The sequence below is a fragment of the Microbacterium sp. genome (genome assembly GCF_049650565.1).
GTDB lineage: Bacteria > Actinomycetota > Actinomycetes > Actinomycetales > Microbacteriaceae > Microbacterium.
The window spans coordinates 1-48,330 of sequence record NZ_JBASAK010000084.1; the positions used below are offsets into that span (position 1 = coordinate 1).

Annotated in this window: 50 protein-coding genes and 3 tRNA genes; 33 read left to right on the forward strand and 20 right to left on the reverse strand. The window is 70.1% G+C overall.

All coding sequences use genetic code 11. The features are described 5' to 3' along the window. From WA967_RS13275 to WA967_RS13290, 4 genes are all read left to right on the forward strand, one after another. Positions 1-535, forward strand: a 535-nt coding sequence (locus WA967_RS13275) for an aminotransferase class V-fold PLP-dependent enzyme (RefSeq protein WP_424423446.1), incomplete at its 5' end; no start/stop codon positions are given. Positions 536-629: 94 nt separating this feature from the next. Further along, positions 630-1,727 carry a tRNA 2-thiouridine(34) synthase MnmA gene (gene mnmA / locus WA967_RS13280; protein ID WP_424423448.1) on the forward strand — a complete coding sequence of 366 codons (1,098 nt, stop codon included), beginning with the start codon at positions 630-632 and terminating at the stop codon, positions 1,725-1,727. Between the two features lie 47 nt (positions 1,728-1,774). After that, a complete protein-coding gene (gene ligA, locus WA967_RS13285; RefSeq protein ID WP_424423451.1) occupies positions 1,775-4,090 on the forward strand; it encodes an NAD-dependent DNA ligase LigA in 2,316 nt (771 codons plus the stop codon). Beyond that, a complete protein-coding gene (locus WA967_RS13290; RefSeq protein WP_424423454.1) occupies positions 4,083-4,625 on the forward strand; it encodes an AAA family ATPase in 543 nt (180 codons plus the stop codon). Before ligA ends, WA967_RS13290 begins: the two co-directional genes overlap by 8 nt. Here WA967_RS13290 and WA967_RS13295 read toward each other — a convergent pair. Further along, positions 4,594-5,079, reverse strand: coding sequence for a CGNR zinc finger domain-containing protein (locus WA967_RS13295; RefSeq protein ID WP_424423457.1), 486 nt, complete (start codon positions 5,077-5,079; stop codon positions 4,594-4,596). The two genes, WA967_RS13290 and WA967_RS13295, sit on opposite strands and share 32 nt — an antisense overlap. Before the next feature lie 57 nt (positions 5,080-5,136). Between WA967_RS13295 and WA967_RS13300 the strand changes: the two genes are divergently transcribed. Together WA967_RS13300 and WA967_RS13305 are read left to right on the forward strand one after the other, a co-directional pair. Then, complete coding sequence (locus WA967_RS13300) at positions 5,137-5,571, forward strand: GNAT family N-acetyltransferase (RefSeq protein WP_424423460.1); 435 nt, start codon at positions 5,137-5,139, stop codon at positions 5,569-5,571. Positions 5,572-5,733: 162 nt separating this feature from the next. Beyond that, positions 5,734-6,483, forward strand: coding sequence for an ABC transporter permease (locus WA967_RS13305; RefSeq protein ID WP_424423463.1), 750 nt, complete (start codon positions 5,734-5,736; stop codon positions 6,481-6,483). 136 nt (positions 6,484-6,619) lie between these two features. On the opposite strand, the gene WA967_RS13310 is transcribed toward WA967_RS13305, so the two are convergent. Both WA967_RS13310 and WA967_RS13315 read right to left on the reverse strand, forming a co-directional pair. Then, positions 6,620-8,578, reverse strand: coding sequence for a DEAD/DEAH box helicase (locus tag WA967_RS13310; RefSeq protein ID WP_424423466.1), 1,959 nt, complete (start codon positions 8,576-8,578; stop codon positions 6,620-6,622). Between the two features lie 70 nt (positions 8,579-8,648). Next, entirely contained in the window at positions 8,649-10,349 is a 1,701-nt protein-coding gene (locus WA967_RS13315; protein ID WP_424423469.1) for a long-chain-fatty-acid--CoA ligase, read from the reverse strand. Between the two features lie 58 nt (positions 10,350-10,407). On the opposite strand from WA967_RS13315, the gene gatC reads away from it, so the two are divergent. Genes gatC through gatB form a run of 3 tightly spaced genes read left to right on the forward strand, consistent with a single transcriptional unit; the run spans position 10,408 to position 13,729 of the window. Continuing rightward, entirely contained in the window at positions 10,408-10,707 is a 300-nt protein-coding gene (gatC, locus tag WA967_RS13320) for an Asp-tRNA(Asn)/Glu-tRNA(Gln) amidotransferase subunit GatC (protein WP_424423471.1), read from the forward strand. After that, positions 10,704-12,218 (forward strand): Asp-tRNA(Asn)/Glu-tRNA(Gln) amidotransferase subunit GatA, encoded by a 1,515-nt coding sequence (gatA, locus tag WA967_RS13325; RefSeq protein ID WP_424423473.1) that lies wholly within the window; start codon positions 10,704-10,706, stop codon positions 12,216-12,218. The genes gatC and gatA overlap by 4 nt, the downstream gene beginning before the upstream one ends. Continuing rightward, positions 12,218-13,729: an Asp-tRNA(Asn)/Glu-tRNA(Gln) amidotransferase subunit GatB gene (gatB, locus tag WA967_RS13330; RefSeq protein WP_424423476.1), complete on the forward strand. Its 1,512-nt coding sequence runs from the start codon at positions 12,218-12,220 to the stop codon at positions 13,727-13,729. The genes gatA and gatB overlap by 1 nt, the downstream gene beginning before the upstream one ends. Positions 13,730-13,862: 133 nt before the next feature. Here the strand turns inward: gatB and WA967_RS13335 are convergent, their stop codons facing one another. Next, positions 13,863-14,459 carry a TetR/AcrR family transcriptional regulator gene (locus tag WA967_RS13335; RefSeq protein WP_424423479.1) on the reverse strand — a complete coding sequence of 199 codons (597 nt, stop codon included), beginning with the start codon at positions 14,457-14,459 and terminating at the stop codon, positions 13,863-13,865. Between the two features lie 65 nt (positions 14,460-14,524). Further along, positions 14,525-14,899, reverse strand: a complete 375-nt coding sequence (locus tag WA967_RS13340) for an SPW repeat protein (RefSeq protein ID WP_424423482.1) — start codon at positions 14,897-14,899, stop codon at positions 14,525-14,527. Positions 14,900-15,025: 126 nt separating this feature from the next. On the opposite strand from WA967_RS13340, the gene dinB reads away from it, so the two are divergent. The 3 genes from dinB to WA967_RS13355 are packed head-to-tail and all read left to right on the forward strand — an operon-like array spanning position 15,026 to position 17,199. Next, complete coding sequence (dinB, locus tag WA967_RS13345; protein WP_424423485.1) at positions 15,026-16,279, forward strand: DNA polymerase IV; 1,254 nt, start codon at positions 15,026-15,028, stop codon at positions 16,277-16,279. A gap of 37 nt (positions 16,280-16,316) precedes the next feature. Then, the gene (locus tag WA967_RS13350) at positions 16,317-16,634 is read left to right on the forward strand and encodes a hypothetical protein (RefSeq protein ID WP_424423487.1); all 318 of its coding nucleotides are present in this window, start codon (positions 16,317-16,319) and stop codon (positions 16,632-16,634) included. Next, positions 16,618-17,199 (forward strand): hypothetical protein, encoded by a 582-nt coding sequence (locus tag WA967_RS13355; protein WP_424423489.1) that lies wholly within the window; start codon positions 16,618-16,620, stop codon positions 17,197-17,199. The genes WA967_RS13350 and WA967_RS13355 overlap by 17 nt, the downstream gene beginning before the upstream one ends. A 2-nt stretch (positions 17,200-17,201) precedes the next feature. Here WA967_RS13355 and WA967_RS13360 read toward each other — a convergent pair whose 3' ends face one another. From WA967_RS13360 to WA967_RS13370, 3 genes are read right to left on the reverse strand one after another with little or no spacing between them, the layout of a single operon-like run. Beyond that, a complete protein-coding gene (locus tag WA967_RS13360; protein ID WP_424423491.1) occupies positions 17,202-17,681 on the reverse strand; it encodes a DUF2017 family protein in 480 nt (159 codons plus the stop codon). Beyond that, positions 17,678-17,968, reverse strand: a complete 291-nt coding sequence (gene clpS, locus WA967_RS13365) for an ATP-dependent Clp protease adapter ClpS (protein WP_424423493.1) — start codon at positions 17,966-17,968, stop codon at positions 17,678-17,680. The genes WA967_RS13360 and clpS overlap by 4 nt, the downstream gene beginning before the upstream one ends. Beyond that, entirely contained in the window at positions 17,965-18,309 is a 345-nt protein-coding gene (locus WA967_RS13370) for a metallopeptidase family protein (protein WP_424423572.1), read from the reverse strand. The genes clpS and WA967_RS13370 overlap by 4 nt, the downstream gene beginning before the upstream one ends. Positions 18,310-18,442: 133 nt before the next feature. Between WA967_RS13370 and WA967_RS13375 the strand changes: the two genes are divergently transcribed. The 3 genes from WA967_RS13375 to WA967_RS13385 are packed head-to-tail and all read left to right on the forward strand — an operon-like array spanning position 18,443 to position 21,273. Then, complete coding sequence (locus tag WA967_RS13375) at positions 18,443-20,002, forward strand: glycosyltransferase family 39 protein (protein ID WP_424423496.1); 1,560 nt, start codon at positions 18,443-18,445, stop codon at positions 20,000-20,002. Further along, positions 19,995-20,756 carry a polyprenol monophosphomannose synthase gene (locus tag WA967_RS13380; RefSeq protein WP_424423499.1) on the forward strand — a complete coding sequence of 254 codons (762 nt, stop codon included), beginning with the start codon at positions 19,995-19,997 and terminating at the stop codon, positions 20,754-20,756. The genes WA967_RS13375 and WA967_RS13380 overlap by 8 nt, the downstream gene beginning before the upstream one ends. Continuing rightward, positions 20,737-21,273, forward strand: coding sequence for a GtrA family protein (locus tag WA967_RS13385; RefSeq protein WP_424423502.1), 537 nt, complete (start codon positions 20,737-20,739; stop codon positions 21,271-21,273). The genes WA967_RS13380 and WA967_RS13385 overlap by 20 nt, the downstream gene beginning before the upstream one ends. On the opposite strand, the gene WA967_RS13390 is transcribed toward WA967_RS13385, so the two are convergent. From WA967_RS13390 to orn, 4 genes are all read right to left on the reverse strand, one after another. Further along, positions 21,165-22,571 (reverse strand): sensor histidine kinase, encoded by a 1,407-nt coding sequence (locus WA967_RS13390; protein ID WP_424423505.1) that lies wholly within the window; start codon positions 22,569-22,571, stop codon positions 21,165-21,167. The two genes, WA967_RS13385 and WA967_RS13390, sit on opposite strands and share 109 nt — an antisense overlap. Then, positions 22,568-23,260: a response regulator transcription factor gene (locus tag WA967_RS13395; protein WP_424423508.1), complete on the reverse strand. Its 693-nt coding sequence runs from the start codon at positions 23,258-23,260 to the stop codon at positions 22,568-22,570. Before WA967_RS13395 ends, WA967_RS13390 begins: the two co-directional genes overlap by 4 nt. 131 nt (positions 23,261-23,391) lie before the next feature. Next, positions 23,392-23,467: transfer RNA gene (locus WA967_RS13400), tRNA-His, on the reverse strand. A gap of 36 nt (positions 23,468-23,503) precedes the next feature. After that, on the reverse strand, positions 23,504-24,130 hold the full coding sequence (orn, locus tag WA967_RS13405; RefSeq protein WP_424423510.1) for an oligoribonuclease: 627 nt from the start codon (positions 24,128-24,130) through the stop codon (positions 23,504-23,506). 47 nt (positions 24,131-24,177) lie between these two features. Here orn and WA967_RS13410 point away from each other — a divergent pair. Then, positions 24,178-24,250, forward strand: a tRNA-Arg gene (locus WA967_RS13410). 7 nt (positions 24,251-24,257) lie between these two features. On the opposite strand, the gene WA967_RS13415 is transcribed toward WA967_RS13410, so the two are convergent. After that, the gene (locus WA967_RS13415; protein ID WP_424423513.1) at positions 24,258-24,521 is read right to left on the reverse strand and encodes a hypothetical protein; all 264 of its coding nucleotides are present in this window, start codon (positions 24,519-24,521) and stop codon (positions 24,258-24,260) included. A 67-nt stretch (positions 24,522-24,588) separates the two neighbouring features. Between WA967_RS13415 and WA967_RS13420 the strand changes: the two genes are divergently transcribed. Then, positions 24,589-25,491, forward strand: a complete 903-nt coding sequence (locus tag WA967_RS13420; protein WP_424423515.1) for an alpha/beta fold hydrolase — start codon at positions 24,589-24,591, stop codon at positions 25,489-25,491. On the opposite strand, the gene WA967_RS13425 is transcribed toward WA967_RS13420, so the two are convergent. Next, the gene (locus WA967_RS13425) at positions 25,463-25,936 is read right to left on the reverse strand and encodes an Lrp/AsnC family transcriptional regulator (RefSeq protein ID WP_424423518.1); all 474 of its coding nucleotides are present in this window, start codon (positions 25,934-25,936) and stop codon (positions 25,463-25,465) included. The two genes, WA967_RS13420 and WA967_RS13425, sit on opposite strands and share 29 nt — an antisense overlap. A 167-nt stretch (positions 25,937-26,103) precedes the next feature. Here WA967_RS13425 and pdhA point away from each other — a divergent pair, with 167 nt between their 5' ends. From pdhA to WA967_RS13440, 3 genes are read left to right on the forward strand one after another with little or no spacing between them, the layout of a single operon-like run. Further along, complete coding sequence (gene pdhA, locus WA967_RS13430; protein ID WP_424423521.1) at positions 26,104-27,216, forward strand: pyruvate dehydrogenase (acetyl-transferring) E1 component subunit alpha; 1,113 nt, start codon at positions 26,104-26,106, stop codon at positions 27,214-27,216. Position 27,217: 1 nt separating this feature from the next. Beyond that, positions 27,218-28,237 (forward strand): alpha-ketoacid dehydrogenase subunit beta, encoded by a 1,020-nt coding sequence (locus tag WA967_RS13435; protein ID WP_424423523.1) that lies wholly within the window; start codon positions 27,218-27,220, stop codon positions 28,235-28,237. Then, positions 28,234-29,601, forward strand: a complete 1,368-nt coding sequence (locus WA967_RS13440) for a dihydrolipoamide acetyltransferase family protein (RefSeq protein WP_424423526.1) — start codon at positions 28,234-28,236, stop codon at positions 29,599-29,601. Before WA967_RS13435 ends, WA967_RS13440 begins: the two co-directional genes overlap by 4 nt. Positions 29,602-29,643: 42 nt before the next feature. Here the strand turns inward: WA967_RS13440 and WA967_RS13445 are convergent, their stop codons facing one another. Next, a complete protein-coding gene (locus WA967_RS13445) occupies positions 29,644-30,237 on the reverse strand; it encodes a TetR/AcrR family transcriptional regulator (RefSeq protein ID WP_424423529.1) in 594 nt (197 codons plus the stop codon). Positions 30,238-30,334: 97 nt separating this feature from the next. Between WA967_RS13445 and WA967_RS13450 the strand changes: the two genes are divergently transcribed. The 5 genes from WA967_RS13450 to WA967_RS13470 are packed head-to-tail and all read left to right on the forward strand — an operon-like array spanning position 30,335 to position 36,259. Beyond that, the gene (locus WA967_RS13450) at positions 30,335-31,888 is read left to right on the forward strand and encodes a carboxyl transferase domain-containing protein (RefSeq protein WP_424423532.1); all 1,554 of its coding nucleotides are present in this window, start codon (positions 30,335-30,337) and stop codon (positions 31,886-31,888) included. A 5-nt stretch (positions 31,889-31,893) separates the two neighbouring features. Beyond that, positions 31,894-33,810: an acetyl/propionyl/methylcrotonyl-CoA carboxylase subunit alpha gene (locus tag WA967_RS13455; protein WP_424423534.1), complete on the forward strand. Its 1,917-nt coding sequence runs from the start codon at positions 31,894-31,896 to the stop codon at positions 33,808-33,810. After that, on the forward strand, positions 33,807-34,970 hold the full coding sequence (locus WA967_RS13460; RefSeq protein ID WP_424423536.1) for an acyl-CoA dehydrogenase family protein: 1,164 nt from the start codon (positions 33,807-33,809) through the stop codon (positions 34,968-34,970). Before WA967_RS13455 ends, WA967_RS13460 begins: the two co-directional genes overlap by 4 nt. A 9-nt stretch (positions 34,971-34,979) precedes the next feature. Beyond that, a complete protein-coding gene (locus tag WA967_RS13465; RefSeq protein ID WP_424423538.1) occupies positions 34,980-35,459 on the forward strand; it encodes a MaoC family dehydratase in 480 nt (159 codons plus the stop codon). Next, positions 35,456-36,259, forward strand: a complete 804-nt coding sequence (locus tag WA967_RS13470) for an HpcH/HpaI aldolase/citrate lyase family protein (RefSeq protein ID WP_424423541.1) — start codon at positions 35,456-35,458, stop codon at positions 36,257-36,259. Before WA967_RS13465 ends, WA967_RS13470 begins: the two co-directional genes overlap by 4 nt. A 13-nt stretch (positions 36,260-36,272) precedes the next feature. On the opposite strand, the gene WA967_RS13475 is transcribed toward WA967_RS13470, so the two are convergent. Continuing rightward, complete coding sequence (locus WA967_RS13475) at positions 36,273-36,857, reverse strand: histidine phosphatase family protein (RefSeq protein WP_424423543.1); 585 nt, start codon at positions 36,855-36,857, stop codon at positions 36,273-36,275. A gap of 9 nt (positions 36,858-36,866) precedes the next feature. After that, positions 36,867-37,679, reverse strand: coding sequence for a Sir2 family NAD-dependent protein deacetylase (locus tag WA967_RS13480; protein ID WP_424423546.1), 813 nt, complete (start codon positions 37,677-37,679; stop codon positions 36,867-36,869). 106 nt (positions 37,680-37,785) lie between these two features. On the opposite strand from WA967_RS13480, the gene WA967_RS13485 reads away from it, so the two are divergent. Then, positions 37,786-38,592 carry a TrmH family RNA methyltransferase gene (locus WA967_RS13485; protein ID WP_424423549.1) on the forward strand — a complete coding sequence of 269 codons (807 nt, stop codon included), beginning with the start codon at positions 37,786-37,788 and terminating at the stop codon, positions 38,590-38,592. Positions 38,593-38,596: 4 nt separating this feature from the next. Here WA967_RS13485 and WA967_RS13490 read toward each other — a convergent pair whose 3' ends face one another. Then, the gene (locus WA967_RS13490) at positions 38,597-39,427 is read right to left on the reverse strand and encodes an SGNH/GDSL hydrolase family protein (RefSeq protein WP_424423552.1); all 831 of its coding nucleotides are present in this window, start codon (positions 39,425-39,427) and stop codon (positions 38,597-38,599) included. A gap of 84 nt (positions 39,428-39,511) precedes the next feature. Here WA967_RS13490 and WA967_RS13495 point away from each other — a divergent pair, with 84 nt between their 5' ends. Next, complete coding sequence (locus tag WA967_RS13495; RefSeq protein ID WP_424423555.1) at positions 39,512-41,281, forward strand: DEAD/DEAH box helicase; 1,770 nt, start codon at positions 39,512-39,514, stop codon at positions 41,279-41,281. Between the two features lie 184 nt (positions 41,282-41,465). Next, complete coding sequence (locus WA967_RS13500) at positions 41,466-42,554, forward strand: VIT1/CCC1 transporter family protein (RefSeq protein ID WP_424423557.1); 1,089 nt, start codon at positions 41,466-41,468, stop codon at positions 42,552-42,554. A 62-nt stretch (positions 42,555-42,616) separates the two neighbouring features. Here the strand turns inward: WA967_RS13500 and WA967_RS13505 are convergent. Beyond that, positions 42,617-42,701, reverse strand: a tRNA-Leu gene (locus WA967_RS13505). 109 nt (positions 42,702-42,810) lie between these two features. Between WA967_RS13505 and WA967_RS13510 the strand changes: the two genes are divergently transcribed. Beyond that, positions 42,811-44,106: a M20/M25/M40 family metallo-hydrolase gene (locus tag WA967_RS13510; protein ID WP_424423559.1), complete on the forward strand. Its 1,296-nt coding sequence runs from the start codon at positions 42,811-42,813 to the stop codon at positions 44,104-44,106. A 51-nt stretch (positions 44,107-44,157) separates the two neighbouring features. Beyond that, positions 44,158-44,988: an undecaprenyl-diphosphate phosphatase gene (locus WA967_RS13515; RefSeq protein WP_424423562.1), complete on the forward strand. Its 831-nt coding sequence runs from the start codon at positions 44,158-44,160 to the stop codon at positions 44,986-44,988. A gap of 1 nt (position 44,989) precedes the next feature. Here the strand turns inward: WA967_RS13515 and WA967_RS13520 are convergent, their stop codons facing one another. Then, the gene (locus tag WA967_RS13520) at positions 44,990-45,832 is read right to left on the reverse strand and encodes a PAC2 family protein (RefSeq protein ID WP_424423564.1); all 843 of its coding nucleotides are present in this window, start codon (positions 45,830-45,832) and stop codon (positions 44,990-44,992) included. Positions 45,833-45,938: 106 nt separating this feature from the next. Between WA967_RS13520 and WA967_RS13525 the strand changes: the two genes are divergently transcribed. From WA967_RS13525 to WA967_RS13535, 3 genes are all read left to right on the forward strand, one after another. After that, entirely contained in the window at positions 45,939-46,610 is a 672-nt protein-coding gene (locus WA967_RS13525; RefSeq protein ID WP_424423574.1) for an HAD family hydrolase, read from the forward strand. Then, positions 46,607-47,617, forward strand: coding sequence for a tRNA (adenine-N1)-methyltransferase (locus WA967_RS13530; RefSeq protein WP_424423567.1), 1,011 nt, complete (start codon positions 46,607-46,609; stop codon positions 47,615-47,617). The genes WA967_RS13525 and WA967_RS13530 overlap by 4 nt, the downstream gene beginning before the upstream one ends. 10 nt (positions 47,618-47,627) lie before the next feature. After that, the coding region (locus tag WA967_RS13535) for a peptidylprolyl isomerase (protein ID WP_424423569.1) at positions 47,628-48,330 on the forward strand (703 nt) is incomplete at its 3' end.

Here is a 48,330-nt window from a genome sequence, read left to right on the forward strand (position 1 = left end):
GGCGCGCTCCGCGCGGATCGAGCCGCTTCTGCACGGCGGGGCGCAGCAGCGAGGGCTGCGCGCGGGCACGCAGGACGTCGCGGGCGCCGCGGCGTTCGCGGCGGCGCTGGAGGCGACCGAGGCCGAGCGGGAATCCGAGTCCGCGAGGCTGTCCGGACTGCGTGATCGGCTGGTCGCTGGCATCCGCTCCGCCGTTCCGCAGGCGCAACTGCTCGGCGACCCGGTGAAGCGGCTGCCGGGCAACGCCCACCTGCTGTTCCCGGGAGCGGTGGGGGAGAGTCTGCTGTTCCTGCTCGATGCCGCCGGCATCGCGGCATCCACCGGCTCTGCGTGCCAGGCCGGAGTCGCCGAGCCCTCGCACGTCGTCATGGCGATGGGACGCGACGAGCACGACGCACGCAGCGCGCTGCGGTTCACGCTGGGGCGCACATCTGCGGATGCCGATGTGGATGCCGTACTCGCCGTCATCCAGGACGTCTACGCTCGCGCATCCGCATCCGCATCCGCATCCGCATCCGCATCCGCATCCCGCTGACCGCCTCGCGGGTCCCGTCTTGCTGCCTCCCGGGAACTGAGGCCGCCATTCGGGCCCCGCGACGGGGGTCGTCGCGCGCCGTAGACTTGAACCCATGCGTATTCTGGCGGCGATGAGCGGTGGCGTGGACTCGGCGGTGGCGGCGGCCCGCGCCGTCGAAGCCGGGCATGACGTCGTCGGGGTGCATCTGGCGCTCTCGCGCGCCGGCGGCACCCTGCGCACCGGCAGCCGCGGATGCTGCACGGTCGAGGACGCGCTGGATGCCCGTCGCGTGGCAGATCTGCTGGGCATCCCGTTCTACGTGTGGGACTTCTCGGAGCGCTTCCGCGACGAGGTCATCGACGACTTCATCTCCGAGTACAAGGCCGGCCGCACCCCGAATCCGTGCCTGCGCTGCAACGAGAAGATCAAGTTCGCGGCGCTCCTGGAGCGTGCCATCGAGTTGGGCTTCGACGCGGTGTGCACGGGCCACTACGCGACCCTCGTCGACGGGCCGAACGGGCTTGAGCTGCACCGCGCGTCCGACAATGCGAAGGATCAGTCCTACGTGCTGGGCGTGCTGAACGCGCAGCAGCTCGCGCACACGTACTTCCCCCTGGGGTCCACGCCGTCGAAGGCCATCGTGCGGGCGGAGGCGGCGGAGCGCGGCATCAGCGTGGCGCAGAAGCCCGACAGCCACGACATCTGCTTCATCCCCGACGGCGACACCCGCGGCTGGCTGGCCGAGAAGGTCGGCGCCGAGCAGGGCGACGTCATCGACCGCTCCGGCGCCGTGATCGGCACGCACGAGGGCGCACACGCGTTCACGGTCGGTCAGCGCCGGGGGCTGCACCTCGGCGTCCCTGCCGCGGACGGCAAGCCCCGGTTCGTGCTGGAGGTGCGCCCGGTGACCAACACGGTCGTCGTCGGCCCCAAGGAGGCGCTGGCCATCGCCGAGATCTCGGGCGAGAAGCACTCCTGGGCGGGGGCCGCGCCTTCGGCTTCGGAGTTCGCCTGCGAGGTGCAGATCCGCGCTCACGCCGACCCCGTGCCCGCGACAGCGTTCGTGACGGATGCCGGGGTGCGGGTGGTCCCCGATGTGCCGCTGGACGGCGTGGCGCCCGGCCAGAGCGCGGTGCTGTACATCGGCACGCACGTGCTGGGCCAGTTCACGATCGACACCACGGTGTCGGCCGTGCCCGTCGGGGCCTGAACCGCAGCTGTCGGGTGGATGTCCGTGCCCGCTCGTAGACTCGAGTGGTGCCGGAGAACATCTCACTGGAAGCCGCCCGAGCCGAGGCCGAGGAGCTGACCACCCGCATCCTGGATGCGAAGGATGCGTACTACGGCCGCGACACGTCGCTGGTCGATGACGCCACCTACGACGGCTGGATGCGGCGGCTCGAGGAGATCGAGCGACTGCATCCGGAGCTTCAGGGTCAGGACTCGCCCACGCAGATGGTGGGCGCAGCCGAATCCACGGGTCTGGACACCATCCAGCACGCCGAGCGGATGCTGAGCCTGGACAACGTGTTCTCCCTCGACGAGCTGCGCGAGTGGGAGGCGAAGACCCGCGCCTCCGCCGGGAGGGAGGTGGCCTGGCTCACCGAGCTGAAGATCGACGGCCTGGCGATCAACCTCCGCTACGAGAACGGCGTCCTCACCTCGGCCGCCACGCGCGGCGACGGCCGGGTCGGCGAGGTCGTCACGGAGAATGCGCTGCGGCTCTCGGACATCCCGGAGCGGCTGGCAGGCGAAGGCCATCCGGAGATCGTGGAGATCCGCGGCGAAGTGTTCATCCCCGTCGCCGCGTTCGAGCGGCTGAACGCCGCGCAGGCGTCGTTCCGGGAGCGCGCCTACGCCGGATCCCTGCAGCGCTGGGAGGCGCGGCGGAACGGGAAGCCGTTCGACGAGGAGAAGGCGCGGGCGGCCGCGGCCCGGCGCTTTCCGTCGTTCGCGAATCCGCGCAACGCTGCCAGCGGCGGGCTGCGCCAGCAGTTGGACAAGAAGAACGGGCTGGAGCTCGAGGCGGCACTCCTGCGCACCGAGTCGCTGTCGCTGTACGTGCACGGCGTCGGCGCCTGGCCGGATCCTCCTGTGGCCGCGCAGAGCGAGATCTACGACCTGGTGTCCTCATGGGGGCTCCCCGCCAGCCCTCACACGAAGGTGTGCCATTCCGCCGACGAGGTGGCGGAGTTCGTGGAGCACTTCGGCGAGCACCGGCACGACGTCGAGCACGAGCTGGACGGCATCGTCGTGAAGATCGACGAGCTGGCGCTGCACGCTGAGCTCGGCGAGACCAGCCGCGCGCCCCGGTGGGCGATCGCGTACAAGTACCCGCCGGAGGAGGTGCAGACCAAGCTGCTCGACATCGTGGTCTCGGTCGGCCGCACCGGCCGTGCCACGCCCTTCGCCGTGATGGAGCCCGCGCATGTGGCGGGTTCGGTGGTGCGGCAGGCGACTCTGCACAACAAGGACGTCGTCAAGGCCAAGGGCGTGCTGATCGGCGACACTGTCGTGCTGCGCAAGGCCGGCGATGTGATCCCCGAGGTGCTCGGGCCCGTGGTGGAGCGCCGCGACGGCACGGAGCGCGAGTTCGTCATGCCGGAACGGTGCCCGGAGTGCGGTACGCCGCTGCGGCCCATGAAAGAGGGCGACATCGACCTGCGCTGCCCGAATGCGCGCTCGTGCCCCGCGCAGGTGCGCGGTCGCGTGGAGCACATCGGGTCGCGCGGGGCGCTGGACGTCGAGGCTCTCGGCGAGGTGACCGCCGCGGCGCTCACGCAGCCCAGCCACCCCGCCGTTCCTCCGCTGGGCACCGAGGCGGGCCTCTTCTCACTGGTGCTCGACGACCTCGTGCCGATCTCCGTGATCGTGCGCGATTCCGAGACCGGCCTGCCCAAGGAGGACGAGGACGGGATCGTCAAGACCCGGTCGCCATTCCGCCGCAACCCGACGTCGGCGGAGAAGAAGACGGGGATCACCGAGCCGCAGCCGTCGTCCGCAGCCGTCAAGCTGCTGGCCGAGTTGGAGAAGGCCAAGACCAAGGAGCTGTGGCGCCTGCTGGTCTCCCTGAACATCCGTCACGTGGGGCCGGTCGCGGCACGTGCGCTCGCGCAATGGTTCGGATCGCTGGATGCCATCCGCAAGGCGTCATTGGAGGAGCTGGCGGCTGTGGAGGGCGTCGGCGAGATCATCGCCGGCTCACTGCTGCGCTGGTTCGCCGTCGACTGGCACATCGAGATCATCGATCAGTGGACCGCCGCCGGCGTGCAGTGGGCCACCCCGGGACACCCCGGCCCCGGCGGCGCCGTCAGCGAGGGCGGGGTGCTGGACGGCCTGACCGTGGTCGCCACGGGCACGCTGGACGGCTATACGCGCGAGGGCGCGCAGGAGGCCATCATCCGGGCGGGCGGCAAGGCGGCATCCTCGGTCTCGAAGAAGACCGACTTCGTCGCCGCGGGCCCGGGAGCCGGATCGAAACTGACGAAGGCCGAGGCCCTCGGCATCCGCGTGCTCGACGCCGCGCAGTTCCACGTGCTCGTCACGCAAGGGCCGGACGCTCTGGATGCCTGACCGGCTGATCGTCGTGAACGGCATGGCCGGCGCGGGAAAGACCACACTGGCGAAGCCGCTGGCCGCGGCACTCGGGATGCCGCTCGTGTCGAAGGACGCGATCAAGGAGGCGCTCGGTGACGCGGTGGCCGCGCCGCTGCTGACGCGCGAGATCGGAGCGCTTGCGGCGGATGTGCTGTGGCGCATCGTCGGGATGCTGGAAGGCACCGTGCTGGTGGAATCGGTGTGGCTCGCCGGACGTGACGAGGAGTGGTTCCGCCGCGGCTGGGATGCGGTCGGTTGTCCGCTCGGCATCGAGGTGTGGTGCGAGGCGCCTCGGGAGGTCATGCGGAAGCGATTCTTCACGCGCCCGCGGCATGGCGTGCACGATGACGGCGGACGGCACGACGAGTGGGAGGCACATGCGGATCGGGCCCGTCCCATGACCGGCTTCCCTGTGCTGCGCGCCGACACGACGGCATCCGTGGACGTGTCTGGTCTGGCGCGTCGGATCCTCGAGGAGTTCAATGACGCCGGCGGTGCAGACGGGCATTGACGCGGTTGGCGCAGGTGCGTGAGCAGTATCGGCCTGAGGCATTGCGGGAGCGATCGAGGAAGAAGTCGCCGCAGCGCTCGGCCGCACATGACTTCACGGTGTGCCAGGCATCATCGTCGAGCAGCGTCGCCAGTCCTGTCGCGGCCTTGACGGCCATGCGCGAGATCTCGTCAGCGTGCGGTGAATGCAGATGCAGGCGCCAGCGCCCCTCGGGATCCGCTTCCAGCATGGGCGCAGCCGCTGCTGCGTGCAGCAGCGCATTGATGCCGGTCGCAGCGGCGACGGGCTCATCTGCGTCCAGAATGGCGCGCAGTGCGGTCTGGAGTGACCACAGAGGTGCGGATGCCGTTGGATCTGGTTCGACTGCTACGCCGCGACGGAACGGGCTGCGTGCATTGGCGAGCTCGACGGCGACCTGGGCGCCCTCGTCGAAGTAGGCGGTCAACATGTTCATGCTGCCGCTCATGCTAGCGTAAGCGGTGATATTCACAACACCGCTTACGGAGATGCGATGTCCGACGAAACCACAATTATGGACCTGGCAGCTGCCGATGCCCGCTGGGCGAGCGCCCTGCCCGTGCTTCAGGAGCTGCGCCCGCACCTGACCGAGCAGCTTCTGGAGCAGGTGATGCGGGAGGGGCAGCAGCAGGGGCTGCGCTTCACCGCGGTGTTCGCAGGAGAACGGTGCGTGGCCGTCGCAGGCTGGCGGATCATCGCCAACACCAGCGCCATCCGCAAGCTCTACGTCGACGACCTCTCGACCGCGGCATCCAAGCGCTCCCGAGGGTACGGTCGGATGCTGCTGAACGCGCTGCGCGAGCGCGCGATCGCCGCCGGGTGCGCGTCGTTGTCACTCGACTCCGGGGTGCAGCGCTTCGACGCGCACCGGTTCTACCTGCGCGAGCGCATGAACATCACCGCGCACCATTTCGATCTGAAGCTCTGAGCGGCGGCACCCAGCGTGGGTGTTCCGCGTCCAGCTTTGCGGCGTGCGCTTCGCGCGGAGAAGTGCGCCTGACGCGGAAGGATTCGCGGGAGACGTCCGCGCGAAGCGCACATCTCCGCTTCGGGCGCACGAGGTTCGGTCGCGAAGGCTAGGCTCGCGAGGGTGAACACGGCCACGAGTCTGATCCCCACACTGATCGGCGTGGGTATCCTCGTGGCCGTGGCGACCGTCGCGCTCCTGCTGTTCCGTGTTCATGCGGCCTGGTCGCCGGCCGCGGCCATCGCACGCGGCGTGGTGCAGCTCGCGATCATCAGCCTGATCCTTGGCGGGATCATCACGAATCCGCTGTGGATAGCGCTGGCGCTGCTGGTCATGCTGACAGTCGCCGTCTCAGTCGCGACCCGCCGGATCGGATGGGGCGGGCGCTCGGCGCTGGTCATGTCGACGTCCATCGCCGCGGGCATCGCGGTCGCCGCGACGACAGTCTTCCTCACCGGTGCGCTGGAGCCGACACCGCGCTACGCGCTGGCCATCGGCGCCATCATCATCGGCAACACCATGAACATCGCCACCCTCACGGGGCGCCTGTTCGCAGCATCCGTCGCTGATCACTGGGATGAAGTGGAAGGCTGGCTGGCGCTGGGCGCCACGGCCCGTCAGTCCACGCGGGATCTGGCCCGCCGCGCCGTGCGCGAGGCGCTGATCCCGTCCATCGACCAGACCAAGACCACCGGCCTCGTCGTGCTGCCCGGCGCATTCGTCGGAGCGATCTTCGGCGGCCTGTCCCCGCTGGAGGCCGGCCGCTTCCAGATCATCGTGCTGGCCGCGATCATGGCCGCTGGTGCCGTGTGCGCCGTGCTGGTCGCGCTGTGGCAGGGCGCCGTCGCGACGCGCATGAACGCACCGGCCTGACGCCTTCTCGGCGGGATCTCTCTCGACGGAAGCAGGACATCTCGCCGAGTGCGCGGGCTGTTCGCGTGAACGAGCCGTGCCCTCGGCGCAGTCCCGCTCTCCCGACGGGATGCGAGAGTGACGGCGCGGAGCCGGGTCAGTTCTTGTGGCGGGGCTTGCGGGCGGGGCGATCGTCGCGGGAGTAGCCCCGGTCGTCGCGGTGGCCCCGGTCGTCCCGAGAGTGGCTGCGCTCACCGAGCGAACCACGATCGTCGCGTGAACCGCGGGCATCCCGGCCTCCGCGGTCGTAGCCGCCACGGCGGTCGTGCCCGCGATCGTCGCGTCCTCCGCGGTCGTCGCGGTCACGCGGGCTGCGGCGGTTCGGCACGCCCCGGTCAGGCTTGATCTCGATGAGCTTGCCGGAGATGCGGGTGTCGCGCAGCTTGTCCAGCACAGCGGCGTCCATGTTCACCGGCAGCTCGACGATCGAGAACTCCGGCTTGATGGCGATGGCGCCGAAGTCATCGCGGCCGAGACCGCCCTCGTTCGCCAGCGCACCGACGATCTGACGCGGCTCCACGTGGTGCCGGCGCCCGATCTCGATGCGGTACGCGGCGTAGTCACCGCGGCTGCGACGCTCGCGCGGACTGCGGTCGGGGCGGTCGCCGCGCTCGCGCGGCGGGCGGTTGTCGCGCTGCACGGCGCGGGACAGCTCGTCGTGCTCGGGATCCAGCAGCAGCGGGGTCTCGCCCTGTGCGACGACGGCCAGGGCCGCGGCCACATCGGCCTCGGGCACATCGTGGTGGTTGACGTAGTGGGCGATGATGTCGCGGAACGCCTCGATCCGGCCGGTCTCCTCCAGAGCCTGGGTGATGGCGTCGTCGAACCGGTTCAGGCGCGTGGTGTTCACGTCCTCGGTGGTCGGCAGCTGCATCTGGGCGGGCTGCTGACGGGTGGCCTTCTCGATGTGCTTCAGCAGATACCGCTCTCGCGGTGTGATGAAACTGATCGCGTCGCCGGTGCGCCCGGCACGGCCGGTGCGGCCGATGCGGTGCACGTACGACTCGGTGTCGGTGGGGATGTCGTAGTTGACGACGTGGCTGATGCGCTCCACGTCCAGCCCGCGGGCCGCCACGTCGGTGGCGACGAGGATGTCGAGCTTGCCGTCGCGCAGATGCCCGATCGAGCGCTCGCGCTGCACCTGCGGCACGTCGCCATTGATGGCGGCGGCGGAGTAGCCACGGGCGCGGAGCTTCTCGGCCAGCGTCTCGGTCTCGTTCTTCGTGCGGACGAACACGATCATGCCGTCGAAGTTCTCCACCTCGAGGATGCGGGTGAGAGCATCCACCTTCTGCGCGTACGAGACCACGAGGTAGCGCTGAGTGATGTTCTGGTTGGTCGCGGTCTTCCCCTTGATCGCGATCTCCTCGGGCGCGTTGAGGTACTTCTGCGCGAGACGACGGATGGAGGAGGGCATGGTCGCCGAGAACAGCGCCACCTGCTTGTCGGCGGGGGTCTCCGAGAGGATCTGCTCCACATCCTCGGCGAAGCCCATCTTCAGCATCTCGTCGGCCTCGTCGAGCACGAGGTACTTGAGCTCGGAGAGGTCGAGGGTGCCCTTGGCCTGGTGATCCATGATGCGGCCGGGCGTGCCGACGACGATGTGCACGCCGCGGCGCAGCGCCGACAGCTGCACGCCGTAGCCCTGGCCGCCGTACACGGGCAGCACGCGCACGTCCTTCATGCGCGAGGAGTACGACTCGAATGCCTCGCAGACCTGCAGCGCCAGCTCGCGGGTCGGAGCCAGCACCAGCGCCTGCGGTGTCTTCTGCGACAGGTCCAGGTGCTCCAGCACCGGCAGCGCGAACGCGGCGGTCTTGCCGGTGCCGGTCTGCGCGGTGCCCAGTACGTCGCGCCCCTCCAGCAGCAGCGGGATGGTGGCCGCCTGAATCGGGGACGGCGTCTCGTAGCCGAGGTCCTTGATGGCCTTCAGCACGGGACCCGTGATGCCGAGCTCCTCGAAGCCGGGCTTCGACGCCTCCTGCGCGGAGACCTCGTCGGTCTCGAGAGCGGAATCGGTCGAGGGCTCGGCAGAGGCGATATCGTCAGCAGTCACCTGCCTACGATAGTGCCTGCGCCTGAACGGCCGCAGGACGCCCTCAGCCCGCGCAGAGCGGATGCCGGGATCAGGCCCCGGTGGTCAGCTCGATGAGCTTCTGCTTGACCTGGCGGCGCAGCACCTTGCCGATCAGCGATTTCGGCAGTTCGTCCACGACGAAGATCCGGCGCGGCACCTTGTACGGAGTGAGGATGCCGCGGGCGAACTCGCGGATGGCCTCCACATCGACGTCCCGGGAGCCCTCGACCACGATGGCCGCCACGACCTCCTCGCCGGAGTGGTCGCTGGGCAGGCCCACGACGGCGGCGTCGGAGACATCCGGATGCTGGCGCAGCGCCACCTCGACCTCGGTGGGCGCCACGTTGAAGCCGCCGGTGATGATGAGCTCCTTGATCCGGTCGACGATGCGCACGAACCCGGACTCGTCGATGGTGACCACGTCGCCGGTGCGGAACCAGCCGTCCACGAACACGGCTGAGGTGGCCTCCGGCTTGCCGTAATAGCCCGAGAACACCTGCGGCCCGCGCACGATGAGCTCGCCCGCCGAACCGGCCGGCACGTCGACAGTGGGGTTCTCGGGGTCGACGACGCGGCATTCGGTGCCGGGAAGCGGCAGGCCCACGGTGCCGGCGACGCGATTGCCCGCCACGGGGTTGGCCATGAGGACGGGGGAGCATTCGCTGAGACCGTAGCCCTCCACGAGGTACCCGCCGGTGGCCTTCTCGAACGGCACGACCAAGTCGTGCGCGAGCGCCATGGCGCCGGAGATGGCGACCTCGGTGCCCTTCAGCGACACGCCTTTCTCCTCCGCGGCCCTCAGCAGGCGCTCGGCGATGGGCGGCACCAGCGGAAGGAACGTGGCAGGGTGCTTCTTCGTCACCTCGAGCACCAGGTCAGGATCGAATTTCGGGAACAGTACGAGCCGCGCGCCCATCGACATCGCGAAGGTCAGGCACAGCGTCAGCCCGTAGGCATGGAACATCGGCAGCACAGCGTAGACCACGCAGCCGTCACCGCGGGTGATCGACGGCACCCACGCCTGCGCCTGCGCGGCGTTGGCCAGCAGGTTGCGGTGCGTGAGAGACGCGCCCTTCGGCGTGCCGGTGGTGCCGGACGTGTACTGGATGATGGCCAGGTCATCCGTCTGCGGGCGGGGGTGCGTGGCGGGCAGGGGAGCGGATGCCAGCAGCGACTCCCACACGACGGTGCCGCGCACCTTGGCGGTGAGCGCGCGACGCGACTCGCGCGCCTTCGCGACGGGCAGCTTCAGCGCCAGCCGCGTCAGGAACGGCATCCCCCTGGTGATGTCCACCGAGATGAGGGTCGGCACCGCGAGATCCTCGGGGAAGTCCTGCACCGTGGCGACGACCTTGTTCCAGACGATGGCGTGCTTCGCGCCGTGATCCTCGAACTGCTTGCGCAGCTCTCGCGGCGTGTACAGCGGGTTGTGCTCCACGACCACGGCGCCCAGGCGCAGCACGGCGTAGAACGCCACGATGTGCTGCGGCGAATTCGGCAGCACGATGGCGACCGGATCTCCGGCCGCAACACCCAGGTCGCGCAGGCCGGAGGCCGCGCGGTCGATGGCATCCTGCATCCTGCGGTAGGTCGTCTCCGCGCCGAAGAACTGCAGCGCGGGGGCATCCGGGTAGTCCCGCGCGGACGCCTCCACGATGTCGATCAGCGAACCGGTCACCTCGGCGAGGTCCTCGGGCACGCCCTCGGCGTAGCTGGCGGTCCAGGGGCGAGGGGGTACGAACGTCGTCACCCGCTCAGCCTATGCCGCTCGAGGCGGGGAATCCGTCCCGCCCTCGTAGACTGGGGTGGTGTCTGAAATCACCCCTGATCTTGTGCGCCATCTCGGCGTGCTCGCGCGCATCCAGCTCTCCGACGACGAGGTGACGCAGCTGACCGGTCAGCTCGACGCCATCGTCGACAACATCGCCAAGGTGTCGGAGGTGGCGACCGAGGACGTCGTCGCCACCAGCCACCCCATCGCGATGAGCAACGTCTTCCGCCCCGATGAGGTCGGGCAGACGCTCACGCACGAGCAGGCGATGCAGAACGCGCCGGATGCCGATGCGGGGCGTTTCCGCGTGACCGCGATCCTGGGGGAGGAGCAGTGAGCGACATCATCCGCCTGACCGCCGCTGAACTCGGCGAGAAGCTCGCCGCCGGCGAGATCTCCAGCGTCGAGGCCACGCAGGCGCACCTGGACCGCATCGCCGCCGTCGACGGGGACGTGCACGCCTTCCTGCACGTCCACGAGGGCGCGCTCGGCGCGGCCGCAGACATCGACGCGCGTCGTGCCGCAGGCGAGCAGCTCGGCCCGATCGCGGGCGTGCCGCTGGCCGTCAAGGATGTGCTGGTCACGAACGACCAGCCCTCCACGAGCGGCTCGAAGATCCTCGAGGGATACCTCTCGCCCTACGACGCCACCGTCGTCGCACGCTCGCGCGCGGCCGGACTCGTCCCGCTGGGCAAGACCAACATGGACGAGTTCGCCATGGGCTCCTCCACCGAGCATTCCGCCTACGGCCCGACGCGCAACCCGTGGGACCTGGAGCGCATCCCCGGCGGCTCGGGCGGCGGCTCGGCCGCGGCCGTCGCCGCCTTCGAAGCCCCGCTGGCGCTGGGCTCGGACACCGGCGGATCGATCCGCCAGCCCGCGCATGTCACCGGCACCGTGGGCGTCAAGCCCACCTACGGCGGCGTGAGCCGCTACGGCTCCATCGCCCTGGCCTCGAGCCTGGACCAGGTGGGCCCCGTGACCCGCACGGTGCTGGATGCCGGTCTGCTGCACGACGTGATCGGCGGTCACGACCCGAGGGACTCCACCTCGCTCCCGCAGGAGTGGCCGTCTTTCGCCGCCGCCGCCCGCGAGGGCGCCACGGGGGAGGTGCTCAAGGGCCTGAAGGTGGGCGTCGTCAAGGAGCTGCCGGACTCGGGCTTCCAGGCCGGCGTCGCCTCGTCCTTCCATGCCTCGCTCGATCTGATGGCCGCGCAGGGCGCTGAGATCGTGGAGATCTCAGCCCCGCACTTCGAGTACGCGGTGGCCGCGTACTACCTGATCCTCCCCGCTGAGGCCTCCAGTAACCTGGCCAAGTTCGACTCGGTGCGCTTCGGCCTGCGCGTCACGCCGCAGGGCGGCGGCACGGTGGAGGACGTCATGTCGCTCACCCGCGAGGTCGGCTTCGGTCCCGAGGTCAAGCGCCGCATCATCCTGGGCACCTACGCGCTGTCGGCGGGCTACTACGACGCCTACTACGGCAGTGCGCAGAAGGTCCGGACGCTCATCCAGCGCGACTTCGACGCCGCGTTCGCGCAGGTCGACGTGATCGCGACGCCCACCGCTCCCACCACGGCGTTCAAGCTCGGCGAGCAGATCGACGACCCGCTGCAGATGTATCTGAACGACCTCACCACGATCCCGGCGAACCTCGCCGGCGTGCCCGGGATCTCGATCCCGTCGGGCCTGGCGCCCGAGGACGGGCTGCCCGTCGGCATCCAGTTCCTCGCGCCCGCCCGGGAGGACGCGCGCCTGTACCGCGTCGGCGCGGCGCTGGAGGCGCTGCTGCTGGACGAGTGGGGCGCACCGCTGCTGGAGAAGGCACCCACCCTGGGAGGAGCACGCTGATGGCCGCCGTCAAGCTGATGGATTACGACAAGGCTCTCGAGCTGTTCGAGCCGGTGCTCGGCTTCGAGGTGCACGTCGAACTGAACACCCGCACGAAGATGTTCTCCGATGCGCCGAACCCCGCCAACGAGGAGTACCACAGCGCCGAGCCCAACACGCTCATCGCGCCGGTCGACCTGGGACTGCCCGGTTCGCTGCCCGTGGTCAACGCCACGGCCATCCGCTCCTCGATCAGCCTGGGCCTGATGCTGGGCTGCTCGATCGCGGAGTCCTGCCGCTTCGCTCGGAAGAACTACTTCTACCCGGACATGGGCAAGAACTACCAGATCTCGCAGTACGACGAGCCCATCGCCTACGAGGGCTCGGTCGAGATCGAGCTCGAGGACGGCACGCTGGTGTCCATCCCCGTGGAGCGCGCGCACATGGAGGAGGATGCCGGCAAGCTCACGCACATGGGCTCGACCGGCCGCATCCAGGGCGCTGAGTACTCGCTGGTTGACTACAACCGCGCCGGCGTGCCGCTGGTCGAGATCGTCACCAAGCCGATCTTCGGCGCCGAGCACCGCGCGCCGGAGTACGCCAAAGCGTACATCGAGGCGATCCGCGACATCGCGAAGGCCCTGGGCATCTCGGAGGCCCGGCTGGAGCGCGGCAACCTGCGCTGTGACGCCAACGTGTCGCTGCGTCCCCGCGGGCAGGAGAAGCTGGGCACCCGCACCGAGACGAAGAACGTGAACTCGATGCGCTCCGTGGAGCGCGCCGTGCGCTACGAGATCCAGCGTCAGGCCGCCATCCTCGCCGACGGCGGCACCATCACGCAGGAGACGCGGCACTGGCACGAGGACACCGGCGTCACCTCGCCGGGTCGTCCGAAGTCGGATGCCGATGACTACCGCTACTTCCCGGAGCCGGACCTCGTGCCCGTGCAGCCCTCGCGAGAGCTGGTGGAGGAGCTGCGCGCGGTGCTGCCCGAGCAGCCCGTCGCCCGCCGCCGCCGGCTGAAGGCCGAGTGGGGCTTCACCGATCAGGAGTACCAGGACGTGCGCAACGGCGGCCTGGTCGAGGTCGTGGAGGCCACCGTCGCGGCGGGGGCGTCTCCGGCATCCGCCCGCAAGTGGTGGACGGGTGAGATCACCCGCATCGCCAACGCGACCGAGCGCGAGGCGACCGATCTGGTCACGCCCGCCGACGTCGCTGCGCTGCAGGAGCTGGTGGATGCCGGCACGCTGACCGACAAACTCGCCCGCCAGGTGCTCGAGGGCGTCATCGCCGGCGAGGGCACCCCGCAGGAGGTCGTGGATGCCCGAGGCCTGGCCGTGGTCTCCGACGACGGTGCGCTGATCGCGGCCATCGACGAGGCCCTGGCCGCTCAGCCCGACGTGATGGCGAAGATCAAGAACGGCAAGGTGCAGGCGGCCGGCGCCATCATCGGCGCCGTGATGAAGGCCATGCGCGGTCAGGCCGACGCGGCCCGCGTGGGCGAGCTGATCCTGGAGCGTGCGGCGCAGTAGCCGAACGGGGTGCTGAGCCCGTTCCCGTATGGGTCGCTGTGCCTGTTCCTGTATGGGTCGCTGAGCCGGTCGAAGCGTCGACGGGCTCAGCGACCTCATCCTCGGTCCAGACCTCTCCGCACGGCGGGGCTGTTCACGATGCCGCCGCGGACGACAGCAGACCTGCGCTGAGCAGACCCGCGATGGCCCGCAGGTTGGCGGCCTCGTGCAGCCGCCGGCGCCCGGCCGCAGCCGCCTCCAACGGGCGCGCCGTGATGGTCGCGGACCAGGCGGCTGCCGCAGCATGCAGCGCATGCGCATCGACGGGGCCCGGCAGGCTCGCGGTGAGCGCGCGCTCGATCGCCTCGTGCAGGGCGTGCCGGTAGCCAGTGAGCACGGCGCGCACCTCGGGACGCAGGTGCGCCTCGTGCCAGATGACGTCGCCCAGGGTGGCGGAGGACGCGCGGTCGGTCAGCACGCGGTCTCCCACGTTCATCAGCGTCTGCACGGGGTCGCCGGGCACCGAGAGCACCGCCGGGTCCAGCTCGGCTGCGCCCAGCCTCTCCTCGATCAGCGCGGTGAGGATGTCTGGCTTGGCTCGGAAGTAGTAGAACAGCAGTCCCTTCGGCACGCCGGCGGCGAGTGCGAGGCGCGCCGTGGACGTGCCGTCGAACCCGTGCCGGGCGAACAGCGCCTCGGCGGCGTCCAGGATGCGGCTGCGCGCGTGCGCCCGTTCGGTGTCCTCTGCCATCGGAGTCCTCCCACGACGCGGGGCGGCGGTCTCCCGTCGCCCCGGCTTCTGTATCGCTGAGCAGGTCAGGCGTGTGCCGCCCGATGCCCGCCGGGCATCGCATGGCGCGCCTTCTCGGCGGGCGCGAGGGCCCAGAGGCCCGCGATGACTCCGACAGCGCCGCAGATCCATGCCGTCCAGGCCGGGCCAGCGGATCCCTGGAAAGAACCGAACCATGGCGACAGGAACAGCAGCGCGCCGACGGCGGCGATCACCCATTCCATGGACACCATGCCCGGCATCGCCAGGCTCCACACTCCGGCGGCGATCATCAGGATGCCCAGCACGACCATCAGGGAGATCGTCGCGGCGGTGCGCGGCGTCGTCCAGCTGCTCGCCAGGGCGGCATAGAGACCTGCGGCGACGGCCACCCAATCCTGCCAGCGTGTCCACCTCTTCATTGAACTCATCCTCCTTGCAGAAAGAATGGCTCCCGAATCGGGGGTCGAGGCCAGTGTACGCCCGGATTTGACCGGTCGGTCAAGATTCTCGGAGCAGATGTCGGCGGCCTCGGCGAGAATGGAGCCATGGGACGCGGAGACGGATCGGGGCGCATCGTCTCGCCCGAGGGCGCGGACGACTCCGGAACCGGCATCCTGCACGTCGACATGGACGCGTTCTACGCGTCGGTCGAGGTGCTGTACGACCCTTCGCTGCGCGGTCTGCCGCTGATCATCGGCGCCCCCGACGGCCGCTCGGTGGTCTCCAGTGCTTCGTACGAGGCGCGCCGCTACGGCGTGCGTAGCGCCATGCCGGTGTCGCAGGCAGTCAGGCTGTGTCCGCAGGCCCGCATCGTGCCGCCGGACTTCACGAAGTACCGCGCCGTCTCCGCGGCGGTGATGGAGGTGTTCCACAGCGTCACGCCGCTGGTGGAGCAGCTGTCGATCGACGAGGCGTTCCTCGATGTGCGCGGCGTGCGCCGCCTGTGGGGGAGCCCCGGGCAGATCGCCGTGCTGCTGCGTCGTCGCGTACGCGACGAAGTCGGGATCACCTGCAGCGTGGGAGTCGCCGCCACCAAGCACGTCGCGAAGATGGCCTCGACGATCTCCAAGCCGGACGGGATGCTGATCGTGCCCGCCGCGCGCACGCAGGAGTTCCTCGACCCTCGGCCGGTCGGCGCCATCTGGGGCGTGGGGCCGAAGACCGTCGAGGTGCTGCAGAGCCGCGGCATCCGGCTCATCCGCGACGTGCGCGAGACCCCGCTGGAATCGTTGTCGCGCGCCGTCGGCCCCGCTCTTGCCCAGCGCATGCAGCAGCTGGCACGCGGTGAGGACGCTCGCGCCGTGGAGACCGAGCGCATCGAGAAGAGCGTCGGTCATGAGGAGACCTTCGAGGTGGATGTCACGGATGCCGCGGTGCTGCGCGCCGAGCTGCTGCGGCTGTCCGATCGGGTGGGTGCGCGCCTGCGGGCGTCGGGCTGGCAGGCGGGTGCTGTGGCCATCAAGATCCGGTTCGCGGACTTCTCGACTCTCACCCGCACCACCTCGCTTCCGGAGCCGACCGAGGTGGGACAGCGCATCGGCGACACCGCGGTCGGCCTGTTCGACCAGCTCCAGCGCCGCGATCCCGTGCGCCTGGTGGGCGTGCGCGCGGAGAAGCTGCGCGAATCGATGGGCGCGGCGATGGCACTGTGGGATGACGACGAGGATCAGCGTCGGCTGGAGGGCACGCTCGACGACGCCAGGGCCAAGTTCGGAGCGAGCATGATCACGCGCGCACGCCATCTGGGGCGGACAGGAGATCGCGGCGGTGACCAGCCGCGTCCGTTCGGACGGGAGTGAACCGCGCATCGGGCGTCGCCTGGACTAGCGTTGGGGGATGCCGAACATCGCACTGGAATTGGGAAAACAGTCCGTGGCCTCCGGAATCGGACGTGCCTACGGAGACGCCATCGACGTGGACGGCGTGAGCGTCACGCCGGTCGCACTCACGATCAGCGGGTTCGCCGGCGGCAGAGGGGATGCCGGAGAGGGCGGCACGGGCGGCGGCGCCGCGATTCCGCTGGGGGTCTACGTGCGCCGCGAGGAGGGGCTGCGGTTCGAGCCGAACATCGTCACCCTGCTGGCGGTCGCGGTTCCGTTCGTGTGCGTGACCGGTCGCGCGATGACTCGAATCATCCGTGCCCTCAAGAAGTAGCGACCCGTTCGGTGACGTGCTCGCTGCGGCGACCGAGCGCATCTGCGCGGCCGTCGTCGCGGTGGAGGCATCCAACCCCGTGGTGATCATCGACGGACGCAGCGGGGCCGGCAAGACCAGCCTCGCGGCGCGGCTGATCCGCGCCTGGCCGCTGCGCACGCCTGTCCAGCTGCTGGCACTGGACTCGGTGTACCCGGGCTGGGACGGTCTCGAGCAGGGCGCTGAGACCGTGCGGCAGGCCGTGCTGATCCCGCACGGCAGGGGACTGCTCGGCACCTGGCGGCGGTGGGACTGGGAGCGCGGCGAAGAGGCCGAGGCTCACGCCGTGGACCCCGCTCTGGGGCTGGTGGTCGAAGGCTGCGGTGCGCTGACCGCGACCCCCGCTCGCCTGGGCGACGTGACGGTCTGGGTCGACGGCCCGCGCGACTCGCGGCGCAGGCGCGCACTGGCGCGGGACGGCGACGGCTTCCGGCCCTACTGGGACACGTGGGCCGCGCAGGAGGAGGCGCACATCGCGCAGCACCGCCCGCCGGAGATCGCCGACATCGTCGTCCGCACGCCGTAGGCTCAGGCGTCGTGCTGATCGGCCAACTGCACCAGCAGCTCGAGCCGGTAGCCGAGCCAGTCGTACGTGCCGAAGCGCGGATCCTCCACGTCGTGCACGTCGTGCTGGCCGATCCCCAGCCGGGACGCCAGCACCAGTCTGATCCCGGACAGCGTGCGCAGCCACGGATCGAGGTCGGTCGGGGAGATGGCTATCGTGCGCATGGTCAGGTCCGCGTCGACGGGGTTCTCGAACCCCTCCAGCGCGGTGCGCACCGAGAGCGCCTCGGCCAGGCGGGCATCCAGCAGGTCCTCGCGGGTGCTGTTCCGGTACTCGTCGGCGGCATCTCGATCATCGGGGTAGGGGTCGGGAGCCAGCCGGTTCACGCCGGCATCCTTCGCATCCCGAGGACCGTCGAGCAGGGCGACGTACTCGTCCACGATGGCGAGCAGGTGGCGGCCCTCGACCTCCGCGAATTCGATGGACAGGGGAGCACCGCTCACTGACCCGCCCTCCGCACGGTCGCCCACAGGCCGAACCCGTGCATGGCCTGCGCATGCATCTCCATGGTCTCGCGCGGACCGGTCGCCACGATCGCGTGGCCCTCGTTGTGCACGGCCAGCATGAGACGCTCGGCCTTCTCCTTCGGATAGCCGAAGTAGGTGCGGAAGATGCGGGCCACGTAGCTCATCAGGTTCACCGGGTCATCCCACACCACGAGCTGCCACGGCACCAGGGGAGCCGCAGTGAGCTGCTGGTCGATGACCGGTGTCTCGCGGGGTGTGCTCATGCCCACCCCAACTCGTGCAGTTGCGCGTCGTCGATGCCGTAGAAGTGGGCGATCTCGTGCACGAGGGTGGTGTGCACCTCATCGCGCAGTTCGTCCTCGTCGGCGCAAGCCGCCAGATGAGCGCGGCGATAGACGACGATGCGGTCTGGGAGCTCGCCCAGGCCGTACTGATCGCGTTCGGTGAGCGCCGTGCCCTCGTACAGCCCGAAGAGGTCCTCGCCGTCCTCCGGCTCATCCTCCACCACGAACACGACGTTCTCCAGTCCGTCGACCATCTCGTCGGGGAGACGGTCGAGCTCATCGATCACCAGCTGTTCAAACGCCTCGGCGTCCAGCTGCATGCCCGCTTCCCGTTCGATGTCCACGACTCGATGCTATCCAGGTGCGGGTTGGCCGGGCGTTCGTGTGAGGACTCTCACATGCGCGGCGCCGATTTCATAGCATCCGCTGAACGTGCCCGGCTTGGCTCGTCTCATGGTCATCACACAGCAGCGTCCGATGGGCGGCAGCGGCACGGTCGCGGTGGACCGTGCGGGGATGCGGCGGTTCGCCGTCCCCGCGGGGATCGGTGTGGCCGTCGCGCTGGTCGACTGCATCGGTGCGGGCATCCCCTCGTACTGGGGGGACGAGGCCGCCAGCGTCATGTCCGGTCAGCGGTCGCTGCCCAGCCTGCTGCAGGAGCTCAGCGCCGTGGATGCCGTCCACGGGCTGTACTACATGCTCTTGCACGTGTGGATGTGGGCGTTCGGCACGGCGGAGTGGGCGACGAGAGCACTCAGCGCCATCGCGATCGGCGCTCTCGCCGCGGGGGTCATGACCCTCGGATCGAGGTGGTTCGACCGTCGTACGGGCATCATCGCCGGCCTGCTGATCGCCGTCATCCCGCGTGCCGGTTCGCTGGCCATCGAGACGCGCGGGTACGCCATCACGGCCGCCGCCGTGGTCTGGCTGGCGGTGCTGTTCGCGCACCTCCTGCGCAGCGGCGCGTCGCGCAGACGCTGGATGATGTTCGGCCTGGCCGCGGGGGTGCTCGCCTGGTTCTTCCTGTACCTGCTGCTGGTGCCCCTCGCCCTGTGCGGCCTGCTGCTGCTGTTCCCCCGTCTCGCATCGCCTCAGATGCGGAGGACGGATGCCGCCGAGCTGCGGCGACTCATGGCCTTCGCAGCGGGCGGGGCGCTCGTCGGAGCGCTCCCCATCATCACGCTGGCCGCACTGCAGCGGAACCAGGTGAGCTTCCTGGCGCACCGCGGCTACCTGTCGCCCAAGGGCGTGCTGATCACGCCGTGGTTCTCGAGCCTCCCGGTCGCCGTCGTGCTGTGGGCGCTGATCCTGATCGGAGCGGTGGCGGCACTGCGGGCGGCCGGTCAGCGCACGACAGCGCTGCTCGCCCTCACCTGGCTGGTGGCGCCCGCCCTCACCCTGATCGCCGTGGACGCGCTGATCTCGCCGACCTACAACCCGCGCTACCTGGCCGTGAGCCTGGGTGCGGTGGCGCTCCTGGCGGCACGGGGCTTCACCGGCATCCTCGGTGCGGTGGCGAAGCGACGTCGCGGCCCGGTGCCCGTTGCCGGACTGCTGCTGACCGCGCTCGTTCTGGGCGTCACCGTGCCGCAGTACCTTCACGAGCGGACGCCCTACGCGAAGGACGGCGGCGCCGACTTCCGGTTCGCCGCAGAGGCCATCGGACAGCACGCTCAGGCCGGCGACACCGTGCTGTTCGGGGAGGGGCCGCGCCCGTCCCGCACCGCACGTCTGACGTACCGGCTCTATCCGCAGGAGTTCGCCGGCCTGCGGGACCCGCAGCTCGTCACGCCGTACGACCAGCGCGCGGGACTCTGGGACCGACTGGCCTCCGTCTCCACAATCGCCCCGCAGCTGCATGAGAACACCGTGTGGCTGCTCGAGTCGAAGGGCGCGAGCACGGCATCCGCTGACCTGCGCGCGCTGCGGAGCAACGGCTACGTGCTCTCGTCGACGCGGCTCGTGCATCGGATCACCATCTACGAATACACCAAGGGAGCTCACCATGAGTGACAAGACCGTCGTCATCCTGCCGACGTACAACGAGGCCGACACCCTCCCCGGCATGATCGAACGGCTGCGCGCCGCGGCCCCCGAGGCCGATCTGCTCGTGGTGGACGACTCCTCTCCCGACGGGACCGGCGCACTCGCCGATGCGATCTCATATGCCGATCCCGCAGTGCACGTGCTGCACCGCACGCTCAAGCAGGGTCTCGGACCCGCCTACCTCGCCGGATTCCACTGGGCGCTGCGGCAGGAGTACGACTTCGTGGTGCAGAGCGATGCCGACGGCTCGCACCGTCCAGAGGATCTGCCCGTCCTGCTGGCTGCCACCCCGGATGCTGACCTCGTGATCGGCTCGCGCTGGGTGGCAGGCGGCTCCGCCCCGGGCTGGGCGTGGCAGCGGCTGCTGCTGTCGCGCGCGGGCAGCGCCTACGCCGGCCTCATGCTCGGGCTCTCGCAGCGCGACATCACGGGCGGCTACCGCGTGTTCCGAGCCGATGCACTGGACCGCATCATCCGGGCGGGCATCAGCAGCAAGGGATACTGCTTCCAGATCGAGATGCTGGATCGCGCGGTCGCGGAGGGTGCGCGCGTGATCGAGAGGCCCATCACCTTCGACGTGCGCGGGGGCGGGGAGTCGAAGATGTCGGGGTGGATCATCGTCGAGGCCATGCGCCAGGTCACGGCCTGGGGGTTCGCCCGGCTGCTGCGCCGCCGGCGGGCCGTCCTCGAGGAGGCACCTCGTGAGCACGCTCACGCCTGAGCGCCCCGCGCTCCGGGATCGGGGTCGTGCGCTGCTGACCCAGCTGGTGCGCTTCGGCGTCGTCGGCGGGATGGGCTTCATCGTGGACGTGGGCGTGTTCAACCTGCTGCGTGCGCACACGCCCTTCGGCTGGGCGTGGTGGCCGGTGGCGGCCAAGGCCATCTCGACGGTGCTGGCCATCGCCGTCAACTGGATCGGCAACCGCTTCTGGACGTTCAAGGAGCACCGCCGCGCGGACACCGGCCGTGAGGCCGCCGAATTCCTCGTCGCCAGTCTGATCGGCGGAGGAGTGTCGCTGCTGTGCCTGGTCGTCTCCCGCGACGTGCTGGGGTTCACCACCGCGCTGGACGACAACATCTCGGCGAACGTCGTGGGCCTGCTGCTGGGCTCTGCCGTGCGGTTCTGCGCCTACCGCTGGTGGGTGTTCGGCGATCGACGGTCGGATTCCGGGCGTGAGACGGGCACCCGGATGCCGACCTCGGCGCCGCGAGACGGCGCGGAGGAGATCGTCGCCTGACCGCCGGCGAGTTGGGCCACCCTGGCTACGATCGCCAGGCCCAAGCCGCCCCCGGGATAGTCGGATGTGTCGCTGCGGGTGAAGCGTTCGAACGCGCGATCCGTGATCAGAGGATCGAATCCGGGGCCGTCGTCGGACACCAGCAGCTCGAACCCGTCCTGATCCTGGTCCAGTGCGACTCGCACGTGCACGGGTTCGCCGCCGGCGGCGCGGAGCGCGTTGTCGACGAGATTGTCGACGACGTGGCCGATGCCGGCGGCATCCAGGCTCGCGGTGGCGTCGGGTGTGAGCAGGCCGATGTGCAGGTCGATCTCGCCGCGGAGCTCGGAGGAGGGCTCGGCCAGGCGCCAGCGCAGGCGGTCGACGCGCTCTGTGACCTCCTCGGCGAGCACGCGGAGCGGCGTCTTCTCCGGGGCGGATCCCGCTTCGATGCGCGAGAGCTCGAGCATGGCCTGTGCGAGGCGGATCAGCCTGTTCAGAGTCGCACGAGCCTGCCCGAGCAGTTCGCGATCGGCCTCCGGATCGGTGCCGTCCACCAGCTCCAGCTGCGCGCGGAGCACGGCCATCGGATTGCGCAGCTCGTGGCTGGCGTCCGCCACCATCTGCTGTTCGCGAGCGCCGGCGGCGCGGACGTCCTCGATGAGCCCATTCAGCGTGCGCGCCAGCGCATCGATCTCGTCGCCGGTACCGCTGACCGGCAGCAGACCCTTCTCCCCGCGGTGCAGCGTGAGGCGCTCGGCGCCGCGGCGCAGGTGCTCCACCGGGCGCAGCGCCGCCGTCGCGACCGCCCAGGCGCCTGCCGCGAACAGCACGGCGCTGGTGATGAACAGGGTCCAGAGCAGGGCGCTGACGCCGGAGACGATCCCGGCCGCGATGTCGCTCTCCCGCGTGACGAGCACCTTCCACGAGCCCTGCGGCGTGTCCACGACATCGAGATAGACGTAGTACGTCTCGCCGAAACGGAATTCCCGCAGCGCGGGTCCCGGCCGGGTGAGCTCGTCCAGGTGCTCGGCAAGGTCCTTCGGCAGGGTGTCCATGCGCACCGCGCCGTCGGGTGCGATGATCGCGACGTGCTGGTCGACGCCGGGCTTCTCGAAGGGCCCTGCGGGATCCTCCTTGATGATCCCGCGGTAGACCTCGGCGATGCCGTGCAGCACGGCCTTCTCGCGCGACACGGCGATGCTCGAGATCTGGGCGTACACCGCCGTCCCCGCCGCCAGCACGAGGACGACGACGACGGCGGTGGAGCCGATGATGATGCGCGCGCGGATGGAGAACCGCTGCAGCATCCGCTTCATCGGGTCTCCTCGACGTCGGCTCCAGTTGCCAGCACGAAACCGACACCGCGGAGCGTCTCGATGCGCACCGTGGATCCGGCGTCGGCGAGCTTGCGTCGGACGTACCCGACGTACTGGTCCACGACGTTCGACGCGAAGTGCGGCGAGCCCCACACCTCGGCCAGGATCCATTCCCGCGTGAGGGTCTCGTCGGGGCGCTCCAGGAATGCGCGCAGCAGGTCGAACTCGCGGCGGCTGAGCGGCACGTCGGTCCCGCCCACCTGCGCTGCGGCGCCGTCCAGCGCCACCGTGATGTCCCCGACCTCGAGCAGCCTGGTCTCCAGATGATCGCGGCGGCGCAGGGCGCGGAGCCGAGCGAACAGCTCCGGGAACTCGAAGGGCTTGATGAGGTAGTCGTCGGCACCGGAGTCCAGACCCCGTACCCGATCTCCCACCGCGTCGCGGGCGGTGAGCAGCAGGATGCCGATGCGCGGGTCGTTCGCGCGCAGTCGCGCGGCCAGCTCGAATCCGTTCATGCCGGGCAGGTTGACGTCGACGACGGCGAGGTGGAACTCCTCGGTACGGGCGGTCAGGAGCGCCGCTATGCCGTCCCCGACGGCGGTGACCTCATACGCCTCGCGGCGCAGGTGACGCGCGATGAGCTCGGCGAGCTGAGGCTCGTCATCCACGACCAGAACACGCGTGACCACAGGCCGAGTCTAGATGCGAGAAGCCCCGGCATCGGGATGCCGGGGCTTCTCGTCGGGATACTCGGCGCTTCGCGCCCAAGACCCCTGCGTCGGCCTCGCGATTCGAGCAAGCTCGGGCGCTCGGCCTTCCTTGGGGTGGCTAACGGGGCTTGAACCCGCGACCCCCGCGACCACAACGCGGTGCTCTACCAACTGAGCTATAGCCACCATGCGCCTGCCGGAACAGGCAACCCCACGAGTCTATTACATGTTCGGGGCGAACTCTGACACGGTGCGCACCGAGATCTCCCGCGCCAGGTCCGAAGACGGCCCTGGCTCGGCTACGAACACCGCCTGGCGGTAGTACTGCAGCTCGCGGATCGACTCCAGGATGTCGGCGAGCGCGCGGTGCCCGCCGTGCTTCTCGGGGGTCTGGAAGAACACCCGGGGGTACCAGCGGCGGGAGAGCTCCTTGATGCTGGAGACGTCGACGTTGCGGTAGTGCAGGTACTCGTCTACGCGCTTCATGTACTTCGCGATGAACATGCGGTCGGTGCCGATGGTGTTGCCGGCGAGCGGCGCCTTGTGCTCGAGCGGCACGAACCGCCTGATGTACTCCAGCGTGCGGTCCTCGGCCTCGGCGAGGGACACGCCGTTCGGGATCTCCTCGCTGAGCCCCGAGGTCTGATGCATGCTCGTGACGAACTCGTTCATGTGCGCCAGGGCCGCGTCGCTCGGCTTGATCACGACCTGGAAGCCTGGGTCCAGCGGTCGAAGCTCGAAGTCGGTGATGACCACCGCGACCTCGACCAGCTCGTCGATCGCCGGATCGAGGCCGGTCATCTCGCAGTCGATCCAGACGAGCCGATCGTTCTCAGACGCAGAAACCATGCCTCGATCTTATCGACGGCACCCGACACGGTATTCTGGGGTGTCGCGCCTCCTTAGCTCAGTGGATAGAGCAACAGCCTTCTAATCTGTCGGTCGCTGGTTCGAATCCAGCAGGGGGCACCCGCAGTCAGAACCGCAGCGCGGCCACGGCGTCGTTCGCGTCCCAGAACTCGCCGACCAGGCGGAATGAGCCGGATGCCAGCTGCAGACGCTCCGCGCGGTAGCGGATGCCCAGCGGGTCGGCGACGACGCGCAGGTGCCCGCGGATGGCGTCGTGCGCGTCCAGGACGCGCCAGAGCCGCTCGCCTGCGCGCTCCAGGTGCTCGGCGGGGGAGCGCAGCGCGGGGGTCGCCCAGAGCAGGGCGGGTGCGGGATCGGTGAGTGTGCTCATGTCGGCTCCTTTCCTTTCTTCGAACATAAGGACGGTCACCGACATTCGTTCCCGTAGACTCTCGGGCATGCCCGCAGCCTCGCCGTACGCCGCCCGTCTTGCGACGATCCCCACGCGGCGGCGTGAGGTGCAGGTGCTCGGATCGACCACCGCCTACTGGGTCTACGGGCCTGAGGGCGAAGATGTCCCGACCGTCATCGCCGTGCACGGCTTCCGGGGCGAGCATCACGGCCTGGAGCCGGTGGTCGCGTACCTGCCCGGCATCCGCGTGATCTCTCCGGATCTGCCGGGCTTCGGGGAGACGCCGCCCGTGCCCGGTCGCGAGCACGATCTGAGCCTGTACTCGGGCTGGCTCGCCGAATTCGCCAGGACGGTCGCGCCGGATGCCGTGATCCTCGGCCACTCGTTCGGATCGATCGTCGCCTCCGCGGCGGTCGCCGGCGGGCTCGCGACTCCGCAGCTGATCCTCATCAACCCGATCGGGGCGCCGGCGCTGGAGGGGCCCAAGGGTGTTCTCACTCGGCTGGCGGTGCTGTACTACTCACTGGGTGCGAGGCTGCCCGAGCGCATCGGGACGGCGCTGCTGCGGCATCCGCTGATCGTGCGCGTGATGAGCATCGCGATGGCCAAGACGAAGGATCCCGCGCTGCGGCGATTCATCCACGACCAGCATGACACCTATTTCTCGCGCTTCGCCGACCGCGACGTGCTGCACGACGCGTTCGTCACCAGTGTGTCGCATGATGTGCGCGCGTTCGCGGGCGTTCTCGACGTGCCCACGCTGCTCATCGCCGCGCAGCGCGACGACATCACACCCATCGAGGCCGAGCGCCGGCTGGCGACGATGTTCCCGGATGCGGAGCTGGTGGAGATCGCCGACGTCGGGCACCTCATCCACTACGAGACGCCCGCCGAGGCGGCCGGCGCGATCCGGCGCTTCCTCAGGCTTCCCGTCGAGCGAGGCCGATGAGGCCCGCCACGCGGAACGGGATGACTTCGCCCATGGCCAGGGACGTCTCGGTGCGCTCGACGCCCTCGATCGAGAGGATGCGCGCGTCGGTGTCGAAGAGATGTCGGGCGTCGCGGCACGCCACGCGCGCCAGCAGGTCGATCGAACCGCTCAGGCCGTGGGCCTGCACGACCTCAGGCACGCGGGCCAGTTCCGCGATGATCCGGGGCAGCTCGGTCTGCCGCACGCCGATGCTGATGAAGGCCTGCAGCGGAAACCCCAGCACCTCGGTGGAGAACGAGCGCTCGTAGGACTCGAACACGCCCGTGGTCTCCAACCGGGCCATGCGCGCCTGGATGGTGTTGCGCGACAGGCGCAGCCTCTCGGCGAGCGCCACGACGGTGGTGCGGGGATCTTCGGCGAGGGCGGTGAGCAGTTCGAGATCGACACGATCAAGGGCGGGCATACTGCCACACGATATCAGGCGCGTGTGGGCATGTTCTGCGCAACATGCTCAAGCGTCGCAGGCATGCTTGAGCGAGGTGTCAGGTCGACGTACCCTGTGAGATAACCCGACGGAGCCGTCGGGAGGCCGTGCACGCCCCACAAGGGCCCCACGTCAGGAGGACGCCGATGTCACCGCACAACACACCCATCGCCGACACCGAGAGCGATCTCGAGCTCACGGAGCGCATCATCGCGCCGGACGGCACCAGGGTGCCGAATCCGCAGCTCGACCCGTTCGTCGAGGACGTCGACTTCCAGACACTGCGCGATCTGCATCGCGACATGGTCGTGCTGCGTCGCATCGACGCCGAGGGCATCGCGCTCCAGCGCCAGGGCCAGCTCGGGCTCTGGGCGCCCTGCAACGGCCAGGAGGCCGCGCAGATCGGCACAGGCCGTGCCCTCCAGCGGCGCGACTTCGTGTTCCCCAGCTACCGGGAGACCGGTGTGATGTACAGCCGCGGCGCGCAGCCCGGCGACTACGTGCGGATGTGGCGCGGCGAGGAGGGCGCGGCCTACGACCCGGCCGAGCTCGGCATCGCACCGCTGCAGATCATCATCGGCGCGCAGACGCTGCACGCCGTCGGCTACGCGCTCGGCATCAAGCACGACGGCGCCGACGACGTGGCGGTGACGTACTTCGGCGACGGGGCGACCAGCCAGGGCGACGTGAACGAGGCCATGGTCTTCGCCGCGTCCTACCGCGCTCCGGTCGTGTTCGTCTGCCAGAACAACCATTGGGCGATCTCCGAGCCCGTCGGACTGCAGTCGCAGTTCCCGCTGGCCGGTCGCGCCCCCGGGTTCGGCATCCCGAGCCTGCGCGTGGACGGGAACGACGTGCTGGCCTGCCTGGCGGCCATGCGCTGGGCTCTCGAGCACGCGCGCTCAGGAAAGGGACCCGCCTACCTCGAGGCCGTCACCTACCGGATGGGCCCGCACACCACAGCCGACGACCCCAAGCGCTACCGCAGCGACGCGGAGCTGGAGCAGTGGCGCCGTCGCGATCCCATCGCACGTCTGGAGGCGCACCTGCGCGCGGCCGGCGAGCTGTCGCAGGAGCACCTGGACGCCGTGCAGGCGCAGGCCGACGAGATGGCGCGCGAGATGCGCGCCGCGTGCCTGGGCATGGTGACGCGTCCGGCCATGGCGGTCTTCGATCGCGTGTACGCCGAGCCGCATTCCGGCCTCGAGCGCGAGCGCGACGAGTACGCCGCGTACCTCGCGACATTCGAGGAGGCCTGAGATGACGCAGATGACATTGGGCAAGGCCCTCAACGCGGGACTGCGCCGCGCCATGAAGGACGACGACAGGGTCGTGCTCCTCGGCGAGGACATCGGCACGCTCGGCGGCGTGTTCCGCATCACCGACGGGCTGCTGGACGAGTTCGGCGCCAAGCGCGTCATCGACACGCCGCTGGCGGAGTCCGGCATCGTCGGCACCGCCGTGGGCCTGGCGTTCCGCGGCTACCGTCCCGTGGTCGAGATCCAGTTCGACGGGTTCATCTACCCCGCCTTCGACCAGATCGTGTCGCAGGTCGCCAAGCTGCACTACCGCACGCAGGGCCGGGTCAGGATGCCGATCACGATCCGCGTGCCGTGGGCGGGCGGCATCGGCGCGGCCGAGCACCACTCCGAGTCGCCCGAGGCGTACTTCGTGCACACCGCGGGGCTTCGCGTGATCGCGGTGTCCGACCCGCAGGACGCCTATCGGTGCCTGCGGCAGGCCATCGCCTGCGACGACCCCGTGCTGTTCTTCGAGCCGAAGCGGCTGTACCACCACAAGGGCGATGTCGACCTGGAGGCGCCACTGGCCGACGCCCCGCCGATGGGCCTCGCCAAGGTCGTGCGGGCGGGCACGGATGCCACGGTCATCACCTACGGCGCCATGGTGCGCACGGCCCTGGACGCCGCCGCCGCCGCCGAGGACGAGGGGATCTCGCTCGAGGTCATCGACCTGCGCTCGCTCTCGCCCGTGGACTACGAGACCGTCACGGCATCGGTGCGCCGCACCGGACGCGTGGTGGTCGCGCACGAGGCCTCCCGTGAGGCCGGCGTCGCCGCCGAGGTCATCGCCAGCATCACGGAGTTCTGCTTCGAGTACCTGGAGTCCGCACCCGTGCGCGTCACGGGTCACGACATCCCGTATCCGCCCGCCAAGCTGGAGAAGTTCCACCTTCCCGATCTCGACAGGATCCTGGACGCGGTCGACCGCGTGCTCGACCGGCCGAGCAGCATCAGCGGTATGAAGGGGGTGCAGCTGTGATCGCCGAGTTCCATCTGCCCGACCTGGGGGAGGGTCTCACCGAGGCGGAGATCGTGCAGTGGATGGTGAGTCCCGGAGACTCCGTCGCGCTGAATCAGACGCTCGCCGAGGTCGAGACCGCCAAGGCCGTCGTCGAGCTGCCCTCGCCATACGAGGGCACCGTCTCCACGCTGCACGCCGAAGCCGGTGACATGGTCGCCGTCGGATCGCCGCTGATCGCCTTCGACGTGGCCGGCGCCGCGGAGGAGAAGGCACAGGCACCTGATGCTGAGGAGAAGGCGCAGCCGAACCTCGTCGGCTATGGTGCGGCACCCGCGTCGTCGGGCCGCCCTGCGCGTCGAGCGCGTCGTGGTGCGTCTTCCGCGGCCACGGCTGCGGCCGCTGAGGCGGCAGTGATCCAGGCCGCACCGCACGACGCCCTGCCGCCGGCGCCCGCCGAACCCGTGCTGGGGGAGCGCCCGCGCTCGACCCCTCCGGTGCGCGCGTACGCCAAGCGACGCGGTGTGGACCTGGTGCTGATCGCCGCTGAGGTCGGCGACCGGGTCATCACCCGCGAGGACGTGGACGCCTACGCCGATCGCGTCGGAGCCGCAGCGGCCGCGGCGACGGCATCCGCTCCCGCCGTGACCGTTCCGGCGTCCCCGCCGGCGGCATCTCGAGGTGATCGTGCGCAGACTCGCACGCCGATCAAGGGCGTGCGCAGGGCCACGGCTGCCGCGATGGTGAGCAGCGCCTTCACCGCGCCGCACGTCACGTGCTTCCATACGGTCGACGTGACCGCCACGATGGAGCTCATCGATCAGCTGCGCGCCGACAGGTCGCTCTCCGAGCACCGCATCGGCCTGCTGGTGCTGGTGGCCAAGGCCGTGTGCCTGGCGCTCGGCCGCAACCCCTCGCTCAATGCGACGTGGGACGAGGCCGCGCAGGAGATCATCGAGAACCACTATGTGGATCTCGGCATCGCCGCGGCCACGGATCGTGGGCTCATCGTGCCGATCATCCGCGACGCCGAGCGGCTCTCGCTGGCCGGCATCGCGGATGCGCTCACGCAGCTCACGCAGGTTGCGCGCTCCGGCAAGACCAGCCCGGCGGACCTCGTGGGAGGCAACTTCTCCATCACCAACATCGGCGTGTTCGGAATCGACGCCGGCACTCCGATCCTCCCGCCGGGGCAGTCCGGCATCCTGGCGGTCGGCGCCGTGCGTCGGCAGCCGGCCGAGTACAGGGGCGAGATCGCGCTGCGCCAGATGCTGACGCTGAGCGTCTCGTTCGACCACCGCCTCGTGGACGGCGCCGAAGGCTCCAGGTTCCTCAAGGACGTCGCCGACCTGCTGGAGCAGCCCGGCCGCGCGATGCTGTTCTGAGCGGATGCCGGGGATCGGGCGCTGCTCGTTCCCCGGATCCGCTCAGTCCACGGCCAGCAGCGCGGCCATCGCCATCGCCGTCAGCAGGTGCGTGGTGTCGTCGTGGGCGCGCTGTGTGGAGCTGGTGCTGTGCGGCGTGGAGTTCAGCAGCCCGAAGCAGGCCTGCACGCGCAGTCGCAGCGCATCACGTCCCTCGTCGACGAGCGCATCGAGCGTGTCGATCCACAGCTCGATGTAGGCGCGCTGCAGGCGGCGCACGTCAGCGCGGCCGTCGTCGCCGAGGTGGGGGAGATCCCTGTCCTGCACGCGGATGACGTCGGCGTTGCCGATGGCGAAGGCGACATGGAACTGCACGAGGGCGCGCATCCGTTCCATCCCGGGATCCGTGCCGGATACCACGTCGAGTCCGCCCGAGACCAGGCGTTCGCTCACCCCGATCAGCAGTGCCCCCAGCAGCGCCTGCTTGCCTGCGAAATGGCGGTAGACCGCGGGCCCCGACACCCCCACGGCGGTGCCGATGTCCTCCAGGCTCACACCGGAGTAGCCTCGCGCGGCGAACAGCTCCGCGGCGGCGGAGAGGATCGCATCAGTGCGTTCGGCTTTGGCTCGGTCTCGGGCGGTACCAGGCGTTGTCATTTCGGTTAATCCTCGCTAACCTGAATTGTCCGGTTAGTGAACACTAACCAATTCAGTGCGAAATATCAGTACTGATGTGAGTCGAGGAGGACCCACGATGGCTCTCACCCAGCAGGAACTGGCGAGCGAGCTGCGCGAGCGGATCGCCGAGTCCGCGCTCGGCGGACCGGAGCGATCGCGCGAACGGCACGTGTCGCGCGGCAAGATGCTCCCGCGGGACCGGGTGGCCCGGCTGCTGGACGAGGGGAGCCCGTTCATCGAGATCGCGCCTCTGGCGGCGAACGGCATGTACGACGACGTGGCGCCGGGCGCCGGGGTGATCGCCGGCATCGGCCTGGTGCACGGACGCCACGTCATGATCGTCTGCAACGATCCCACGGTCAAGGGCGGCACGTACTTCCCCCTCACGGTCAAGAAGCACCTGCGGGCCCAGGAGATCGCGCTCGAGAACCGGCTGCCCTGCCTGTACCTGGTCGACTCCGGCGGGGCGTTCCTGCCCAAGCAGGACGAGGTGTTCCCGGATCGCGACCACTTCGGCCGCATCTTCTTCAACCAGGCGCGCATGTCGGCGGAGGGCATCCCTCAGCTGGCGGCCGTGCTGGGCTCCTGCACGGCAGGCGGGGCGTACGTCCCTGCCATGAGCGATGAGACGGTGATCGTGCGCAACCAGGGCACGATCTTCCTCGGCGGCCCGCCGCTGGTGAAGGCCGCCATCGGCGAGGTCGTCACGGCGGAGGAGCTCGGCGGCGGCGAGCTGCACGCCCGTCGCTCCGGAGTCGTCGACCACCTGGCCGAGGACGACGAGCACGCGCTGGAGATCCTGCGCGACATCGTGGCCACGCTGCCGAGGCCCGCGGCCCCCGCGTGGGACGTCGTCGCGTCGAGACCCGCCGCGCAGACCGGCAGCCTGTACGACGTCGTGCCCGTCGACGTGAACGCCGCCTACGACGTGCACGAGGTCATCGACCGCCTCATCGACGCGGACAGCTTCGCGGAGTTCAAGCCCGAGTACGGCACCACGCTCGTCACCGGCTTCGCGGTGCTGCACGGCCATCCGATCGGCATCGTCGCCAACAACGGCGTGCTGTTCGGCGAGTCCGCGCTGAAGGGCGCGCACTTCATCGAGCTCTGCGACCAGCGCGGCATCCCGCTGCTGTTCCTGCAGAACATCACCGGCTTCATGGTCGGGCGCGACGCCGAGGCCGGCGGGATCGCGAAGGACGGCGCCAAGATGGTGACCGCCGTCGCGACCACCCGCGTGCCCAAGCTCACCGTGATCATCGGCGGATCCTTCGGGGCGGGGAACTACTCCATGTGCGGGCGGGCGTACTCGCCGCGATTCCTGTGGAGCTGGCCGGCCAGCCGCATCTCGGTGATGGGAGGCCCGCAGGCGGCATCCGTCCTGGCCACCGTCAAGGAGGAGCAGCTCGAGCGCCGCGGCCAGACGTGGACACCCGAGGACCGCACCGAGTTCGAGGCTCCGATCCGCGCCCAGTACGAGGATCAGGGCGAGCCGTACTACGCCACCGCCCGCCTGTGGGACGACGGCATCGTCGACCCCGACCAGACCCGCGACCTGCTGGGCCTCGCGCTCGACGTCGTGTCCCGCAGCCCGCTTCCCGAGCCCCGCTTCGGCCTCTTCCGGATGTGAGTCCAATGAATACATGGATCCCTGAGCCTGCCCGCGGGTTCGAGTCAGTCCTGGTCGCCAACCGCGGCGAGATCGCCCGTCGCGTCATCCGCACGCTGCGCGAGCTCGGCATCCGCAGCGTCGCCGTCTACAGCGATGCGGATGCCGGCGCCCCCCATGTGCGCGAGGCGGATGATGCCGTGTGGATCGGTGGCTCGGCCGCCGCCGACTCCTACCTGCGGGTGGATGCCATCATCGCTGCAGCGCGCGAGTCCGGCGCCCAGGCCATCCACCCCGGCTACGGCTTCCTGTCCGAGAGCGCAGAGCTCGCGCAGGCCTGCGACGAGGCGGGGATCGTCTTCATCGGACCCGGCGTGCAGGCGCTGGAGATCATGGGTGACAAGGCCCGCGCACGCGACCACGTCGCCGCCGCGGGCGTGCCCATCGTCCCCGGCTTCAACGCCGACGGCATGGATGATGAGCAGATCCGCGTCCACGCCGACGCGGTCGGCTACCCGCTGCTCGTCAAGCCCAGCGCGGGCGGCGGCGGCAAGGGCATGGAGGTCGTCCGATCCGGTGACGAGCTCGCCGGAGCCCTGGCCACCGCGCGGCGCGTGGCGAAGGCCGCATTCGGCGATGACTCGCTGGTGCTGGAGCGCCTCGTGCAGCGCCCGCGGCACATCGAGGTGCAGATCCTCGGCGACACGCACGGCACCGTCATCGCCCTGGGGGAGCGGGAGTGCACCCTGCAGCGCCGCCACCAGAAGGTCATCGAGGAGGCTCCGGCAGCCCACCTGCCCGATGCCGTGCGGCAGCGGCTGTTCGCCGCGGCCATCGCCGCCGGCCGGAGCGTGGACTACGTCGGCGCCGGCACCGTCGAGTTCCTCGTCGAGGCCGACAATGTCGACGACGTCTTCTTCATCGAGATGAACACGCGCCTGCAGGTCGAGCACCCGGTGACCGAGGAGGTCACGGGGCTGGACCTGGTGGCGCTGCAGCTGCTCGCGGCCGCCGGCGGCGAGCTCCCCGAGCCGCCGGCCGTGCGCGGGCACGCCGTGGAGGCCCGCGTGTACGCGGAGTCGCCGGAGCGCGGCTTCCTGCCCTCGACCGGGCGGGTGCTGCTGTTCGAGGAGCCACGCGGCGTGCGGGTGGACGCGGCGGTGGAGACGGGCTCCGAGGTCACCGGGTTCTACGATCCGATGATCGCGAAGGTCATCGCCACAGGGCCTGATCGGGAGACGGCGCTGCGCCGGCTGGATGCCGCGCTCGGACGCACGGTCGTGCTGGGAGTCGAGACCAACATCGCCTTCCTGCGCAGCCTGGTCACGCACGAGCGCGTGCTCGCCGGAGACCTGGACACCGGGCTGATCGAGACCATGATGCCGCTGGCAGCGCAGCATCCGACCGCAGGGATGCTGGCGTCCGCCGCGCATGCCGTGGCCCGTGCACGACCGGCGGGGGCCGGAGCCCTGTGGCACGCCCTTCCGGGCTGGCGGCTGGGCACCCCGCAGGCGCTGCCGCGCACGTCGTTCCTCACCGACGACGGCGAGCTCCTCGAAGCCCCCGCCGCGTACACGCACCGCATTCCGGCTCTCGCGGATGCCGACGGCGACGTGTGGGCGTCCGAGGGAGGGCTCACGCTGCGTCTGCACCCGCTCTCGCGTCGGGAGCGCATGCAGCATCGCCTGGCGGCGAGCGAGCGCGCCGCGGGTCCCCGCGATCCCGAGGGCCGTGCGCCCATGCCGGGGTCCGTGGTGGCGGTGCACGTCACCGAGGGCCAGCAGGTCCACGAGGGCGACCCGCTCGTCTCGATCGAAGCGATGAAGATGGAGCATCCGGTGCGCGCGCCGCATGACGGCACGGTGCATCTGCTGGTCGCCGTCGGCGATCAGGTGCGGCGCGATCAACCGGTCGCCCGCGTCAGCGAACAGGAGACAGCATGACCGACGACCTCAGCCCTACCGGGCTCAACGAGGAGCAGCGCGAACTGGCCGCCATGGTGCGCGACTTCGCCGACCAGGTGGTGGCGCCGCAGGCCTACGAGGCCGACCGCACCCACACCCTCAACCTCGACGTCGTGCGCCAGATGGGCGAACTGGGCCTGTTCGGCCTGCCGTTCTCCGAGGAGTACGGCGGACAGGGCGGCGACTACATGGCACTGGGCCTGGCCATCGAAGGCCTGGCTCGCGTGGACCAGTCCATCGCCATCACGCTCGAGGCGGGCGTGAGCCTGGGCGCCATGCCGATCTACCGCTTCGGTACCGAGGAGCAGAAGCAGGAGTACCTGCCCTCGCTGCTGAGCGCCGAGCACCTCGCAGGTTTCGGCCTGACCGAGCCCGAGGCAGGCAGTGATGCCGGTGCCACGCGCACCCGCGCGCGGCTGGAGGACGGCGAGTGGGTGATCGATGGGTCCAAGCAGTTCATCACCAACTCCGGCACCGCCATCACGCGCTTCGTGACCGTCACCGCCGTCACCGGTGAGCACGGGGGTCGCAAGGAGATCTCGACGATCATCGTGCCGAACGGCACGCCGGGCTTCACCGTCGAGCCCGCATACGACAAGGTCGGGTGGCACGCGTCCGACACGCACCCGCTGACGCTCGACGGCGTGCGGGTGCCGGAGCGGAACCTGCTCGGCGAGCGCGGACGCGGGTTCAAGAACTTCCTCAGCATCCTCGACGAGGGCCGCATCGCCATCGCCGCGCTCTCCACGGGCGCTGCGGAGGGGTGCCTGGAGGCGGCCGTGGATTACGCCAAGAAGCGCACGATCTTCGGCGCCGCGCTCAGCACCCGCCAGAACGCGCAGTTCACCCTGGCCCGCATGCGCGCCCGCGTGCACACCGCCCGCCTGGCGTGGCACCACGCCGCGCGCCTGCGCGACGCAGGGCTGCCCTTCGGCGAGGAGGCCGCGATCGCCAAGCTCGTCTCGGGCGACGCCGCCATGGACAACGCCCGCGACGCGACGCAGATCTTCGGCGGCAACGGCTTCATGAACGAGTATTCGGTCGCCAGGCACTACCGCGACTCGAAGATCCTGGAGATCGGCGAGGGCACCACCGAGGTGCAGCTGCTGGTCATCGCGCGCGCTCTGGGCCTCGCGTAGGGTGCGATCATGACCGACATCGTCCAGCGCGGGCTGTACTTCGAGGAGTTCGAGCTCGGCGCCCGCTACCTGCACCGTCCGGGACGCACGGCCACCGAGGCCGACAACGTGCTGTTCACGACGCTGACCATGAACACGCAGTCGCTGCATCTGGATGCGGCGTTCTCGGATGCCCAGCAGCCGTTCGGGCAGCGCCTGATGAACTCCATGTGGACGCTGTCGACCATGGTCGGGGCGTCGGTCGCGCAGCTGACCCAGGGCACACTGGTGGCGCAGCTGGGACTCAGCGACATCAGCTTCCCGCATCCCGTGTTCCACGGCGACACGCTGTACACCGAGAGCCTGATCACCGAGAAGCGCCTGTCGGCCTCGCGCCCGGGGCAGGGGATCGTGACGATCGCGCACACCGGCCGCAACCAGGACGGGGTGGTGGTCGCGAAGGCCACCCGGGTTGCGCTCATGCACTGCCTGCCCGAGGGGGAGAAGTGAGCTTCGACCTGGGCCCCGCGCTGCTGTTCTGCCCGGCGGACCGGCCGGAGCGCTTCGCAGGAGCGCTGTCCAAGGCGGATGCCGTGATCCTCGACCTCGAGGACGCGGTGCTGCCGGATGCCAAGGCCCGGGCGCGCGAGAACATCCTCGCGGCCGATGTGGATCCGGCTCGCGTGATCGTGCGGGTCAACGACCCGGCATCCGCTCACTTCGCCGCGGATCTCGACGCCGTCGCCCGCACGGCGTTCCGCACGGTGATGGTCGCCAAGGTCGAGAACCCGGCGACGTTGGACGCCTTCGACGAGTCGTACGCGCTGCTGGCGCTGTGCGAGACCGCAGCCGGCGTGCAGAACGCCGGTGATATCGCCGCGCATCCGCGCGTGGCGGCGCTGATGTGGGGCGCGGAGGATCTGGTGGCGTCGATCGGCGGCACAGCCAGTCGGTTCGCTGATGGGCGCTACCGCGACGTGGCCCGCCACGCGCGCTCCACGGTGCTGATCGCCGCCGCCGCGCACGGGAAGGCCGCCATCGACGCGGTGCACCTGGACATGGACGACCTCGACGGTCTCGCTGCGGAAGCGGCGGATGCCGTGGCCTCGGGCTTCCGCGCCACGGCGTGCATCCATCCGAAGCAGGTCGCGGTGATCCGCGACGCGTACCGTCCCGACCCTGCCGCCGTGGAGTGGGCGCGCGCGGTGCTGGCCGCCGCGGAGGGGGAGCACGGCGTGTTCCGCTTCGACGGCCGCATGGTCGACGAGCCCGTGCTGCGACATGCGAGGGCCCTGCTGGCACGCGCCTGAGCACGGGGTTGCGTCAGCCGGCGATGGGCTCCAACGGCCGCAGCGTGCCGCGCTCGGCCACGAAGCGGTGCACGGAGCCGTTGCGCAGTGCGTCGCCCTCCCGCGGCAGCGTGCCGCCGGAGGCATGCATGAGCAGGGCGCGGATCACGCCCCCGTGGGTGACGACGATGAGCGATTCGGCCCGGGGTGCGGAACGACGGCGAGCGGCACGTGCGATGCGATCGAGTGAGTCCATCGCGCGTTCGCACACGGCTTCCAGGCTCTCCGCACCGGGAACCTCGGAGCTCCAGCCGCCGTACCTGGCGATGTAGTCCGCGACCTCGGTGCCCTCGGCCACGCCGAACTCGCGTTCCCGCATGCCGCGGGTGAGCACCGGCTCGGGCAGCGAGAGCTCCCTGGCGATGATCTGCGCGGTCTCCCGTGCGCGCACGAGCGGGCTGGCGTAGATGGCGTCGTAGTCGCCGCCGCGCAGCGCCTCCGCCGCCGTGCGGGCGTCAGCGCGGCCGGTCTCGTTGAGGGGGATGTCGGTCGCGCCCTGAATGCGTCGCGCCAGGTTCCAGTCGGTCTGGCCGTGGCGCACGAGCGTGAGAAGAGTCACCCCTCGACCCTACGCGAGGGCACCTGCGAGAGCGCTCAGCACCGGCGACGTGCCGCCCTCGATGACGGCATCCGCCCACGAGTCCGCCCTGGTCGGCTCGCGATTGACGATCACCAGTGGGATGCCACGGCGCCTGGCGCGCTCGATGATCCGGATGCCGGAGTTGACCGTCAGCGAGGTGCCTGCCACCAGCAGCGCATCGGCCGCATTGACGACCGATTCGGCGGCGCGGAAGCGCGCCGGCGGGACGAACTCGCCGAAGAACACCACCTCGGGCTTCAGCATCCCGCTGCACACCGTGCACGGCGGGATCACGAATCCCTCTGTGCTCTCGGGCGTCACATCGCCGTCGGGGTTCAGCTCGATGTTCTCGGGCTTGCGCACCCACGGGTTCAGCATCTCCAGCTGCTCCGCGATCGCGCGACGGTCGAACACCTGGCCGCAGTCCAGGCACAGCGTGCGGTGCATGGTGCCGTGGATCTCCACCACGCGCGCGCTGCCGGCCCGCAGGTGCAGCCCGTCGACGTTCTGCGTGACGATGCCGCTGACCACGCCCGCCTGCTCCATCCGCGCCAGCGCGAGGTGCCCCTCATTGGGGTCTGGTGCGGCGAACGCCAGCCAGCCCAGGTGGCCACCCAGCCAGTAGCGGCGGCGGGCGTCCTCATCGGCCAGATACGTCTGGATGGTCATCGGATTCGCTCGGGTGCGGGCTCCGACGCCGCGATAGGCGGGGATGCCCGAGTCCGTGGAGATCCCTGCACCGGTCAGCACCGCCACGCGGCGATCCCTCAGCAGCTCGACCGCGTGCTCGATGCCCGTCACTCTCTGAAGTCTACGAGAACGCCGGCACCAGGGCCGCCTGGCTCATCGCGTGCGCTGAGCGAGTGCAGCGAGTCGAAGTGACGCGTCACCCTGCCAGAGTGGAGGTGTGCACACCATCTCGATCTCCGCTGCATCCGATCATCGGCTGGACGACTACCGCTCGCTCACCGATGTCGCGCTGCGACGCGTGCAGGAGCCCTCCGGCGGGCTGTACATGGCCGAATCCGCGAAGGTCATCACGCGAGCCGTGCAGGCCGGGCACCGCCCGCGGTCGGTGCTCACACAGGAGAAATGGCTGGATGCCGTGGCCGAGGCGATCGGCGATGCGGATGCTCCCGTGTACGTCGCCTCCGCCGACGTCGCCGAGCAGGTCACGGGCTTCGCGATCCACCGCGGCCCGCTGGCCGCCATGCACCGTCCGTCGCTGCCGGCTGTGGCAGAGCTGCTGCGGGCAGTGCCCGGGCGCGCCCGCATCGCCGTGCTGGAGGGGCTCACCGATCACACCAACGTCGGCGCCGTGTTCCGCTCTGCCGCGGCTCTCGGGCTGGATGCGGTGCTGGTCGCTCCGCGATGCGCCGACCCGCTCTACCGGCGCTCCGTACGGGTCTCGATGGGCACGGTGTTCCAGGTGCCGTGGACGCGCCTGGAGAGCTGGCCCGACGGCATCCGCGAGCTGCAGGACGCCGGCTTCGTCGTGGCCGGCATGACGCTGGGGGAGGGTGCCGTCGAACTCGACGAGCTGGTGGCCGAGGACCACCAGCGGCTGGCCCTCGTGCTGGGAACCGAGGGCGACGGCATCCGGCCTGAGACCGACCGGATGCTGGACCGGCGGGTGACCATACCGATGATGGGCGGCGTGGACTCGCTGAACGTCGCCGCGGCGTCGGCGGTGGCGTTCTACGCCACGCGCTGAGCCGTCAGCCCTCGGCGCCGGGCAGATGCACCGGGGTCGGGATCGGGCGCTTGGCCTCGATGTGGTCGCCCGAGGACTGGTGGCGCAGCCGGCGCAGCACCCACGGCGCGAAGTGCTCGCGCGCCCAGCCGATGTCCTCTCTGCGGGCCTCGCGCCAGGTGCGCTGCGGGATCGGGTCCGGCTGCATGGCCTGCAGGTCGTTGGGCACGTTCAGGGCGCGCAGCACCATGCGAGCCACCTCGTGGTGTCCGAGCGCGTTGTAGTGCAGCCGGTCGTCGTCGAAGAACCGGGAATCCTGCACCACCTTCAGCGCCCACTGGTCGGCGACGATGCAGTCGTGCCGCTCGGCGATGGCGCGCACGTTCTCGTTGTAGATCGCGACCTTGCCGCGGAACGGCCGGAACACCGGCGTGAATCCCGTGTCGATGCCGGTGAAGAGCACCACCGCGGCACCCGTCGAGGAGAGCCGGGCCACGGCATCCTCCAACTGCACGGCGATGTCGTCCGGGTCGGTTCCCGGTCGGATGACGTCGTTTCCTCCGGCGCAGATCGAGATCAGGTCGGGGTTCAGCGCGACGGCCGGCTCGATCTGGTCGGCCACGATCTGCGCGATGAGCTTGCCGCGCACGGCCAGGTTCGCGTAGGCGAAGTCGTCGACGTCCTGGGCGAGCACCTCGGCGACGCGGTCGGCCCAGCCGCGCAGTGCGCCGGGCAGGCCGGGAGCGGGATCGCCGACGCCCTCGGTGAAGGAATCGCCCACCGCGACGAATCGGCGCCACGGGTGCGGGCCCTCGTTGACCACGAACGGGGTGCGGGACGAATCCTGGTCGACCATCGGGTTCTCCTTCGGCAATCCGGGTGCCCGGGGTGCGGGCGCCTGAGAGAGCCTACTCGCGGATCTGCGCTCGGACGCCGACCGATGTCGGCGGGCTGGATTATCGTTGAACCGATGCTCTCTCCGTCCTTCCCTCAGCGTGCCCCGTGGGGGACGGCGGACAAGTTGAGGGCATGGCAGCGCGAGGCGCTGGAGGCCTACAACCTGGCCGACAAGCGCGACTTCCTCGTCGCGGCGACCCCGGGCGCAGGCAAGACCACATTCGCCCTGACGCTGGCCGTCGAGCTCATGCGCATGGGCGAGGTCGACCGCATCATCGTGGTCGCGCCCACCGAGCACCTGAAGACGCAGTGGGCCGACGCGGCGGCGCGAGTCAGCATCCGTCTGGATCCCCGCTTCCGCAACAGCCACTGGGCGCCGTCTCGCCAGTACCACGGCGTGGTCGTCACGTACGCGCAGGTCGCCGCGCGCTCCAGCGTGCACCGGCACCTCACCGAGGATGCGAACACCCTGGTCATCCTCGACGAGGTGCACCACGGCGGTGACGCGCTCAGCTGGGGCGACGCCATCCGAGACGCGTACGCCCCCGCCAAGCGCCGGCTGCTGCTCTCGGGCACGCCGTTCCGCAGCGACACCGCGCCCATCCCGTTCGTCGAGTACCTGCCCGATGAGTCGGGTGCCCGCGTCTCGTGCACCGACTACAGCTACGGCTACGGCCGCGCCCTCGCCGACGGCGTGGTCCGCCCCGTGCTGTTCCACATGTACTCCGGCAAGATGCGATGGCGCACCAGCGCGGGAGACGAGCTCGAGGCGCATCTCGGGCAGGACAACACCAAGGACGTCACCTCGCAGGCCTGGCGCACGGCTCTGGATCCGGAGGGGGAGTGGATGCCCGCGGTGCTCTCCGCGGCCGACCGCCGGCTCACCGAGATCAGGCGTCACGTGCCGGACGCCGGCGGGCTGGTCCTGGCGACGGATCAGACCGTCGCCCGTGCCTACGCGAAGATCCTGCACAGCCTGACGGGCGAGCAGGCCACCGTCGTGCTCTCCGATGACGCGTCGGCATCCGACCGCATCGACAGGTTCAGCGGAAGCACCCGCCGCTGGATGGTGGCCGTGCGCATGGTCTCCGAGGGCGTGGATGTGCCGCGGCTGGCCGTGGGCGTGTACGCCACCTCGTCCTCCACCCCGCTGTTCTTCGCCCAGGCCATCGGACGCTTCGTGCGCGCCCGACGCCGTGGCGAGGCGGCAAGCGTGTTCCTGCCCAACGTGCCGGTGCTGATGACGCTCGCGAACGAGATGGAGAAGCAGCGCGATCACGCGCTGGATCGGCGCGGCAAGGACGAGGACGGTCTCGAGGACTCGCTGCTGGAGGCCGCCAACCGCGAGGAGGAGGCCTCCGACGCCCTCACGCAGGAATTCAGCTACCAGGCCATCTCCTCGCTGGCGCACTTCGATCGCGTCGTGTTCGAGGGGCAGGAGTTCGGGCAGCTCGCCGAGCCGGGCACCCCCGAGGAGGAGGAGTTCATCGGCTTCCCCGGCCTGCTCGAACCCGAGCACGTGCACGAGCTGCTCATGCAGCGTCAGGCCAGGCAGTCCAAGCTCCGCCAGGCGCGCGAGGCCGCCACGCCTGCGGTCACCACGACGCTCCCTGCCCCCCTGCACCGCACGCTGCGCGAGCAGCGGCAGCTGCTGAACAGCCTGGTGGGGCTCTACGCCCGCCAGAGCGGCGAACCGCACGGCGCCGTGCACGCCGAGTTGCGCAGGCTGTGCGGCGGACCTGCAGTGGCACAGGCCACGGTCGCGCAGCTGCAGGCGCGCATCGACCTGCTTCGCAAGCGCGTCCGCACCTGACGGCCGGGTCGCCGGGCTGCTGGGCCCCTGAACGGCCGGGTCCCCGGGCTGCTGGGCCACTGAACCCGTCGAAGGGTCGACGGCTCGCGTTAGGGCATCCGAAATCCTGTCAATCCGCGTTCTGACGCGGGTGAGGCCGCACGCGCTCGATAGCGTTGAATGCTGATCTACCCACGGAGGATGCATGACGACCCCCGCCCATCACACTGCTGCGGACCGCAGGCAGTGGGCCCGCTATCTGGTCGAGGAACGTGCGGAGGGAGCGGTGTACTCGCGTCTCGCCGCGCGTCGCGAGGGGGAGGAGCGCGACATCCTGCTCTCTCTCGCCGAGGCGGAGAAGAGACATGAGCAGCACTGGCTGGAACTGCTCGGCGGAGAGGAGCCCGCGAGGCTCCCGAAGGCCGGCCTGCGCTCCCGGATGCTGGGCTGGATGGCCGGCCGGTTCGGGTCGATCTTCGTGCTGGCACTCGCGCAGAGCGCCGAGGCGAGATCACCCTACGATGCGGAGAAGTTCGCGACGCCCGCCATGCGCGCCGACGAGAAGGTGCATCACGAAGTGGTCCGCGGTCTGGCAGCACGAGGGCGCCGACGCCTGTCCGGCTCGTTCCGCGCGGCGGTGTTCGGCGCGAACGACGGCCTGGTCTCCAACCTGGCGCTGGTGCTCGGCATCGGTGCGACCGGCGTCGGCTCCGGGCTCGTGCTGTTCAGCGGTATCGCGGGTCTGCTGGCCGGCGCGCTGTCGATGGGCGCCGGGGAGTTCGTCTCCGTCCGGTCGCAGCGCGAACTGCTGGCGGCCACGGAGGAGAGCGCCGATGCCGACGAGACCGCCGGCGATCTGGACATCGATGCGAATGAGCTGGCGCTGGTCTACCGCGCCCGCGGCATGAGCGAGGACGAGTCGCTGGCCCGCGCGGGGCGCGTGGTGCGCGCCGCGCAGGCGGGCATCCGCCGCGAGGCCACCGGACCCATCGGCATCCCCGACGATCACGAGATCGTCGGGAGCGACTGGACCGCCGCGATCTCCAGCTTCCTGCTGTTCGCATCCGGAGCCGTCATCCCCGTGCTGCCGTGGATCTTCGGCCTCACCGGCGTCACCGCGATCATCGTGGCGCTGATCCTCGTGGGCATCGCCCTGCTGTGCACGGGCGCCATGGTCGGCATCCTCTCCGGCGGCCCGCCCCTGAAGCGAGCCCTGCGCCAGCTGGTGATCGGCTTCGGCGCCGCAGCGATCACGTACGTGCTGGGCCTGGTGTTCGGCGGCGGCGCGGTCTGAGCACCCGGTGCCCTCGCAGACGACGAAGGCCCGGATCCCTCCGGATCCGGGCCTTCGCTCTGTGCGCGAGAGGGGACTTGAACCCCTACGCCCTATGCGGGCACTAGCACCTCAAGCTAGCGCGTCTACCTATTCCGCCACCCGCGCAGGTGATGGGCGGCCGTTGCCGACCGAAGAATGACTCTAGCACGGACCGGATGCCGTCACGAACCGACCTCCCGCCCGGGCGTGGCCCCCGGATCGGTAGCCTGGGGGCATGTCCGATTCGTCCCTGCCCGAGGTCGCGCGGATCGCGCGCGACCTGATCCGCATCGACACCTCCAACTACGGCGGAGGAAGGTCCAACGGCGAGCGGGAGGCGGCCGAGTACGTCGGGGAGCATCTGGCATCGCTCGGCCTGAAGCCCGAGTTCTACGAGCCCGTGCCCCGGCGCACCAACGTCATGGCGAGAGTGCCCGGCTGCAACCCCGATCGCCCCGCACTGGTCGTGCACGGGCACCTCGACGTCGTCCCCGCGGTCGCGGCCGACTGGAGCGTCGACCCGTTCGAGGGCGTCATCCGCGACGGGATGCTGTGGGGCCGCGGCGCCGTGGACATGAAGAACATGGACGCCATGATCCTCACCGCCGTCGGAGACCTGCTGCGCGTCGGGAAGCAGCCCGAGCGCGACTTGATCCTGACGTTCTTCGCCGACGAGGAGAACGGCGGCGTGGAGGGCTCCGCGCTGGTGGTCCGGGATCGGCCGGAGTGGTTCGCGGGCGCGACCGAGGCCATCAGCGAGGTCGGCGGCTACTCCATCACCGTGGACGACCACCGCGCCTACCTGCTGCAGGTGGGTGAGAAGGCCCTGATGTGGCTGAGGCTGGTGGCGAACGGGCGCGCAGGGCACGGCAGCCGCTACCACGAGGAGAACGCCATCACCCGGCTCTCCGAGGCCGTTGCGGCCATCGGCCGGACGCGCTGGCCCATTCGGCTGACATCCACCACGCGGGCACTGCTGCAGGGACTCAGCGACCTCACGGGCCGTCCCGCCGACGATCCGGATGCCCTGGCCGCAGCCGCCGGCCCCGCCGAGGCCTTCCTGCGCTCCACGTTCCGCACCACCGCCAACCCCACGATGCTGAACGCGGGCTACAAGCACAACGTCATCCCGGGGACCGCGGAGGCGATCATCGATGTGCGCGTGATCCCCGGCACGGAGGACGACGTGCTCGCCGAGCTGCAGCGCATCGTGGGCGACGGCATCCGCATCGAGACGGTCGTGCGCGACATCGGCATGGAGACGCCGTTCGAGGGGGATCTGGTGGACGCCATGGTGTCCTCCCTCGGCCGCCATGACCCCGGCGTTCCGGTCATCCCGTACCTGCTGGGCGCGGGAACCGACAACAAGGCGCTGGCCTCGATCGGCATCACCGGCTACGGGTTCGCCCCGCTGCGGCTCCCCGCCGATCTGGACTTCACGGGAATGTTCCACGGCGTCGACGAGCGCGTGCCCGTAGAATCACTTGTCTTCGGGCAGCGCGTGCTGGCCGATCTGCTGAGCGCCTGCTGACCGGCATCCGACGCCGCCACACGTCCGCTCCACACCCTCAGAAAGCACCGCATGAACCTGCTCGAAGCGCTCTTCCTCGGCGTCATCCAGGGACTCACCGAGTTCCTGCCGATCTCCTCCAGTGCGCACCTGCGCATCGTGGGCGCGCTGCTGCCGTCGGGCGAGGACCCCGGCGCGGCCTTCACCGCCATCACCCAGATCGGCACCGAGGCGGCCGTGGTCGTGTTCTTCTGGCGCGATATCGTGCGCATCATCGGGCAGTGGTTCCGATCGCTGACCGGCAAGGCGCCCCGCGACGATCCCGACGCGAAGATGGGCTGGCTGATCATCATCGGCAGCATCCCCATCGTCGTACTGGGACTGCTTTTCCAGGACAGGATCGAGACCACGCTGCGGTCCCTGTGGATCGTCGCGATCATGCTGATCGGATTCGGGCTGCTGCTGGGCATCGCCGACTACGTGGGGGCGAAGCGCCGCAGGCTCGACGAGCTCACCTACCCGCACGGCATCGCCTACGGCGTGGCGCAGGCCTTCGCCCTGGTGCCCGGCGTGTCCCGTTCCGGCGGCACGATCACCATGGGGCTGTTCCTCGGCTACTCCCGCGAGGCGGCAGCGCGCTACGCGTTCCTGCTGGCGATCCCCGCGGTCTTCGGCAGCGGCTTCTACCAGCTGTTCAAGCATGGGCGGGATGCCGGGCAGTACTTCAGTCTGGGCGAGACCTTCGCCGCCACCGGCATCGCCTTCGTGGTCGCGCTGGGCGTGATCGCGTTCTTCATGAACTGGATCTCCAAGCGCAGCTTCCTGCCGTTCGTGATCTACCGCGTACTGCTCGGCGCGGCGCTGATCGTGCTGCTGTCGATGGGCGTGCTCTCGCCGCGCTGACTCACTTCTTGTCGGGGCCGTCGCCGCGGCGACGCAGGTAGCGCTCGAAGGCTTGCGCGATGGCGTCGCCGGATGCGTCGGGGGAGTCCCATGTGTCGCGCGTGCGCTCCAGCTGGCGGATGTACTCGGTCATGTCCTCGTCCTCCGCGGCAGCGGCATCGATGGACGCCTCCCAGGCGGCGGCCTCGGTGCGCAGGTGCTCTCTGGCCGGGCCCACGCCGGTGAGCTCCTCGAGCCGGTCCAGCAGGGCCAGCGTCGCCTTGGGCGAGGGGGCGGCGGTGGCCACGTAATGCGGCACGCTGGCCCACAGACTGGCGGTGGGGATGCCCGCCTGCTCCGCGAAGTGCTCGAAGACGCTGAGAATGCCGACGGGTCCCTCGTACGTCGACTTCTCCAGGCCGTGCGCCTCGCGTACGCGATCGTTCTGGCTCGCCGCGAAGATCGAGATGGGCCGCGTGTGCGGCACGTCCGAGAGCATCGCCCCGATCGTGATGAACCCCGTGATGTCCTCGCGCAGCGCCACATCGATGAACTCGGTGGCGAAGGCCTGCCAGGCCCGCGCCGGCTCCGAGCCGGTCAGCAGCCACAGCTCCGGGCCCTCTGCCGCGTTCAGCGGCCGCCACAGCGTGGCATCCGGCCAGTTCAGCACTCGACGTCCCTCGCCATCCACGCGTGAGGACGGACGCGTGTACTGGTAGTCGAAGTACAGCTCGGGATCGACGGCGTGCACGGCCTCGAACTCGCCGGAGTCGCGGAGCGCGCCGATGGCGCCGCTGGCGGCTTCGCCGGCGTCGTTCCAGCCGTCGAAGGCGGCGACGATGATTCGTGAGCCGAGAACGTCCACCGTTCCCCTTCCTGTGCGCCCGCGAGCGGATGCCGCGAGGCCATTCATCAAGGCTAGCCCCAGGGCCGTGCCCGCGTCGGCTCCCGGCTAGCATGGTCGGGTGAGCATGAAGCCCAGCGCGGTCCTGTGGGACATGGACGGAACACTCGTCGACACCGAACCGTACTGGATGCAGGCGGAGACGCTGCTGGTGGAGTCGTACGGCGGCACCTGGACGCATGAGGACGCGCTGCAGCTGGTCGGCAACGGACTGATCGACAGTGCCCTCGTGCTGCGCAGGTACGGCGTCGACATGGAGCCGCAGGCCATCGTGGACCACCTCACCGATGCCGTGGCCCTCAGGCTGCGCACCGATGGCGTGCCGTTCCGCCCCGGTGCGCGCGAGCTGCTCGCGGATCTCCGCGCCGACGGCATCCGCTCTGCCCTGGTGACCATGTCGATGCGCCGGATGGCGCTGGAGGTGGTGGGTCTCATCGATTTCACGGCGTTCGACCTGGTCATCGCCGGCGACGACGTGGCGCGGCCGAAGCCGTTCCCGGACGCCTATCTGAGCGCGGCGGAGCTGCTGAGCGTCGACATCGCGGATGCCGTGGTGATCGAGGATTCGCCGACGGGGCTCGCCGCCGGCCGCGCCGCCGGGGCGGTCACCCTGGGCGTGCCGCACATCGTGTCCCTGGACGACGCAGGTGCGCACGAGCTGTGGCCGTCGCTGGCGGGCCGCACGGCCGCAGATATCGTCGATCTGCATGTGCGCTTCTCGAAGGAGATCACCCGATGACCGCCCAGAGACCCAGCGGACCGTTCCGTGTCGGCGACCGCGTGCAATTGACCGATTCCAAGGGACGGATGCACACCATCACGCTGCGCGACGGCGGCGAGCTGCACACCCAGCACGGAGTGCTCGGGCACGACCGGCTCATCGGCAGTCCGGACGGCTCCGTGGTCGTGAACAGCCTCGGGCACGACTACCTCGCGCTGCGGCCGCTGCTGCGCGACTTCGCCATGTCGATGCCCCGCGGCGCCGCGATCGTCTATCCGAAGGACTCCGCGCAGATCGTCATGCAGGCCGATGTTTTCCCCGGTGCGGTGGTCGTCGAGGCCGGTGTCGGATCGGGGGCGCTCTCCCTCGCCCTGCTGCGCGCCATCGGCACCGACGGGAGTCTGACCTCGTTCGAACGCCGGGAGGACTTCGCCGAGGTGGCGAGGGCCAATGTGGAGACCTTCTTCGGCGAGGTCCCCGACACCTGGAACGTGGTGGTCGGCGATCTCGCCGAGCAGTTGCCCGCGCAGTTCGAGTCGGGAACCGTCGACCGCGTGGTCCTGGACATGCTCGCGCCCTGGGAGTGCCTGGACGCGGTCGCCGATGCGCTCACCGCCGGTGGCGTGGTGATCTGTTACGTCGCGACGGCCACCCAGCTCTCCCGCGTGGCGGAGTACCTGCGGGGGACGGGTCTGTTCACCGAACCGGACGCATCCGAGACGATGGTGCGCGGCTGGCACGTGGAGGGGCTGGCAGTGCGGCCCGATCACCGGATGGTCGCGCACACGGGCTTCCTCATCACCGCCAGGCGGCTCGCACCCGGTGCGGTGCCTCCCGAGGTGCGCCGCCGGGCTTCCAAGAGCAGTTACACGGATGCCGACGTCGAGCTGTGGACGCCCGGAGCCGTCGGCGATCGCGAGATCACGGACAAGAATCTGCGCAAGCGGGTGCGCGACGCGCAGAAGGCGGCCGCGGGTGCTCGTGAAGCGGCCACGTCGCGCGAGGCAGACGCGGCATCGGAATAGACTGGGGCGCGTGCGTAAAACGACCGCAGCCATCTCGGCCCTCGCCCTGTCCGCCATCGCCCTGACCGGGTGCTCCACCGCGCCGGGATCCAGTGCGGGATGCGAGCGCGGCGACTCGGCGCTGCTGACGAACGCGATGAAGGTCACCGGCGACCTCGGCGCGGCGCAGGTCGCACTCACCACGCCGGTGCGCACTTCGAAGGTTCTCTTGGACGACCTCATCACCGGTCACGGTCTGGCCGTGACCGAGTCCGAGCAGAACGTGGTCGGAACGATCACGTTCCTCAACGGCGCGAACGGCCAGGTGCTGCAGAACGGTGCCGGCGTCTGGTCGCCGAAGAACCTGGACCAGCAGTTCGCGGGTCTCGGCGACGCGCTGCAGTGCGCGACCCAGGGCAGCCGCGTCGCATTCGCGGTTCCCGCCAAGAACCTTCCGCAGGGCCTCGCCGAGCAGGTGGGCATGAGCGCCGACGACAGCCTGGTCGGCATCGTCGACCTCCAAGAGGTCCTGCTTCCCAAGGCCACCGGCGCCGACGTCTTCAACGACGCCCAGGGGCTGCCCAGCGTCGTGCGGGCTCCGGGCGGGCAGCCCGGCATCATCATCCCCGACGGCGCGGCTCCGACCAAGACCGTCGCGCAGACGCTGATCAGGGGCGAGGGCGCGAAGGTCGGCGACGGCCTCGCGATGTTCCAGTACACCTCGGTCGGATGGG

Excerpts from the sequence above, each read along its gene's own strand:
- WA967_RS13525 (WP_424423574.1), top strand. The coding sequence starts at position 45,939 with ATGAAGCCCAGCGCGGTCCTGTGGGACATGGACGGAACACTCGTCGAC.
- WA967_RS13500 (WP_424423557.1), top strand. The coding sequence starts at position 41,466 with ATGACGACCCCCGCCCATCACACTGCTGCGGACCGCAGGCAGTGGGCC.
- pdhA (WP_424423521.1), top strand. The coding sequence starts at position 26,104 with ATGTCACCGCACAACACACCCATCGCCGACACCGAGAGCGATCTCGAG.
- WA967_RS13435 (WP_424423523.1), top strand. The coding sequence starts at position 27,218 with ATGACGCAGATGACATTGGGCAAGGCCCTCAACGCGGGACTGCGCCGC.
- WA967_RS13390 (WP_424423505.1), bottom strand. The coding sequence starts at position 22,571 with ATGAAGCGGATGCTGCAGCGGTTCTCCATCCGCGCGCGCATCATCATC.
- WA967_RS13350 (WP_424423487.1), top strand. The coding sequence starts at position 16,317 with ATGCCGAACATCGCACTGGAATTGGGAAAACAGTCCGTGGCCTCCGGA.
- mnmA (WP_424423448.1), top strand. The coding sequence starts at position 630 with ATGCGTATTCTGGCGGCGATGAGCGGTGGCGTGGACTCGGCGGTGGCG.
- WA967_RS13335 (WP_424423479.1), bottom strand. The coding sequence starts at position 14,459 with ATGGCAGAGGACACCGAACGGGCGCACGCGCGCAGCCGCATCCTGGAC.
- dinB (WP_424423485.1), top strand. The coding sequence starts at position 15,026 with ATGGGACGCGGAGACGGATCGGGGCGCATCGTCTCGCCCGAGGGCGCG.
- WA967_RS13300 (WP_424423460.1), top strand. The coding sequence starts at position 5,137 with ATGTCCGACGAAACCACAATTATGGACCTGGCAGCTGCCGATGCCCGC.
- WA967_RS13450 (WP_424423532.1), top strand. The coding sequence starts at position 30,335 with ATGGCTCTCACCCAGCAGGAACTGGCGAGCGAGCTGCGCGAGCGGATC.
- WA967_RS13370 (WP_424423572.1), bottom strand. The coding sequence starts at position 18,309 with ATGCAGCTGGACGCCGAGGCGTTTGAACAGCTGGTGATCGATGAGCTC.
- WA967_RS13425 (WP_424423518.1), bottom strand. The coding sequence starts at position 25,936 with ATGCCCGCCCTTGATCGTGTCGATCTCGAACTGCTCACCGCCCTCGCC.
- WA967_RS13420 (WP_424423515.1), top strand. The coding sequence starts at position 24,589 with ATGCCCGCAGCCTCGCCGTACGCCGCCCGTCTTGCGACGATCCCCACG.
- WA967_RS13415 (WP_424423513.1), bottom strand. The coding sequence starts at position 24,521 with ATGAGCACACTCACCGATCCCGCACCCGCCCTGCTCTGGGCGACCCCC.
- clpS (WP_424423493.1), bottom strand. The coding sequence starts at position 17,968 with ATGAGCACACCCCGCGAGACACCGGTCATCGACCAGCAGCTCACTGCG.
- WA967_RS13460 (WP_424423536.1), top strand. The coding sequence starts at position 33,807 with ATGACCGACGACCTCAGCCCTACCGGGCTCAACGAGGAGCAGCGCGAA.
- WA967_RS13375 (WP_424423496.1), top strand. The coding sequence starts at position 18,443 with ATGGTCATCACACAGCAGCGTCCGATGGGCGGCAGCGGCACGGTCGCG.
- WA967_RS13295 (WP_424423457.1), bottom strand. The coding sequence starts at position 5,079 with ATGAACATGTTGACCGCCTACTTCGACGAGGGCGCCCAGGTCGCCGTC.
- WA967_RS13530 (WP_424423567.1), top strand. The coding sequence starts at position 46,607 with ATGACCGCCCAGAGACCCAGCGGACCGTTCCGTGTCGGCGACCGCGTG.
- WA967_RS13465 (WP_424423538.1), top strand. The coding sequence starts at position 34,980 with ATGACCGACATCGTCCAGCGCGGGCTGTACTTCGAGGAGTTCGAGCTC.
- WA967_RS13380 (WP_424423499.1), top strand. The coding sequence starts at position 19,995 with ATGAGTGACAAGACCGTCGTCATCCTGCCGACGTACAACGAGGCCGAC.
- WA967_RS13445 (WP_424423529.1), bottom strand. The coding sequence starts at position 30,237 with ATGACAACGCCTGGTACCGCCCGAGACCGAGCCAAAGCCGAACGCACT.
- WA967_RS13340 (WP_424423482.1), bottom strand. The coding sequence starts at position 14,899 with ATGAAGAGGTGGACACGCTGGCAGGATTGGGTGGCCGTCGCCGCAGGT.
- WA967_RS13515 (WP_424423562.1), top strand. The coding sequence starts at position 44,158 with ATGAACCTGCTCGAAGCGCTCTTCCTCGGCGTCATCCAGGGACTCACC.
- gatB (WP_424423476.1), top strand. The coding sequence starts at position 12,218 with ATGGCCGCCGTCAAGCTGATGGATTACGACAAGGCTCTCGAGCTGTTC.
- WA967_RS13495 (WP_424423555.1), top strand. The coding sequence starts at position 39,512 with ATGTCGGCGGGCTGGATTATCGTTGAACCGATGCTCTCTCCGTCCTTC.
- WA967_RS13455 (WP_424423534.1), top strand. The coding sequence starts at position 31,894 with ATGAATACATGGATCCCTGAGCCTGCCCGCGGGTTCGAGTCAGTCCTG.
- WA967_RS13510 (WP_424423559.1), top strand. The coding sequence starts at position 42,811 with ATGTCCGATTCGTCCCTGCCCGAGGTCGCGCGGATCGCGCGCGACCTG.
- WA967_RS13290 (WP_424423454.1), top strand. The coding sequence starts at position 4,083 with ATGCCTGACCGGCTGATCGTCGTGAACGGCATGGCCGGCGCGGGAAAG.
- WA967_RS13490 (WP_424423552.1), bottom strand. The coding sequence starts at position 39,427 with ATGGTCGACCAGGATTCGTCCCGCACCCCGTTCGTGGTCAACGAGGGC.
- orn (WP_424423510.1), bottom strand. The coding sequence starts at position 24,130 with ATGGTTTCTGCGTCTGAGAACGATCGGCTCGTCTGGATCGACTGCGAG.